Annotated in this window: 43 protein-coding genes and 3 pseudogenes; 19 read left to right on the top strand and 27 right to left on the bottom strand. The window is 36.7% G+C overall.

Going from position 1 to position 52,727, the window contains the following annotated elements:
- The coding region (locus J4760_RS12770) for a cytochrome c biogenesis ResB family protein (protein ID WP_237605977.1) at positions 1-1,287 on the bottom strand (1,287 nt) is incomplete at its 3' end.
- Between the two features lie 12 nt (positions 1,288-1,299).
- Positions 1,300-1,800: a redoxin domain-containing protein gene (locus J4760_RS12775; RefSeq protein ID WP_237605978.1), complete on the bottom strand. Its 501-nt coding sequence runs from the start codon at positions 1,798-1,800 to the stop codon at positions 1,300-1,302.
- Between the two features lie 298 nt (positions 1,801-2,098).
- On the opposite strand from J4760_RS12775, the gene J4760_RS12780 reads away from it, so the two are divergent.
- Positions 2,099-2,383, top strand: a complete 285-nt coding sequence (locus J4760_RS12780; RefSeq protein ID WP_237605979.1) for a hypothetical protein — start codon at positions 2,099-2,101, stop codon at positions 2,381-2,383.
- Positions 2,384-2,493: 110 nt separating this feature from the next.
- Here the strand turns inward: J4760_RS12780 and J4760_RS12785 are convergent, their stop codons facing one another.
- The 5 genes from J4760_RS12785 to J4760_RS12805 form a co-directional block, all read right to left on the bottom strand.
- Entirely contained in the window at positions 2,494-3,648 is a 1,155-nt protein-coding gene (locus J4760_RS12785; protein WP_237605980.1) for a copper resistance D family protein, read from the bottom strand.
- On the bottom strand, positions 3,645-4,229 hold the full coding sequence (locus tag J4760_RS12790; protein WP_237605981.1) for a copper resistance CopC family protein: 585 nt from the start codon (positions 4,227-4,229) through the stop codon (positions 3,645-3,647). The genes J4760_RS12785 and J4760_RS12790 overlap by 4 nt, the downstream gene beginning before the upstream one ends.
- Before the next feature lie 155 nt (positions 4,230-4,384).
- On the bottom strand, positions 4,385-5,326 hold the full coding sequence (locus J4760_RS12795) for a cation diffusion facilitator family transporter (protein ID WP_237605982.1): 942 nt from the start codon (positions 5,324-5,326) through the stop codon (positions 4,385-4,387).
- A gap of 75 nt (positions 5,327-5,401) precedes the next feature.
- Positions 5,402-5,731, bottom strand: coding sequence for an ArsR/SmtB family transcription factor (locus J4760_RS12800; RefSeq protein WP_237605983.1), 330 nt, complete (start codon positions 5,729-5,731; stop codon positions 5,402-5,404).
- 218 nt (positions 5,732-5,949) lie between these two features.
- Positions 5,950-6,903: an arsenic resistance protein gene (locus J4760_RS12805; protein WP_237605984.1), complete on the bottom strand. Its 954-nt coding sequence runs from the start codon at positions 6,901-6,903 to the stop codon at positions 5,950-5,952.
- Positions 6,904-7,065: 162 nt separating this feature from the next.
- On the opposite strand from J4760_RS12805, the gene J4760_RS12810 reads away from it, so the two are divergent.
- Entirely contained in the window at positions 7,066-8,088 is a 1,023-nt protein-coding gene (locus J4760_RS12810) for a sodium:calcium antiporter (RefSeq protein WP_237605985.1), read from the top strand.
- Between the two features lie 133 nt (positions 8,089-8,221).
- On the opposite strand, the pseudogene J4760_RS12815 reads toward J4760_RS12810, so the two are convergent.
- The 3 genes and pseudogenes from J4760_RS12815 to J4760_RS12825 all read right to left on the bottom strand — a co-directional run bounded on the left by J4760_RS12815 (position 8,222) and on the right by J4760_RS12825 (position 11,476).
- A pseudogene (locus J4760_RS12815) lies at positions 8,222-8,835 on the bottom strand (CadD family cadmium resistance transporter).
- A gap of 108 nt (positions 8,836-8,943) precedes the next feature.
- A complete protein-coding gene (locus J4760_RS12820; protein WP_237605986.1) occupies positions 8,944-11,115 on the bottom strand; it encodes a heavy metal translocating P-type ATPase in 2,172 nt (723 codons plus the stop codon).
- Entirely contained in the window at positions 11,108-11,476 is a 369-nt protein-coding gene (locus tag J4760_RS12825) for an ArsR/SmtB family transcription factor (RefSeq protein WP_237605987.1), read from the bottom strand. Before J4760_RS12825 ends, J4760_RS12820 begins: the two co-directional genes overlap by 8 nt.
- A 512-nt stretch (positions 11,477-11,988) precedes the next feature.
- On the opposite strand from J4760_RS12825, the gene J4760_RS12830 reads away from it, so the two are divergent.
- The 6 genes from J4760_RS12830 (at position 11,989) to J4760_RS12855 (ending at position 20,302) form a co-directional block, all read left to right on the top strand.
- Positions 11,989-12,564, top strand: coding sequence for a recombinase family protein (locus tag J4760_RS12830; RefSeq protein WP_237605988.1), 576 nt, complete (start codon positions 11,989-11,991; stop codon positions 12,562-12,564).
- Positions 12,565-12,568: 4 nt separating this feature from the next.
- The gene (locus J4760_RS12835; protein WP_237605989.1) at positions 12,569-14,488 is read left to right on the top strand and encodes a site-specific DNA-methyltransferase; all 1,920 of its coding nucleotides are present in this window, start codon (positions 12,569-12,571) and stop codon (positions 14,486-14,488) included.
- The gene (locus tag J4760_RS12840; RefSeq protein ID WP_237605990.1) at positions 14,481-17,057 is read left to right on the top strand and encodes a DEAD/DEAH box helicase family protein; all 2,577 of its coding nucleotides are present in this window, start codon (positions 14,481-14,483) and stop codon (positions 17,055-17,057) included. The genes J4760_RS12835 and J4760_RS12840 overlap by 8 nt, the downstream gene beginning before the upstream one ends.
- Before the next feature lie 232 nt (positions 17,058-17,289).
- Complete coding sequence (locus J4760_RS12845) at positions 17,290-18,120, top strand: ParA family protein (RefSeq protein ID WP_237605991.1); 831 nt, start codon at positions 17,290-17,292, stop codon at positions 18,118-18,120.
- A gap of 15 nt (positions 18,121-18,135) precedes the next feature.
- Complete coding sequence (locus J4760_RS12850) at positions 18,136-18,447, top strand: hypothetical protein (RefSeq protein ID WP_237605992.1); 312 nt, start codon at positions 18,136-18,138, stop codon at positions 18,445-18,447.
- Between the two features lie 430 nt (positions 18,448-18,877).
- Entirely contained in the window at positions 18,878-20,302 is a 1,425-nt protein-coding gene (locus J4760_RS12855) for a primase C-terminal domain-containing protein (RefSeq protein ID WP_237605993.1), read from the top strand.
- 68 nt (positions 20,303-20,370) lie between these two features.
- On the opposite strand, the gene J4760_RS12860 is transcribed toward J4760_RS12855, so the two are convergent.
- Positions 20,371-21,435 carry an AAA family ATPase gene (locus J4760_RS12860; RefSeq protein ID WP_370637569.1) on the bottom strand — a complete coding sequence of 355 codons (1,065 nt, stop codon included), beginning with the start codon at positions 21,433-21,435 and terminating at the stop codon, positions 20,371-20,373.
- A gap of 95 nt (positions 21,436-21,530) precedes the next feature.
- Between J4760_RS12860 and J4760_RS12865 the strand changes: the two genes are divergently transcribed.
- The 4 genes from J4760_RS12865 to relB all read left to right on the top strand — a co-directional run bounded on the left by J4760_RS12865 (position 21,531) and on the right by relB (position 23,016).
- Complete coding sequence (locus J4760_RS12865; protein ID WP_237605994.1) at positions 21,531-21,806, top strand: helix-turn-helix domain-containing protein; 276 nt, start codon at positions 21,531-21,533, stop codon at positions 21,804-21,806.
- Between the two features lie 151 nt (positions 21,807-21,957).
- Positions 21,958-22,236, top strand: a complete 279-nt coding sequence (locus J4760_RS12870; RefSeq protein WP_237605995.1) for an AbrB/MazE/SpoVT family DNA-binding domain-containing protein — start codon at positions 21,958-21,960, stop codon at positions 22,234-22,236.
- A gap of 71 nt (positions 22,237-22,307) precedes the next feature.
- The gene (locus J4760_RS12875) at positions 22,308-22,664 is read left to right on the top strand and encodes a type II toxin-antitoxin system PemK/MazF family toxin (RefSeq protein ID WP_237605996.1); all 357 of its coding nucleotides are present in this window, start codon (positions 22,308-22,310) and stop codon (positions 22,662-22,664) included.
- A gap of 127 nt (positions 22,665-22,791) precedes the next feature.
- Positions 22,792-23,016: a type II toxin-antitoxin system RelB family antitoxin gene (gene relB, locus J4760_RS12880; RefSeq protein WP_237605997.1), complete on the top strand. Its 225-nt coding sequence runs from the start codon at positions 22,792-22,794 to the stop codon at positions 23,014-23,016.
- 91 nt (positions 23,017-23,107) lie between these two features.
- Here relB and J4760_RS12885 read toward each other — a convergent pair whose 3' ends face one another.
- The 4 genes from J4760_RS12885 to J4760_RS12900 form a co-directional block, all read right to left on the bottom strand.
- A complete protein-coding gene (locus J4760_RS12885) occupies positions 23,108-23,386 on the bottom strand; it encodes an AbrB/MazE/SpoVT family DNA-binding domain-containing protein (protein WP_237605998.1) in 279 nt (92 codons plus the stop codon).
- 164 nt (positions 23,387-23,550) lie between these two features.
- Positions 23,551-23,850 (bottom strand): type II toxin-antitoxin system RelE family toxin, encoded by a 300-nt coding sequence (locus J4760_RS12890; RefSeq protein ID WP_237605999.1) that lies wholly within the window; start codon positions 23,848-23,850, stop codon positions 23,551-23,553.
- A 3-nt stretch (positions 23,851-23,853) separates the two neighbouring features.
- Entirely contained in the window at positions 23,854-24,165 is a 312-nt protein-coding gene (locus J4760_RS12895) for a hypothetical protein (protein WP_237606000.1), read from the bottom strand.
- Between the two features lie 4,086 nt (positions 24,166-28,251).
- On the bottom strand, positions 28,252-28,518 hold the full coding sequence (locus tag J4760_RS12900) for a helix-turn-helix domain-containing protein (RefSeq protein WP_237606017.1): 267 nt from the start codon (positions 28,516-28,518) through the stop codon (positions 28,252-28,254).
- 734 nt (positions 28,519-29,252) lie between these two features.
- On the opposite strand from J4760_RS12900, the gene J4760_RS12905 reads away from it, so the two are divergent.
- A complete protein-coding gene (locus tag J4760_RS12905; RefSeq protein ID WP_237606001.1) occupies positions 29,253-32,963 on the top strand; it encodes a YobI family P-loop NTPase in 3,711 nt (1,236 codons plus the stop codon).
- 201 nt (positions 32,964-33,164) lie between these two features.
- Here J4760_RS12905 and J4760_RS12910 read toward each other — a convergent pair.
- Positions 33,165-33,554, bottom strand: a pseudogene (locus J4760_RS12910) (recombinase family protein); the annotation flags it as partial.
- A gap of 1,088 nt (positions 33,555-34,642) precedes the next feature.
- Here J4760_RS12910 and J4760_RS12915 point away from each other — a divergent pair.
- From J4760_RS12915 to J4760_RS12925, 3 genes are all read left to right on the top strand, one after another.
- Positions 34,643-37,270 (top strand): protein kinase/lanthionine synthetase C family protein, encoded by a 2,628-nt coding sequence (locus tag J4760_RS12915; protein WP_237606002.1) that lies wholly within the window; start codon positions 34,643-34,645, stop codon positions 37,268-37,270.
- 92 nt (positions 37,271-37,362) lie between these two features.
- Entirely contained in the window at positions 37,363-38,676 is a 1,314-nt protein-coding gene (locus J4760_RS12920) for an MFS transporter (protein ID WP_237606003.1), read from the top strand.
- On the top strand, positions 38,654-40,411 hold the full coding sequence (locus J4760_RS12925; protein WP_237606004.1) for an alpha/beta hydrolase family protein: 1,758 nt from the start codon (positions 38,654-38,656) through the stop codon (positions 40,409-40,411). The genes J4760_RS12920 and J4760_RS12925 overlap by 23 nt, the downstream gene beginning before the upstream one ends.
- A gap of 886 nt (positions 40,412-41,297) precedes the next feature.
- Here the strand turns inward: J4760_RS12925 and J4760_RS12930 are convergent.
- A complete protein-coding gene (locus J4760_RS12930; protein WP_370637568.1) occupies positions 41,298-41,708 on the bottom strand; it encodes a GrpB family protein in 411 nt (136 codons plus the stop codon).
- Positions 41,709-41,898: 190 nt separating this feature from the next.
- Here J4760_RS12930 and J4760_RS12935 point away from each other — a divergent pair, with 190 nt between their 5' ends.
- Positions 41,899-42,858: an IS30 family transposase gene (locus J4760_RS12935; protein ID WP_237606005.1), complete on the top strand. Its 960-nt coding sequence runs from the start codon at positions 41,899-41,901 to the stop codon at positions 42,856-42,858.
- Positions 42,859-43,135: 277 nt separating this feature from the next.
- On the opposite strand, the gene J4760_RS12940 is transcribed toward J4760_RS12935, so the two are convergent.
- On the bottom strand, positions 43,136-43,231 hold the full coding sequence (locus J4760_RS12940; protein ID WP_237606006.1) for a type I toxin-antitoxin system Fst family toxin: 96 nt from the start codon (positions 43,229-43,231) through the stop codon (positions 43,136-43,138).
- 16 nt (positions 43,232-43,247) lie between these two features.
- On the opposite strand from J4760_RS12940, the gene J4760_RS12945 reads away from it, so the two are divergent.
- A complete protein-coding gene (locus J4760_RS12945) occupies positions 43,248-43,982 on the top strand; it encodes an SAV1803-related protein (protein ID WP_237606007.1) in 735 nt (244 codons plus the stop codon).
- 23 nt (positions 43,983-44,005) lie between these two features.
- Positions 44,006-44,380 carry a hypothetical protein gene (locus J4760_RS12950; RefSeq protein ID WP_237606008.1) on the top strand — a complete coding sequence of 125 codons (375 nt, stop codon included), beginning with the start codon at positions 44,006-44,008 and terminating at the stop codon, positions 44,378-44,380.
- A gap of 283 nt (positions 44,381-44,663) precedes the next feature.
- Here J4760_RS12950 and J4760_RS12955 read toward each other — a convergent pair whose 3' ends face one another.
- The 9 genes and pseudogenes from J4760_RS12955 to J4760_RS12995 form a co-directional block, all read right to left on the bottom strand.
- Positions 44,664-45,062 carry a YopX family protein gene (locus J4760_RS12955; protein ID WP_237606009.1) on the bottom strand — a complete coding sequence of 133 codons (399 nt, stop codon included), beginning with the start codon at positions 45,060-45,062 and terminating at the stop codon, positions 44,664-44,666.
- Positions 45,063-45,522: 460 nt separating this feature from the next.
- Positions 45,523-46,137 (bottom strand): recombinase family protein, encoded by a 615-nt coding sequence (locus J4760_RS12960; RefSeq protein ID WP_237606010.1) that lies wholly within the window; start codon positions 46,135-46,137, stop codon positions 45,523-45,525.
- Positions 46,138-46,891: 754 nt separating this feature from the next.
- Positions 46,892-47,086, bottom strand: a complete 195-nt coding sequence (locus J4760_RS12965; protein WP_237606011.1) for a helix-turn-helix transcriptional regulator — start codon at positions 47,084-47,086, stop codon at positions 46,892-46,894.
- Positions 47,087-47,633: 547 nt separating this feature from the next.
- Positions 47,634-47,753: pseudogene (locus tag J4760_RS12970) on the bottom strand (IS30 family transposase); the annotation flags it as partial.
- 40 nt (positions 47,754-47,793) lie between these two features.
- Positions 47,794-49,224 (bottom strand): alpha-amylase family glycosyl hydrolase, encoded by a 1,431-nt coding sequence (locus tag J4760_RS12975; RefSeq protein ID WP_237606012.1) that lies wholly within the window; start codon positions 49,222-49,224, stop codon positions 47,794-47,796.
- A gap of 608 nt (positions 49,225-49,832) precedes the next feature.
- A complete protein-coding gene (locus tag J4760_RS12980) occupies positions 49,833-50,252 on the bottom strand; it encodes a FixH family protein (RefSeq protein WP_237606013.1) in 420 nt (139 codons plus the stop codon).
- Positions 50,253-50,363: 111 nt separating this feature from the next.
- Positions 50,364-51,068: a cytochrome c biogenesis CcdA family protein gene (locus tag J4760_RS12985; RefSeq protein WP_237606014.1), complete on the bottom strand. Its 705-nt coding sequence runs from the start codon at positions 51,066-51,068 to the stop codon at positions 50,364-50,366.
- A 107-nt stretch (positions 51,069-51,175) separates the two neighbouring features.
- Positions 51,176-52,375 carry a c-type cytochrome biogenesis protein CcsB gene (gene ccsB / locus J4760_RS12990; RefSeq protein WP_304621266.1) on the bottom strand — a complete coding sequence of 400 codons (1,200 nt, stop codon included), beginning with the start codon at positions 52,373-52,375 and terminating at the stop codon, positions 51,176-51,178.
- Between the two features lie 4 nt (positions 52,376-52,379).
- On the bottom strand, positions 52,380-52,727 hold a 348-nt coding region (locus tag J4760_RS12995; protein ID WP_237606015.1), incomplete at its 5' end, for a cytochrome c biogenesis ResB family protein.

Here is a 52,727-nt window from a genome sequence, read left to right on the forward strand (position 1 = left end):
ACTGAGTTCGCTTTCCCCTGCGCCGGTAACCTCGAAGACGAATGCGGGATTCCTAGGTACCGGTGTCTCCGAAACGAGTGTGCCGTTATCCGCGATTTCGAGGAAATCCGGTGAATAGGCCCGCATGTTGACCGTGATATCATCATTGATCTCATATGATTCTTCCGGGTTATCCAGAGTGACTGTGAAGGTGTCCCCCACCGTCTTCCCGTTCTGGTCCTCCAGACTGAACGTCATGGACTTCATCTGTGAGTTGTCATAGCTCGACTGATAGAGCTCGTAGTTGCCGAATCTGTATGGGTGGTTGACCCGTATGCTGTAGTCATCCACCTTCTCGAGATCCGGCTGGCTGCCGACCACATCCGCACTCTGGTTTTCATAGACGGTGACATCCGTCTGGAAGTTGCTGACCGTCATCGCGTTGCTGTTCTGCAATGTCTCACTGAAGACTGCGTCGGCATCTTCATCATAGGTGTCCATGATGAAGGCTTCGTTCTTCACATAGTATTGCCCCCCGGTCGTCGGAATCTCCTCTGTCTCCCCTTCGTTGAAGTAGATGATTTCATCGACATACATGCCCGGGAAGAATCTGAGCATGCTGCCGAAAAGCAGGATGATGAGACCCGTATGGTTTATGTATGGTCCATAGCGGGACAGCCTGCCCTTCTCAAGCAGGTAGCTGTCGCCGTCTTTCTTCACCTTGTACCGTTTCTTCGACAGTCTGTCGACCAGCCCTTCTGCATCCGTTCCGTCCTCCTGGCGGAGGGTGAGCCGCTGTCTTCCAAAGTAGGAATCATGTTTCCTGACCCGCTGGTTGCGGAGTGATTTGAACAGCGGTACACCACGATCAATGCTGGCGGCGATGATGGCCAAAGCCAGGACTCCATTAAGAATTAAAAACCACCAGGAGGAATAGAGGTTGTGGAATCCGAGGGAGTAGTACAGATATCCGAGCGTACCATAGTTCTCAGTATAGTATTGCGCTGGATCTGCACCAATCGGTATGAAGTACTCCTGAGGGAATATGGTACCGATTGCTGAAGCGATGGTGATTGCTAGTATAATTCCTATCCCGACTTTCACGGAGGTGAAGAATATCCAAATTTTGTCGAAGATGCTCTTCGACCGTGTCTTGGATCTGACAGCACTGCCGTCATAGCGCATGACATCTTTTATTTTATTTTTATCATAATCGCTGTTGATCATCTTCCCACAGGACTGACACAGCTGGGTGCCGGGGGGGTTGACATGACCACAGGATTCACATCTGATTTCTTTCAGTTCCATTATGTATTCATCCTATTCTGTGGCTTCACTTATGAAGGTTTTTATATCTTCGGGAGTCAGCTGGTACTCCTGCTTTTTTATCACGATGCCGTCCCGGTTGACTGCGATGGTCGTCGGCAGCGGGCCGATATTATAAGCTTCGGTGACATCTCCTGATCGGTCGAGCGCAATCGGGAATTTGAGATCTGCATCTAGGCCCGAAAGAAACTGCTCAATCTGTTGCTCATTCTCCCTGAGATTGACAGCCACGATTTCGTAGTCTTCATGACCGTCCGTATAGACGTCATTCATATCCGGCATCTCTTCTCGGCAGGGTTGGCACCACGTCCCCCAGAAGTTGAGTATGACACCCTTCTCTTCGGTGAGTTCGGACAGTTGGACTTCCTCATCCTCGAGTGTCTCCAGCTTGAAGTCCACGGCCTGATCGCCGACATTCAGCGTCTTTGGGCCGGAAGTGAGATTGAACCATAGTGTAATGCCAATCAGTAAGGTGACGGTTACAATAATGCTCACTCTTAAAATATTCCTGGTGCGTTTTTTCACTTTTATCACCATCCTGTCATTCATTTATAGTTTTCATTGTAGCATCTAACAATTTACTCTTGGATGACAGTATTATGACACTTGGTAACAATATGGAAAAGCTTTCATATTGGTGGTATATCACTGCATATTGTCACTTTTCATACGAGAGTTGATAATGTGTATTGCACCCTCTTTTACAAATAATATCGAAAAATGGTTAACTGAGGTTCTTCTCGTATATCATTGAATGATATACTTAACTCAAAATAAACAAGTAGGTGCTTCTATGAAAGAGAGGGAAAGGAATAATTCTAAACTGACTGTAATTATTCTTATAATTATCACTTTGGTCGCTACAGCTTTAATCGTTTTATTTATTATTATAGCCACCAAAAACCTTGAAGCAGACCAGGCTCAAGCGATGAATTCACAGCGTTTGATTGAAGAACTAGTAATACTAGGAGATTCTCCCGCTCCAGTAACTGTCTTAAATTCTGGTGATTTCACGTTCTCATCCTATAAAACTTGGGGAGAAGAGAGTATCCCCAAAAAGGTAAGTAATTATGTTTAAAAAGCTAAAGTAAAGATTTCTTTTATCAGCATAGTGAAAAATAATAAAAAGAGATGCATATCAATTTAAAAGATATGCATCTCTTTTTCGAGTAATATATTAAATCATACTTATTGAATCCCTAATATAATCGCCATATAAAAGGAAATAGACATCAGTAAAGAGAAGCTTGTAGATAAGAATACGGACTTCTTATATGTTGCTGCATACACAGTTAATACTAAAAACAATGAGCCCAAGCCCAACAGCAAATAATTCTCCAGTCCGAAAGATATGGTCACATTAAACACACCACTTTGCCCTGCATTTTGAATGTCATTTACAATATCTCCATCATATAGAGCAGTAAACAGTGGCGAAGCACCTTCTGTTTTAATCAAGCTATAAATTTGATGCGGTGGCCAGGACTGGCCCATAAAAGCTGTCACTCCAAATACAATTAAAGCATAGAAGCTTTCCATACGAGCCCATTTTAGAGGATGGAACGATTCATCATTATATCTCTTTCTAAACATGACACCATTAACCAGAGCAAATAATACAAGTGAAATGATAAGTATATGTTTCAGCAACAGCGCTTGCCCATAATTGGTAATAAGGCTATTCTGGTACTCTTGGGTGATGGAGGCATCCAGATCGTCATAGGAATCGATATCAATCCCCATAGTAAAATAACCAGCCACCATTGCAATGATAAGACATACCATGGCAACTGGTGTAAACCATTTCAGGAAAGCTTTCCAGTTTCTTTTGTCTTTGGAAAACCAACTGACTATGAAGAGGATTCCTATCCATATCGTGACAGAGAGGAAGTGAAGTGTCTGAAAGAGAAAACCTCTCCATTCAGTAATGGTCGACGCATGCGCGGATCTCGTATAACCCAGCAGCATCAACAAAACCAGAAACAATGCCCATGTTTTCAAATGCATTTTTGTTGATAAGTTTTTTGATTTCAATACAAATATCAGAATAATAGTTACGATACTGATGAACACCCAAGCTTTGCCGATTTCAAAAGTCAGTATAATATTTGTAAGAATCGACCAGAGGTCCATACCATAAGCTAGTATAATTGCAGTTTGTAATACGGGAGCGAAGGCGGCTACAGGTATCAGAATCGCTGATAAATATAGCAGTTTTTTCGGTATGTATACATCAGTTTTTTTATTTTTCGGAACCATGAATAGAATCAGGGAACCGATAAGTATTGAAAAACAAACATATAGTATGAATTCTGTGACGGAGGTCAAAAGTATTCCAATCACCTTCTATTCTTTCTTTTTCTGATCCACATACCACCCGCTAGTATTAAACCAGCAAAAGCAAGGACGACTACTATTCCCATGCCTAATGAAGAACCTTCGTTTGTATTGTTGTCCTTCTGATTTGATATATTATTGGTTTCTGAATTTTGTGCGTTGTTTACAACCTCACTTCCCTCATCATCTTCATTCTGTTCATCATGCTCTTGATTTTGACTACCGGGTCCCAAGATTGAAAAGGTGTATTGACCTTCGATCGGATGACCGTCCGCCCCCACTATCTCCCAATTTACGTCATATTCGCCCGGGCTAAGAGACTCTTCAAATTGTGCGCTCATAACATTATCATCTATATCAACAGACGAGGGCTGGATTTTTTGGTCGTCTTCGCTTATAAGGGAGAGCGTACTCCCATTTTCAACCTTTGTACTAAAAGAGAGCTCCATATTATTTATACCTTCCTCAAGTTGATCCCCATCTGCCGGCTCCGATTCCTCCAGAACAGAATGCCCATAAACTGTACCAGGCAGAACAATAAAGGATAGACTAACCACGGCCAAAAGCAGATATAACCTACCTAACATATTTATCACCTTTTCCTATATGAATAATTTTTGATTACCACGTAATCTTATCACCAAACAAGAAACAAGAATATCTCAAACTCACTTGTAATCAAATCGTCAACAGATGTCTAGAGTAAAAAAACAAAGCTTATCTTCATGATATACACAGTCCTCTAATTATCATGCTTATGCTCTGAGATCCCATATTCATTTTGGCAGATCAATGAATCTTCGTGTGGATGGTCTTCATTTTCCATTTGAATTGTAGTATGGCCAATCTCTCTGCTTTCTAATCCCTGCTCAATTTCTCTCAAGATTTTTTGACTTTCCAGTATTGTTATCTCTCCATCTACTACTATATGACATGAAAGGGCATTTTGTCCGCTTGTAATACTCCAGACATGCAGATCGTGTAATCCCTTCACACCTGGAACATTTTTTATTGTTTCAAAAATTTCATCCAGTTGGACATTTTTAGGCGTACCTTCCATCAATACATGGAGCGATTCCTTGGTTACACGCCATCCACTTATAAGCACAAGCACAGCAACCACCACACTCGCCAGTGGATCGGCCCAGCCCCAATCGAAGAAGATCATTAGCAGAGCTGCTGTAATTGCACCGACAGAACCAAGCAAATCACCGAGTACATGTAAAAATGCAGCTTTGATATTCAGGTTCCCTTTCGTATCGCCTCCTCGCATCATGAGCCATGCGACCAGTATATTTATAAGCAGTCCAATGGTAGCGATTATCAGCATGCCAGTGGACGCTACTTCAGGAGGGTCCATAAAGCGACCATATGCCTCGTAGAAAATATAGCCGGCAATGAGTACTAAAGTCACACCATTAAAGACTGCCGCAAGAATTTCAAACCGTTTATATCCATAGGTTTTGCTGTAGTTTGCAGCTTTCTCACCGAAAATAAATGCTAGAAGCCCTATCCCTAACGAAATAGAATCACTTAACATATGACCTGCATCAGCCAACAAGGCCAGACTGTTGGTCAAAAATCCACCGACTGCTTCTATTATCATATATACTGTGATGATAATAAAACTGAACATTAATACTTTTTTGTTGGCATTATGAGTATGATTATGGTCCTGACTCATTCATATCACCTTCCCATTTAAACGTATGTTCACTTCTCAATATAATAAATTGTAACCGCCCATCATATCTGTTTTTTAAAAATGGCGTGCATGGCTGATGGTTTCTTCCAGCATGTTCATTACATGTGTGTCATCCGGGGAATAGTATATGCTCGTCCCATCTCTTCTATATTTGACTAGTCTCAAGTTTTTCAGAAATCTCAGCTGATGGGAGACCGTAGATTGCCTTAGATGTAAATTTTCCGCAATATCATTTACAGAATATTCATTGTGAAAAAGCAGATTCAGTATTCTGATTCTTGTGGGGTCGCTCAACGCTTTGAAAGTTTGCGATACCATAAATAAAGTTTCTTCATCAAGATTCTTATTATTATTGAAAACTTTGTCTTGCTTTGTATTTTCCATATTCAATCACTCCTGAAAGTCGTTGAATTTACCAACGGATAATATGATTACTTCATCATATGTACACATAGTAGAATGGTTTTAGACGTTTTGTCAAGGTTATACCTTCAATAGGTGGAATTATTAGAAAATCCCAACTCTGTTTTTAAATATATTAGCAAATCAAGAAAGCACCCATCAAAATAATTTGATGGGTGCTGAAGGGTAATGAATCTTTTTTATGGATTTTTATTTTTAGAAATAAATATCAAAATTTGAGTGATCATTGCCAGGATAGGTAACTCCAATAATGGTCCGATGACCAACGTTAATGCGATTAAAGGCTGATCCGGAAATGCAGTCATAGCGATTGCTAAAGCAATTGGCGAATTTCTAGCCAAGGTAGTCAAGCTCAAACTGGTTCTGTCAGGTATCGAAAACCTCATAATCTTCCCAACTTTTTGACCAACGAAAAAATTCACTATGAAAAATAAAAGGATTGGTATTGTTATTTGCCACATTAAATCTACATTATCCAGTAATAATTGCCCTTGCGATGCGAACATAGCCATAATTGCGAGACTTAGAAAAATTATAGGCAATACGCTAAGATTGGATATCAAACCATCTTTTAACTGCTGCTTATGTTTTAAAAACACTTTTGTCAGAAGTGCCAAAACTAACGGGATGAACAAAACAACTAAAATACTTTCTACCAGAAACGCAAATTCGATAACTCCTGTCGTTCCACCAAAAATAAGAAGGTAAACAGGTAGCAAAGTGACTTGTAAGATTAGATTCAGAGGCAGAATGGCTGTTGATAACGCTACATTTCCTTTTGCTATCCCAGTGAATATCAAGTACCAATCAGTACATGGTGTGACCATCAGCATAATAAAACCAATATATAATGCTGGATGGTCACTTAGGAATATTAGTGCTAGGAGCCATGCCAAAATAGGCGACCAGACAAAGTTGATAGTGACTGAGGTATACGTAAATTTTATGTTTTTAAATGCTTTCCTTATTTCTTCAAGGGGAATTTGCAAGAAAGTAATATATAGCATTACTACTAGTAAAGGAACAATAAAGCTTTCCGCATTAGTTCGTATGATTTCCACTTGTCCCATGCCTATACCAATAATTACAGCCAAGAAAATAATGAGCGTATATAGCTTCTCGATTAAATGCATTGCGTATCACAGCCCAGACAATATATTTTAATAGATTGTGAGTATTCCATAATGGGTATTTTTCAAACCATACGGAGATTAAATCATAACAGTCCTGTTCTTTCAAATGGTATAAGCATGACAAAAAATAAACCGTAACTGATGAAGAGAGGAGAATGTATCATGAGCACCTGGTTATGGGCATTCGTATTAATCATTGCTGCCTGGGGCGCCCACTGGGGGGCTGAGCAGCTGGTGAAGCCGCTCAAAAACCTCCGGAAACAGTGGGGCCTGACAGCTTCGGCAGGGGCGGCTTTCCTGGCCATCGTCACCGCCAGCCCTGAGGTGGGAATCAATGTGACCAGTGTTCTTACCGGTTCTGCCGAAATCGGTCTGGGGAATCTGTTAGGTTCTAATATCATCTCGATTCCGCTGATGGTCACGATCGCTTATTTTGCGACAAGGAAGACATTCAAACAGCAGACAGGCAATTCAAACTCCAAAAATGAGAGTCACGAACAGCACTTAGAAGAACACATACTATACCTGGATCCAAAAACAGTAACCGTACTTGCACTGCCTTATCTGGGTATACTGGTGCTGGTTGCAGTGCTGACGCTTCCCGTCCCCTGGCGTGGACTGCAACCCATAGACGGCTGGATTATGCTTGGTGCCTACCTTGTCTTTCTCGCCCAGGCGATCTTCAGAGGCCGGGGACAGGGTGAAAAGGTGGAATGGAGTGCCAAACAGATCTGGCTGGCGATTGCCGGTGCTGCTGCCATAGTTGTCGGCGCCTACTTCATTGTCAAAGCGACGGAAAATATAGTCGTAGCATTTGGCATTTCGAAAGTGGTCGGCGGATTATTCATCACCGGCATAATGAGCACGGCGCCAGAAGTGTTCAAGACTTGGAGCGTTTCCAGAGGGGGTGAAGTCACAGCAGGAACGACCAGTGTGATTGCAGATAACGCCATCACCATGACGGTCGCCTTCGTTCCTCTGGCACTAGTCAGCGTGCCGGTTCAAAACTTCCAGCTCTATTGGGTCAACCTTCTGTTTGTGGCGCTCATGCCCATCCTCTACATCGCTTTTGTCAGTTGGGGCAGCAAGCAACCTGGATTCAAGCGCTGGCAAGTCCTGGCTTTTGATGTAAGCTATCTCATCTACATGTTGGTCATACTGCTGGTCATCTTTCAGGTGATATAACTATTGAGAAATGCGTGAATCTTTACTGCTAATTAAAAGTTGGCCTTTCCCATGGAAGAGGTCAACTTTTAATTTTCTATAATGGAGAAACAAATTTGAATATCTCAGAATTGATATTTTATCCAATCAAATATTAAAGAATTGAGAACAAGACATTGAATGTGCCATTTTCAACCATGATATATATTCCTAAACCTATTAAAACAAACGGAACGATCCAGCGTTCATATCTTTCGATTTTTTCCGATAAGAAATCCAATTTGGCCAAACGATAGCCGAGATAGAGCAAAACGCCGATCATAATCAGAAAAACGATAATGGAAACGAGGATTTCATTCGCATTTAACGTTGTAAAGTAAGGTACATAGATGGAAAAATCATCTGCGCTTGATGACAATACGATTAAAGTAACCGTTACAAACAATTGATTTGACTTACCAGAGGAAAAACAGAAAGAATGCTGCTTTCATCTGAATCTTCTTCCCCTTTCGTCCACACCTTTATGCCTAAATAAATGGGCAAAAGACCGAGAAGCCCGATGATCCACTCCTGAGGGACTAAGTTCGCGACTCCCAAGGCGACTAGAAGGCTCACGCCTATAACGATGATCGTCCCAACATACTTTCCAATCCAGATGTGTTTTGCCTGCCCTTTTTTCACTTGCGAAAACAATGTAATCAAAAGAACGAGGTAGTCGATTCCTGTTGCTACGTAAATGGTCGCGGCCGTAAACACTGTTGTTAGCATTTTCTCACTCCAAACCAGTTACAGGGCGCTTTTCCAGGAGGAAAAGCGCCCTGTAACATTCTCTCTGCTTACTGTCTCATCGTGTACCAATGTGTTCAAACCATAAATTTATTCTTCTTCCTTCACTCGCATGAGTCGCATGCCGTTCAATGCCACTATAAGGGTAGCACCCATGTCGGAGAGGATGGCGATCCAAAGCGTGAGCCAGCCCGGAATGACCAGCAGCAGTGCAAGGACCTTGATTCCGATTGCAAAGGCGATGTTGGCTTTGATGATGTTCAGCGTTTTCCGGCTCAGTTTGAGTGTGAACGGCAGTTTTTTCAGATCATCACCCATCAATGCAACATCGGCTGTTTCAAGTGCTGTATCCGTACCTGCCCCGCCCATTGCGATTCCAACTGTGGAGGCTGCCAGAGCCGGTGCATCATTGACACCATCTCCGACCATGGCAACATGATTGTATTTTGTTTTCAACTCTTTGATGACTTCCAGTTTATCTTGTGGCAGCAGTTCCGATCTGACGTCGGTGACGCCAACTTCTCCTCCGATTGCATTGGCGGTACTATGATTATCGCCAGTAAGCATGACAGTCTTTTTAATGCCAGATTGATGCAATTTATGAAGTGCTTCCTTACTTGTCTCCCTGACTTCATCCGCCACAGCAATAATAGCCTCAACGCCATTCTCTGTTCCTGCCAGCATGACTGTCTTACCCTGCTTTTGAAGAGATTCAACAGTATTTTCAATTTTATTATCAACGCTCGATTTAGATAGCTCTGCAAACAATTTCGGGTTTCCAACATAATATGAGAAGCCATCTATTCTACCTGTAATTCCCTTGCCTGTGATTGAAGAAAAGTCTTCTACAGGGATGTCGGCATAGGAGACGTTTTCTTCATCCGCTTTATTCATAATCGCTGCTGCTAAAGGATGTTGAGAACGATATTCCAAAGCAGTGATGATCGCGATCATCTTTTGCTCATCGACTTTATTACTGATTACTTCAAAATTAGTAACAACCGGAACGCCTTTAGTCAAGGTGCCCGTCTTATCAAAAGCGATTGCCTTCAGTGCACCGATCTCCTCGAGATAGATACCACCCTTCACAAGCACACCTTTCTTTGCAGCGTTACCGATTGCGGATACAATCGATATTGGTGTGGAGATGACGAGCGCACACGGACATCCTACAACAAGCACTGCCAGTCCCTGGTAGACCCATGTTTCCCAGCTGGCACCGAAGAACAGTGGGGGCAGTACTGCAACCAGCGCTGCGATGACCATGATGACCGGCGTATAGTACTTCGCAAACTTGTCAATGAATGCCTGCGAAGGGGCACGCTCTCCCTGTGCTTCCTCCACTAGGTGAATGATTTTAGCAATCGTCGTATCCTCAACAAGTTTGGTGATTTCCACTTCAAGGAAGCCCTCTTCATTGAGCGTCCCTGCAAACACTTCATCATCTTCAAATTTTTCGACTGGGACCGACTCGCCGGTGATGGCTGCCTGGTTGATGGACGAGTAACCATTCACGATGACACCATCCATTGCGATTTTCTGTCCCGGTTTGACTATCATGATATCCCCAACAGCAATATCATCCACGTGAACCATCATTTCCTGCCCACCGCGTCTGACCAGTGCCTCTTTCGGAGCAATATCCATCAATGAAGTGATCGATTTTCTTGCTCGTTCCATGGAGAAGCGCTCCAATGCCTCACTGATGGCAAAGAGAATGACCACAATCGAGACTTCCGCCCATTCTCCTATCAGAACACCACCAATTACAGCAACCGTCATGAGTGTTCTCATATCGAACTCAAGCCGCACCAGGTTCTGGAGACCAGTTTTCATCAGAGAGGTTCCCCCGACGAGCATCGATGTAATGAATAGAAGAGCCGTTACAACATTACCATTTCCATTCACGCCCATGGAAACAAAACCGAGTGCCATGAATAACGTAGAGTAAAGCAATGTACTATGTTTTTTATAGAACGGAACTTTTTCTTCCTTCTCCTTATCTTCAGCGGCAGGTGCTCTCGTCGTTTTTTCAGGTGCCACTTTAAGATTTTCAAACGCGCCTGCTTTCTCCAGCTCCTCAACAGTCACTTCGCCATATACAGAAATTTTGGAAGCACCGAAATTGACCTTTGCATCTTGAACATTGGGCAAGTGTTTAACGTTTTTTTCAAACTTTCCTGCACAATTTGCACACGAGAATCCTTGAACCCGATATGTGTTCATTTCTTCATCCATTAATTTTGTCTGTTGTTCAGACATTAGCCATCACTTCTTTCTTATGTGTTAATGCAATCATCATGATCTGTTTGATATGCTCATCATCCAATGAATAGAAAGCAAGCTTCCCTTCTTTTCTAAACTTGATTATTCCTTGTCTATAAAGCGTTCTTAGATGATGGGAAGCGTTTGCTACTGAAACACCAATGATATTTGCGACATCACACACACATAATTCTTCCTCCTGACATAAAGCATAGGTGATTTTGGCTCTGTTTTCGTCAGCAATTGCTTTCAGCAATTGAGAAACACCAGAAATATCTACCTGCTGTATATCTTCCTGTATTCGATTGACCTTTTCTTCGTCATAACAAAAAACTTCACAAGTATCCTTCTTATTCATATCAATCACCTTCTTATTATAATATTCATTTGAATATAGTATATCTTCCCCTATTTAATCATTCAAGTATTTATTTGAATAAAGATTTGTAATTTTTGATTATATCTTGAACCAGGTTTGAGGTGAATAGTTTATATTACAAAATTGTTTATTCATTATTGAATTCTTTTGTGCTCTTTTAGATTGAAATTGAATCGTATAGAGAGCTGCCAAAATTTTAGCTAAATTCGGCTCGGCAAAATAGCGTTTAAAAGAGGGATGGAATAACTCTTAAATTGGGATAATAGTTTTTATATAACCATCCAATAAACGACCGTTTATTGGAATATTCGAGGAGAATGAAATATAGTTGATTTCACTATAGATTGTAAGTACAAAAACCCGTACAATTATCTTTGTACAATATTTTAAAACCTATTGAGTTTTTGTACTGTAACCAAGTTCTATGAGGGCCATTTAGAGAATAGAATACATATAACCCCCTACTAGGAGATAAATAAGGAGGAAATATTATGAGTAAAATTGGTTATGCCAGAGTCAGTACGAGAGATCAGAATTTAAATAGTCAAATTGATGTCTTAAATAAATATGGTTGTAATCGAATATTTTCCGAAAAGGTAAGTGGACGGAAATATAAAAGAACAGAATTAGATAAATGCCTCGACTATTTACGGGAGGGAGACACTTTAGTCATTACTAAATTAGATCGACTAGGGCGGACAACCAAACAATTAATAGAACTATCTCAACACCTTGATGAAAAGAATATAGATTTAGAAATAATAGATATGAATATCAATACTAAAGATGCAATGGGGAAAATGTTCTTTACCATGATGAGTGCTTTCGCAGAGCTCGAAGCTAATCTATTGAGCGAAAGAACGAAAAAAGGTTTAGAATCAGCCCGTTCAAGGGGTAGAACGGGGGGAAGGCCAAAATTTCCTAAAGACAAAAGAGAAAAGGTCATTTCCCTGTATGAGAGTAAGAAGTACACGATAAATGAAATCATCAGAATGACTGGGGTATCAAGAGGTACTATATATAATATGATTAACAGTAAGTCTGAAAAAAAGATCGGAGAGAAATGATTTTATGGAAACAAAGCTCCAACAAGAGATAAATAATGTTCTAAAGCCATTCCCTAAATACTGGAACGAAAATACGCTATTGAAGAACAAAGTAATTGAAGATATACGAACGTACGATGAGAAACTAATGACAGTCCTTCTATCAAACGAGCTAATAAGAAATACATACTCACTTCAATTGCCATCAGGTTTAATTTTTAAAGTGGAAGATTTTATTAGTATGCTACGTTTCAAAAACTATTGGGATAACAGCTTTACAAAGTATACGAATGAAATTGGACTGACCAGTGAGAATAAGTACCTTAAATACAATACGGATGTCGTGCTTGATTTTCCGCACAAAGATGGGGTGTTGGAAGGAGGAATGACGGCAGAGGAAATAGGGAAAGATGAAGTTTATTATCATAACACTTTAGCGAAAGAAGAAATCGATACTTTGCTATCTCCTAAGGTTTTGATCAACAGTAAACTGTATACAAAAAATGGAGAAGAAAAAATAACAGATTTTAAAAATGAGGATAATCTAATTATTAAAGGTAATAATTTGTTAGCACTAAGCGCACTAAAAAAACGATTCTCGAATCAAATTAAAATGATTTATATTGATCCTCCTTATAATACTGGTAAAGATTCTTTTAAATATAACGATAGATTTAATCGTTCAACATGGCTGACTTTTATGAAGAATAGAATAGAAATAGCTTATGACCTTTTACAGAATGATGGTTTAATATTTATAAATATAGATAATAATGAACAAGCCTATCTCACAGTTTTAATGGATGAAATATTTGAGAAGAGAAATCATATTACAACATTAGTATGGGAAAATAAAGAAGGTGGAGGGAAATCTGACAGTAAATTTTTCAAAAACAAACATGAATTTATTTTAGTTTATGCAAAAAATGTTGATAAAGCTCAAATTTTACCTGTTAATATCACAAATGAAGCTAGGTATAAAGAAAGAGATGAATATGAAGAAACGAGAGGGAAGTATTATACACAAAAACTAGGTATGGGTTCAATTCAGTATTCCAAAGCTTTAGATTATCCAATAGAAACTCCTGATGGAAGTTACATTTATCCTTCAGATAATAATAACGGTAAAAAAGCAGTGTGGAGATGGGGGAAGAAGAAGTTTAAGTGGGGATTAGAGAATGGCTTTATAATTTTTAAAAAAAATAATAATGATGAGTGGGTCGTCTATACCAAGCAATATTTGAAGGCAGATAATGAAGGGAATATCATGGAGAGGAAAATGCAACCTTTAGGTGTGATAAACAAATATTCTAATACACAATCTGAAAAACACTTAAAACAAATGTTCGAAGAAAGTATATTCAAATATTCTAAACCTGAAGGACTCATTAGTTACCTAGTCGATATATCTACTAATGAAAAAGATTTAGTGCTAGATTTCTTCATGGGGTCTGCAACTACCCCATCTGTCGCAATGAAAATGAACCGCCGTTTTATTGGTGTAGAACAAATGAACTATATTAATACAGTATCAGTTCCACGATTACAAAAAGTGATTGACGGTGAACAAGGAGGTATCTCAAAAGACGTTGAGTGGCAAGGCGGTGGCAGCTTTGTCTATGCTGAATTATATAGCTTGAATGAAGAATACCTCCAGGCTATTCAAGATTGCTCAAGCACTGAAGCATTAGAACACGTCATTGATAAGATGAAAACATCTGCTTATTTGAACTTCAAAGTGGACTTAGATAAGGCTACGACACAAGACGAGAACTTCAAGTCATTATCTTTAGCAGAACAAAAAGACGTGCTTATCCAAGTGTTGGATATGAACCGACTGTATCTCAATTACTCAGAAATTGAAGACAGTCAGTATGAGATTCCTGATTCAGTAAAAGAATTTAATCATTCCTTCTACCAAGAAGAAGGTGACACGGATGAGTAATGAAATCCTCCATAGAAGAATTGAAGCACAGTTCAACTCCCTGTTCGTAGAGCCACCTGAAGTGCCGGATTATGTACAGGATAATCTGAGACACCCTTTGCGGGAATACCAGTCACAGGCATTGAAACAGCTCATCTATACACAAAAACTGGATAACGCAGATCTCTCATTCAATCACCTGCTGTTCCATATGGCGACGGGATCAGGAAAAACACTCGTCCTGGCATCGACCATCCTATATCTATTCAAAGAACATAACCAACAGAACTTCATCTTCTTTGTGAACAGTGATGCCATCATTAAAAAGACCTATGACAACCTTACAAATGAAAGTTCCAGTAAATATCTATTCAGAAAAGAAGGCATTGTGATAGATGGACAGCGAATTTCCATTCAAGTGGTCGATGTATTCCCGGCGTTCCCAGATGCCAATACAATCTATTTAAAATTAACCACCATCCAAAAGCTCCACACTGACCTGACAGAACCCAAAGAAAATGCATTGACCTATGAATCGCTGGAGAATACGCGCCTTGTGCTGTTGGCTGATGAAGCCCACCATATCAACGCATGGACACGGCGGAATAAACGGAAACTGAATACCAGAGAGTATGAAGAAAGAACGTGGGAGAATACTGTCAACACCCTGCTTCAACTCAACCCTGCCAACCGACTATTGGAGTATACAGCAACCATCAACTTGAATCAGGATGTACTATTTGAAAAATATAAGGACAAAATCGTCTATCAATATGATCTGAGACGATTCATGAATGATGGGTATTCGAAGAATGTGGTGCTGTTGCGTGCCGATGAAGCAGATGAAAACAAGATGCTGAACGCCATTCTCTTGAGCCAGTACCGCAAATACATTGCCCAAGCAAATGATATCTCATTAAAGCCAATCATTCTGTTCAAGTCCAATAAGATTGCGACTTCCCTATCCGCTAATGAACGCCTATTGAACACTGTACAGGGACTGAACGTGGAAAGCTTGTCGCATATCATCACTCTTGGCCATGCCACCTACAAGCATGAGAACAGTATATGGAGCAAGATGTTCGAGTATTATAAAGATCAGCCACTGCCTGAAGTCATTCGTGACCTGCAGTGGGATTTCACAGAAGAAACCATTCTAAACGCCAATGATAAAGCCTTCCTTTCGGAAGATAATGCCCTGCTGTTGAATACATTGGAAGAAGACAACAATCCGATTCGTGCCATCTTTGCCGTCGCAAAGCTGAATGAAGGTTGGGATGTATTGAACCTGTTCGATATAGTGAGAATCAGTGAAGGTGCGACTTCAACGAAAACCACGACAGACAGTGAAGCTCAGCTGATTGGTCGTGGTGCTCGCTACTACCCTTTTGAGTACCAAGAAGTGCGCTCATATACAAGACGGTTCGATTTGGTACAGACGGATCTCAAAGTCATTGAAAGTCTGCACTATCATACAATCAATGAGAATGCCTATATAAAGAATCTGGAAAAATCACTCGAATCGGCAAGCATACAAGTAAAAGAGGACGAATACGATCGGTTGGAAGCGAAACTCAAGCCTGCCTTTAAAAAGAGTCCAGTATTTAAGAATGGCAAGATTTATATCAATAAACTGGAGAAAACCACTGCGGATGATTATCGAACACTCTCCCACTACAACGTGAGCACAGACTATGAGATTCCATTTGAAACCACTGTTGAGCAGCATTATGGCAAACGGATGGAACAGACGGGTGGTGGACAAAGGCATGAAGTGACGTGGCATGTAGACCGTATCTATATACGAAAGGCGATACAGAGAAAGCCCTTCTTCCACTTCAGCAACTTCAAAGCCTACATCCCTGCCCTATCAAGCATGAAGGACTTCATTGAAAGTCCCAATTTTCTTGGGAACTTAACGTTCCATGTGACTCTGCCACTGGAATTGGAATTGCATGATTTAAGTCCATTGAGTAAACTTAAAATGGTGGAGAAATATCTGGATTATGTAGAAAAAAAGATAAAGGCAAACTATATGAAGGAGCGTGGCACGCCTGTGTTCGAAGGTGTGGCCATGTCCGAGATGATTAATGACTACTATATTGAACTGAATAAGGTGAATGCCAAAGTATCCAATATGAGCGAAACCCTGCAGAAAAGGAATATGCGGGATAATCATTGGTATGTCTACGATAAGGCCATCGTCAACAGTCTGGAAAGCACGTTTATCGACTTTATCAATGATTATATAGAAGAACTTAAAAAAAAGTATCAAGAGGTCTACCTCATCCGGAATGAACGCAAAGTGAAGATTGTTGAAATCAATGGTACACGAGGCTTCATGCCTGACTTTCTGCTCTATCTCCAGGGCGAAGACTACACCTACCAGGTCTTCCTAGAACCCAAAGGGGGCCATTTGCAATTGGAAGATCGATGGAAAGAAGAGTTCTTGATGTCATTAAGCGAAAATGAGAATATAGAGGTCTTGTCTGAGAACGAGGAAGTTAGGTTATTGGGAATTAAATTCTTCTCAAATGAAAGTGAAAAGAAGAAGGAATTCCGTGAAGACTTTAAAGACAAACTCTTATAATAGATACACGATAAAAGATTTATATTGAATAGTAGAGGTAAATATATAGCATACAGTATATAATATACTGTATGTTTTTTTGATATAGTATAAGAGTGAAAATGCGATATATTTGATTGATCCTATGCTTTTAAAATTTATCTAAAAACTATACGCAACATATAATATATTGTATGCTATATATTATATATAACATGTTATGCATGTAAAGTAATATAAAGGAGTGAAAAGATTGGGGAAGATTATAAGTATAAATAACTTCAAAGGCGGTGTTTCTAAGACATCGACAGCATGCGCCCTTGCCTACGTCTTGTCTGAGAAAAAAGGGATAAAGACTTTACTTGTGGATTTTGATCCTCAGGCTGATGCGACTGAGCTTTTGATTCGAACATATAATAACGCAGAGAAGCCGGATGCTCTCAATGATGAAGGCTACGCTACTATCTACGAAGGAATACAAAGTGGAGATCGAGCTGGAACAACACGTCGATTATCTAAAAATCTAGATTTAATCCCCAGCGACTTTGATTTGATTGGATTTCCAGACCATCTCATTAAAAAATATCGCTATAAAGATACCTTCAATAAAGTTAAAGAACTGAATAATTTTCTTGAAGGTGTAAGAGACGAGTACGATATCATATTAATCGATACCCCTCCTACGATTTCCGATTTTAGTAATAATGCGATTTATGCTTGTGACTATAGTCTGATAGTAATGCAAACACACCGGAGATCTTATAGATCTGTAGAAAAGTTTTTAGTTCATCTCGTGGACTTTCAAGAGACATACGGGAATGAGTTTGATGTTTTGGGAATCATACCCGTCATGTTTACGAAAAATACGAAGACAGACAGTATTACGCTGCAAGATGCTACGGAGGATTACAAGGAGTATGTATTCAAGCATATCGTAAAAGCGATGGAAAGAGTCAAATTTTGGGACGAATTTGGAATTTCAGAAGAAGGCCACTGGGATCAGAAGGCTATTAAAGAATATGAAAAGCTTACTGATGAATTTTTAGAAAAATTAGAACAAATAGAAGCAAAACAAACTCAATAAGAAGGAGTGGGATAGATGGGATTGTTAGATGAAACAAAGAAGAAAAGAGTAGGAAAGAAACATGAAAATCCTTTGGCTAACCATAATATAAAGAAAGAAAAGCTTCCTGTTACTTCTCTTAGGCTGGATGGAGATACTCACGCGAAAATACTAGCGCTTAAAAATGTAGTTGCGAAGCGTAATCTCAACAATATGCAAATTATTACTGAAGCTATTGATAACATGATTGAAGATCTTGATGAGGAAAGTTTGGAGGTTTTCGATAAGTATTATCGTATTAATATAGAAGAAAAAGTAGACGTTTTGAAAAGAAAAGGTGAATATTAGTATGAGCATATTGCATATTGCATATTATATATAATATGCAATATGCTTTTTTGATTTTACAAATCAACCTTGTTCTTGTATGCTTAGTTTAATTAATTCACTAAACAAAAATTAAATAAAAAGAGCGTATAAATAACAAAAAACTCGAAGTGTGGGGACACGTCGAGTTCCTCGGAATTCAGTTCTTGGGGAAGTACTGAATTCAAACGTTATATTTCGCTCACATACCTCTGACCACAGAGTGTTTTGGCGAACATTTACTAATATTTTGGATAGCTATATAATAGCAAATGTTCGTAGATAAATCAAGTTAGCGATATGAGTATGTGTATTTATTGTACTTTTATATCGTCATATTTGAGTAGATTGTATAGGTATGTGAGCGACAGGTTTAATCACCTGGCGCTTTTTTTGTTGGGAAGGACAATTCATGTACAATTTACAATCCATCTATTCCAGCATCCTAAAAGAGGGGATCGCCGAATCTAGAATTAAGTATAAAAAAATGAATCGTTACGGGAAAATAGCAGTCGCAAATTCGAAAAATCAAATGATCTATAACAAAGGCTATACAGTTGGATCAGTTGAGACACTCATGAGTAATAGCAATGTTGCAACACATTTCACACCTAATGTGTTTCATTGGTTGAGTAGAAAGAACAATACAGTTTCAGGTCACGAGGAGAGAAACCTAAAACAAATAAATACATTTGTAATTGATTTCGATACATATAATATCGAGTATACAGATATCTTGAATGCTGGATTAAACCTAGATATGATGCCAACACTAATACTAAAGACAGATAAAGGATTTCATGCTTATTTTATAATCGACCAGCCAGTTTATATTTCAGAGAAAACAAATTATAAAAGTCTAAAAGTCGCTAAAAAGATCTCTCAGAATTTGAGAAGTGAATTCAATAAAGAAATTGGGGGAGTAGACCTCACATGTAATCATTTTGGCTACTTCAGATGCCCAAATGATTACAATATCTTATTTTACCAAGAAGATATAGCGCATAATTTTAAGGAGCTAATGGATTGGTCTAGACGTAAATCAGATGATGCCAGAGCCCATCTGAGAGTCGTGGTTGATAATACTTTTAATACTCAGCAGAGACAAATTGAAGAAGAATGGTACCGTGAGCTGATTCAACAACCCGGGATCCATGGAGGGGCCGGATATGGCCGTAATAATGCTATTTTCACTTTGTGTTTAGCCAATTTTCAATCTGGTGTCTCTTTTGAGAGTTGTTTTGATAAAATGGATCAATTTAATTCAAGGCTAGAAATACCTCTAAAAAATACTGATGTTAGTAAAATCGTCAAGAGTGCGTATAGCGGAAAGTATAAAGGGGCCAATAAAGAGTATATAAAGCTGTTGCTCGAATCTTGGTGTAACAAAAAACACACTTCCAGAGCATTTAATCATTGGTATAAACACAAAAAACTGCGTAAAGATCGTAAATACTCTCACGCGCACGAGCGTGAGAGTGATATTGTTGAATATTTAAATGCTCATGCTATTAATGGAGTGGTCGAAATATCGCAGAGAAAACTTGCTGCTAAATTTGGTATTGAAACACCAGCACTTAGAAATGTACTAAAGAAGTCCAAGAAAATAAAAGTGAAGGTCGTAGGTGGAGGTGCTGTAAGCAAATTTTATACTCTGCAGACATTAGTTCAACATGTCCAAAATTTGAAAAAGAAGTCTAAAATACTGATAAGTGAACTCAATAAGCTCTTCAGCTTAGTTCCTGGTGAATATGTGAAGGTATTCGAGAGACTATTCGAAATGATTAACGAAAATCCAAGAATCCATAGGATAGAACAAGTTAGGTTATTAATTTGACTACGTGTAACAAACTGCCCTACATATTATATTTCTATAGTTCCTCTATCAGAAGAGATCTTATTGGATTAATCATCATTTCTTTCTGTTTTATCTAATATCTCTTCAATTGCTTGGTTTAAAATAAAAGTTTTAAATCCATGTTTGTTCTTGCTAATGATATCGAGACGTTTTTTTAATTCTTTTCGTATTAAGAAAGTCATGCGTTTATGTGTATTTTCTACCTTATTTTTTTGTTTGTTTTCTTCTTTCTTTTTGTATAGTTCTAATATATCTGTTTTATAATCGAATTTTTTTCTTGTTATTTTATCTTTTAATAAGAATTCATTAGCTAGATTGTCATACGAATTAACAAGTTTGTTTTTAGCTTTTGATGTTAAAATAGCTGGAGATTTATTATATGAAACACTTTTTGCGAATAATATTGTTTTTGGTATTCGAGTTTCATATAATTGGATGTTTGACTGAGAGAAAAATATTTGTGCTTCTTTTAAAATTTCTTTATGAATATTTGTTGCTTTCTCTACTTTCATTGCTAAGATTCCAGATATCTTTAATTTAGGATTATGTGTGTTTTGTATCTCTTTAATTGTTTTAGTAACCTGGGAAAAACCAGCAACATCGAAAATATCAGGAACGAATGGTATTATTACTTTGTCTGAATATATTAGGCAATTAGCAATTGTAAGTATGCTTGATGAGGGTGTGTCAATAAACACGTAGTCGTATTTATTTTTAATACTTCTCATATTGTCTTTAAGTAGGTGATAGGGACGTGAATATACTTTTAGGCGAGGAAATATGTCAAATTCTAAGAAGTCCATATCGCCATTTGAGGGTATTAAATCGATATTTTGATGTAGGGAAACAATAACTTCTTTTGGATCAATGCCACGTACCATTACGTCATAAATAGTATCTTCAAAGTTCTCGGGAATTTTATCGAAAGCCATGCTTATATTACCTTTTGGGTCTGCATCAATAATTAGAATTTTTTTCTTATATTTATGTGCAAGAATTGATGCAAGGTTCGTTACTAGACTTGTTTTTCCTGATCCACCTCTATGGGTGAATATTGAATAGATTTCAGCGATATTAGCACTCTCCTCATTAATGAATTTTAAAAGACATATTCAAAGCTTTCTTATTTTATTTTAACAATTCTTCTTACTTTGCACTTGAGTGCATAATTACTATTATCTAAGAAATTTCATTGGAGGGTAATATCATGACCTATATAGATGAACTCAAAGTAAAGTACATTGATAATGACCCTGAGAGTGAGAGATTCTTTAGTGAGATGTCAAACCGGCTTGATATTTCAGTTATGATAGTTTATCTAAGAGATGAGTATAATCTATCGCAGCATGAACTCGCTGAAAAGGCTGGTGTAGCCAAATCTACGATTGCCCGTATTGAAAATGGAAGTGTCAATACTACGGTGCAGATGCTTGATCGTATTGCAAAATCTGTCGGTAAGGAATTGAAAATTGAAATTGTCTAATTTTGAGGTTTTTTAGATTTGAAATCTATAAAAAATTTCCTTTTATGCCCCATAATCTTACACAAAAACAGGCAAATGCTATCTATTGATAAATGTATATACGTGGGATATACTTATGGTAATTTAAACATGTTCAGGGGAGTTGATCAGTATGGAGAAGGCGAAGACAAAAGTCGGTCATCACGAAGCTAAAATCCGTCCGTGGGGCAACAGCCAAGGGATCAGGCTTACGCGTGAAGTCCTGAAAGAGGCAGGGTTCGATGAGAACGACACACTACTTGAAGTGGAAATCGAACCCAACCGCATTTCGCTGGTACCGAAGAATAAGCTGACACCGTTTCAGAAGCTATTTGTCGGTTACGAAGGTGAAAAACCTGACTCTGAGTCCCTTTGGGATGAGGCAGAACCAATCGGAAAAGAAGAATGGTAACTTGTAGCCCAGTTTACATGTGTCTGTACTCAACTTTCAGTAAATGAGTACAGACTTTATTTTTTGGAGGGATGAATATGGCAAAGTATTTCAAGGCCGGGGATATTATAAAAATCAATATGTCACCTGCCAAGGGACATGAACAGCAGGGTTATCGCCCGGTAATCGTGGTTTCAGAAGAAAACGTACATAAACAGACAGATCTGATCTGGGTCTTGCCCATCACCAACACAGATAAAGGCTATCCGACCCATGTCGCTGTCGACGGGAGAACCAAGAACAGCAAAACGACGGGTTACGTGCTATGTGAGAAGATAAAAGCGATTGATCCGGCTGCCAGGAGCGCCAGATTAACGGATGAAGCAGAAAGGGAGCTACTCGAAGACTGCAAACGGATTATAGAAGCCATTACGTACATCGGACCGTAAAATTAATCCGTATGATAGAGCAAGCATCTTAGAATCGACGGCCTATAGGTTGTCGATTTTTTTTATTAAGGGTATGGATATAATATCCCACACGATATGCGGTATAAAACAGAAGGGGTGGATGCTGATGGGTACGATTGAAGTGCGCTTGAACGATAGGGAGCAAAAAGTGTTTGAAGACTATGCTGAGCGCCACGGTATACCTCTGTCTTCGATGATGAAGCAGGCGTTGGAAGAACGAATAGAAGATGAGCTTGATCTTGAATCAGTCAAATCGTACGAGGCGGATGTTCAAAATAACAACGTGACCGTCTACGATTATGATGAAACGAAACAGATGCTGGACTTATAGGATGATAATCGGACCGACTCCCTTATGGGCTGCCGGTCTTTTTTTCGCCACCAGATTCTTTTTTCCTGTAAAACCAGACACCCTCGGTGTGCTATTTCTTGTGCTCCGCCTCGATCTGCTCAAGTAGTATTCTGGCACCCTCTGTGCTCAGTACGAGGTTGCCGTCGGCCAAGACCATGTTGTCTTTTGATACCTTGCCGGTGACGGCACACGTCAGCTCGGGTGCATACTTCTTCAGGATGATCGCATCCCCTTCGGTGTAGACCTCGAGAGAGTCTCTGATTTCAATATCGAGCGTGCGTCTAAGCTCGATCGGAACGACAACCCGTCCGAGTTCATCGACCTTGCGTACAATACCTGTAGATTTCATATTCTATTCTCTCCAATACATAAATGATTGACCGAAGTCTAGTTACCAAATAGTACCATTCAGTCAATATCTATATCAAGTTAATTTGCATAGGACACCACATGTCGTACCGAATTTTGGCGCGTGATATCGTATAACACAAAAAAAGACGGGCATACACCCGTCTAGTTTTTTGCAATGATACGGTTCATTGCATCTTTATATACTTGTGATTTATCACGTTTACCGATGGCGATGACTTGAACGACCTCCATATGGTCCTCCACTTCACGAAACACAATCCGTAGACCCTGTTGCTTGAGTTTAATCTTATTACATCCTTTAAGTGGCCCACGGAGTGGTTCACCAGCACTCATTCCGCGCGCACTGATGCGCTTCAACCCTTTTACGATAAGTTGTTTCTGACTGCCATCAAGCTTGTCATAGTCTGACTTCGCAGATTCTGTAAGTTCCACAGTGTACATGAATTACTCCCAGCCGTCGTTGTCATCGAGTTCAATATCATCGAGATTGATACCTGTGACTTCCTCGACACTATACGTTTTGATATTTTTATCTTGAAGGCGTTCTTTGACAATCAGTTCATCAATGCGATCGTACAGTGCTTCAATCTCGCTATTCATGCTCTCATACTGGTCTTGGGTCAACACAACACCAGCGACTTTATCTCGATTGAAGATATAGACACCATTGTTTCGTTCTTTCGCTTCTTCGAAGATTGTCATCGGAGACTTCTTTACGTCAGAAATACTTTTGAACGGTACATCCAAGGTTTTCATACAATCCCTCCTCTATTCTGTTTAAGTATAGCACTTCAAAGAATCTTTTAAAAGTATCTTAATGGTACGACTTAGAGTTCTAAGGCTTTAGGCTTCATTTATGATTAGCAGATCGGAAGTTAACCGGGGTACCAGACAACCCTTTTCACACCGCGTGGCGCAATTCGCGCCGATACGATACATACGATATGCTCCATTTGGCGCTTACGGCATGCTGACGGGGCGTCATGCGTATGGAATGTCGTACCACATACTTATAAACACCGGCGCGCCATGCCGCATCTCGTAAGCACACAGAGCCATGCTCACAGCGTATGCTTCAAATGCTTTATGAAATACGCACGGAATCAGGCATCCTATACACATACGTACGCCTGTTTATCGCATACGTAACCCATGCGCAACCGATGGCGTACGGAATGACGGATAGCATGCATACGCCAAAACTGAAATACCGAGAACATATCGGATACATATACAATATGCAGTATATGATATATGGCATACGCATCGCATCGATACGTCATGCGGACCGACCGCCCTTCGTGGGACGTGTCGGTCTTTTTTTGATAGCAGACTGGCATGCATCCTGGAATACCGGAGCCAAGTTCAAGGGCAGCCTGGATCATTCAGGGCGGGTCCTTCGCCCCTTGGTGGTTTTGACTGACTTTCTCGCTTCCGCTCGTATAACCGCCCGGGGCTTCCCACCCTGAATGCCCTAGAGAAAGGCCTCAAGTCCATGCTGTGGAGCCTTCCGTCGCGCCGGTGGTCTTGCCTACCTTTTTCCGTCACACGGCGTGTACGCCAGTCGCTGCGCTCTGTACGTACAATCGCCTCGTGTGCCGTCATATAACCGCCTCTGCGCCGTCCTCAGCATGGCTTTCGTGCCTTAAATTCTGCAGTGCATTTCGGCGCAGCACGCGTGCTGCTTGCGCCCCTTCGGGGCATTTTCCCCACTATGGCACGACGTGATCACGGGGCGAGGGCGCACCGTAATCCCTGTCTGCCTGTCGACCGTCACACGGTGTGCATATGCCCCGAAATCCCCCTTCGACTCGCGTCTACGGGGCGGGGTTATGCACCGTGAACGACCCGACTATGTTGTCATACGCCCTACGGGTCGAATGACACCCCCACATAGTTCAGCGATGGCTTCACAATGCGGGTTCGTCGGGGGTCGACTATGCGACTATGTCCGGTGTATATTTGCACGATATCGCACAAACGCAGTCGCACCAAGGGTTCGCAGCGTTGTTTATGTATCGTACTATGTCCGGACGCATAGTGGGGAAAGAGCATAAGGGGGGCGTACGTACAGGCGCTTTCGCGCTCTGTCCGGTCAGCATAGCTGACTGCCCCCTTACTGCGTCCCGGAATGCTTGCGCATCCCTCTCCTTGCCCCCTTCGGGGGTGCTCATTCGGAAGTGTCTGGCGTCACTTCCTAGAGATCAAATTCGAGCGTACAGACGTCACACAGTCCCCCTGGACTATGTTCTGCTGTACAGATGAAATCATTTTGAAGTGCAGCGATGTCCTCCCGTAAAACATATATGTTTTGCGTACGTACATGAGGGAGAAATCGTGGCGCACACGATGCTTGAAATGCGTCTCGGACATCCCTGTCGGATGTCTTCGGAACAGATCACTGCGTGTGCTTTAAGGGCGTGAGGTTCGTGTAAGTGAGCTTGATGGCTTTCATTGAGAGCAAATTTTATAGCATCACATTTACTTTATTTTCACATATACAAAATTCCTAAAAATAAATCATACAATATACAATATATTATATATTGTTGTTGTGAAATATTAATTTATTGAACTTGTTATTAGTATTCATTTAGGAACTCATGCAGGAAGAATAAGACAATGGATAATCGGTAACTACATGAATAAGTTTGAGTTTGGATGATATTGAACTGGAATCGATGTGAAGTGAAAAATATTTTTTAAAACGTTATAGAAATTTATTTGAACTTATTATAGTAGTTACATATTTTTAAGTCCTTTTCATATTGAAATCTTCACAGGGTCTTAAAGGTGATCTAATCATAGGTATGAAAAAAATAGAAGAGATAGAGAACTTTGCAGTGGACTTAAAAGCTGATCAACTCTAATAACAGATGATTAATCACGTTACTAACCAAAAATGTATATAAAGTAAAATTAATGACATTTGAAGTTTGTTCCTTTGTTCCTAGTTTTTCAGATAATCTTTACATACATGTAACGTATGCCGTATATATAGGTCTTTTATTTTCTTTATACTTATAATTTAAGAAAAAGAGGAACAAAGGAACAAGGCAGTACGAATATGCACTATGTAAACATTTATGTGTTCCTTTTACTTGAAAAAAGAAGGAACAAACCAGGAACATTTATAAAAAAAAGGAACAAATTATCGATGTGACTGTTTTGATTCACCTTATTTCTGCATAATGCTTTCTAAGTGAGCATCAAAAAAGGAACATTTTTTTAAAAAGTAGGGACATATTTTTATAAAAAGGGACAATTGAGGAACCAATTTTATAATGAAAATGTTAAAAATTTACTTTAAATTTTGATGTAGTATGAATAAAGTAATCCCTTTAAATCTATGAGTTTAAAATATGAAAAATGATAATTTCTATATGTTATTGAGTTAACTATTAATCATTCATACGTTGCGTGGAGAATCGAAACACTGCCGTAAACTAAAGAATAAGAAGATGGGATTACGCGTCACAATTTGTCAGTTAGATGACAATATAGAGGTAATTCAGATATTTGCGTTTGGGGAATGTGCATATGTTGAAGTATACTAGAACGCTGTTGAAAGATTAAAAGAAGATGAATAGCATTAAACATTGTCTTATATTTTACGATGAGGCTATTTTTGTGTGTATTACTCGCATATTTCATACATGCATCATAAAGACTTTATGCTATACCTCATACGTATCGTGTCCCGTGTACCATAAGGCTATCTAAACTTATTTTATAAGAGTATATTAATACTCGTTATTTTATGTATTGTGCTGTACAATTCGCACATCTGGTGCGGTACAGTGTGCAGATATTTGAAGCATACAATACGCACAGGTTTTCAATGGAATGAATTTTTCATGTCGAGTCAATGGCCGATCTCGGCCGATGAGAAACAGAATAATAGATGAAATCGAATAAAGAGCACCCCTGAAAGGGGCCAGGAGAGCTTTGCTCGACGCAGTAAAAGGCGCCGTCAGCTATGCTGACCGGACAGAGCGCAAAAGCGCCTGTACGTACGCGCCTCTTATGCTCTTTCCCCACTATGCCGGCCGGTATATAACCGTCGTAAGAAATCACTGTCGAACGTATGTCAGACGGGCGTTCTGCGACTCACGTCCATGAGGCGACCTGACTCACGCGGCGTGAGTGACCCCAGACAAACCGCGCCACGACAGCATCGTCGACTCACGTTGGGACCCTTGGGGACCGGTAGTGTGTATGGCAGCGTGAGTGCGCGCTGTGTGCCGTCTTGAGGGGGAGGATATATAGTTAATAGCAAAGCAAGGTATATACGGTATATATCGAGATTGTCAAAATCGTGCTGTGAGTGCGTTTGTCGATATATACTCGCATGCATAAGTGGGGGGTGTTGTATGACAGTATATACGCGTCGATTTTGACGCGGAATCACTACGTGAGAGCTATCAAAAAAAGGGGGAGATTGACGATGGATCAGTGCCATTTGCGACTTCGTTCGCGGCACAATCCGAGGAAGTTGCCGATTCTATGCGTACGGTATACGTACGCGGTGCGTAAAATATGCGTATATCGTGCGATCGGCCAACTGCAGAGCGGCCGAGCACGGGTACTTCAAATATAAAATGCATTAAATGATACGTAAGGGATGGAAATAAAATACCTATAGCATAAGCAACGATTTGCGATGTGGATATCATTAGCACAATTGTCGTTACGACGTACGCGAGTGATCTGTATATGATATGAATGGTACCTCTGATGAAATACATATCATGTGTGCAATTAACTTTTATTCCTCGTGGGCGATAAAGCATATAAAATAGCACCATCTTTTCGATGTTGAAAAATATAGTTAGATTGCTATTAGATAATCTCGATTTTTAATTCCTTACCCACAGCTTTTGCAATACGATCGAGCATCTGCACCGTAGTATTAACACTTGCATTTTCAATGCGTGCGATTGTTGATTTTGGCACGCCAGCCTTCTCAGCAAGCTCACGCTGAGATAAATTGTACTCATCTCTTAAGTAAACAACCATAACAGCAGTTTTAAGTCGTCTTGATTCCTTGTTAAATACCTTCTCACTCTCAGGGTTATCGTAGATTTTCTTCGCTTTGATTTCATCCATACGAGTCAAAACATCTCCTCCTCGATTATATTTATATCAATGATAGCATATATGCGACCAGAATTAAGGAGAAGAGCTCCAATAATAAAAGATTATCCGTATATTCTTAATTTAATGGTGGATAAAAGAGAACTAACTATCTAAATTCTAAAAAACCAGGAACTTTAATTAAGGTTCCTTTTTTTAGATACTGAATACAATAGAGTCAGAATCAGTACTAGTTTCTCTAGCAGTGAGAATAAAATAGAGAAGTTTTCTGTTCTAAAGGTTGTTCAAAAACAATGGTTTATAAGAATTATAGAAGAAGATTTCAGTTTTCTTTTCTAGCTCTTTTACTTTGTCTCATAACTCATTTCATAATCAAACTTTCATAAACGTTGATTCATAATGATTCTGAAAAGAATAGACATAAAGTGCAATGACAAGTTTTGTATTAATTATTCGCTAAAATATATTGGAAACCTAGAAGCATTAAAATAACAGGGAAATTCATATTAAAACGGGAAAGGTACTAATTTATGTGATAGAAATATTAGTTAGAAGGTATAAAAAATACAGCATTATTGAGCAATTTTTTGTAGGCTTTTGTTAATGAAATAGTAACGTATCTGTCTTACTATTCAACTTTGTTACTCATATCTTTACTTTTCTATGTGGTAAAATAAGTATTAAGAATTTAAAAACTTTTCTTTGATTTTAATGTGATTGCCATCTTAGTGAGAAAGGAGTCTAAAATGAGTAACGACCAAGTTGAATTCGAAAAATTAACGCCTATTCAAGACTATGATCTAAATATCTATGAAGATGGTTTGAATTTTATTTTTGAAAATCAGGATATTAAAAATATTGCCATCACAGGGCCGTATGGTGCAGGGAAAACGAGTCTAATAGAGACTTTTAAAAAATCTTCGACTATGAGTTTTATTCATATTTCATTAGCTCATTTTAATTCTAAAAAAGAAGAAGACAGTTTGACAGTTGATGAAAGTATCTTAGAGGGAAAAATATTAAATCAATTAATACACCAAATTGATCCCACCAAAATTCCAAAAACAAACTTTAAAGTAAAGCAAAAGGTTGATCAAAGAAAAGTAGCGATTAATACTATAAAACTACTTACAATGTTTATCTTATTGTTGTATCTCTTTTTTTATAATTCATGGTCAGTATACATATCACAATTATCAGAAGGGATGTTAAAAGAATTTCTATTAGTAAGTACTATTCCAGAATTAAAACTTTTAAGCCTTATAAGTATTTTACTTCTTGCTGGTAAAAGCATATATAACTTCTTTATAATGCAAAGCAATCGAAATATGTTCAAGAGACTAAATTTGCAAGGAAATGAAATAGAAATTTTGGAAGAAAATGATGAATCATACTTTGATAAGTATTTAAATGAAGTTTTATATATATTTGAAAATTCGGATGCTGACGCAATTGTGTTCGAAGATATAGACAGATATGATGTGACTCGTATTTTTGAAAAGTTGAGAGAAATAAATACTTTAGTGAATAACAAAAAAGAAGTGCCTCTCCGCTTTATCTTTCTATTGAGAGACGATGTTTTTATATCGAAAGACCGGACTAAATTTTTTGATTTCATCTTACCGGTGGTACCAGTTATAGATGGATCAAATTCATATGAACAGTTTTTAGAGCATTTCAAGAATGGAGATATAAATAAGCACCTAGATACTAAATTTCTTCAAGGTATATCTTTATATATTGATGATATGAGAATTTTGAAAAATATATATAATGAATTTCTGATTTATAAAAATAGACTTAATTCAATTGAATTGAACTTCAACAAGCTACTTGCTTTAATAGCGTATAAGAATATTTTTCCTCGAGATTTTAGCGATCTGCAACTAAGTAGCGGTTTTGTCCATACATTATTTAACAAGAAGAAAGACTTTGCAGATAGTGAAACCAGTGCCATTGAACAAAAAATTGAGGAAAAAAAGAATTTAATTTCTAGGACATCGAATGAAGAGTCAAGAAATCTCAATGAACTTGATGCTATTTACTTCAATACTCAGCACGATATTGTATCTATTGGCGGGAATTCTATTTCCAAATTTAGTACTAGGGCTGAAATTATAAATGCATTAAGAGAAAATCCCAAATCTATTAAAGCAAGACAACTATATAACAATATACATACTGTAAGTGTACAATCAGATTTCGAAAAACTAGAAAGTATGCCTGAATATTTACAGCGAAGAACCGTGATTAATAATAAGTCAAGTTCTGCAATAGAAAAGCTTAATTCAGAAATCAGAGAGCTAAAGAAAGAAAGAGACACATTGAAAAATAAGAAGTTAGAAAAAATTATAAATAAAAACAACGTAGATACTATATTTAGGACTAGCTATACGAATGAGATAGGTGAAGAAAACAAGTTTAAAGAAATTAAAAGTAGTGCTTACTTTCCTTTAATAAAGTATTTAATTAGAAACGGTTATATTGACGAAACTTATTCCGACTATATGACCTATTTTTATGAAAATAGCTTAAGTATTTCCGACAAGATTTTCTTACGTAGCATTTCCGATCAAGAAGCCAAAGAATTTGGCTATTCATTGAAAGATGCGGAGTTAGTAGTTTCTAGACTAAATTTATCGGACTTTCAGCAAGTTGAAATATTAAATTTGGACTTGCTCCATCACTTACTAAATGAAAATGAGTCTAATCCACTGTATTTAAAAGCTTTCATAAAGCAGCTAGAAGATACCAAAAACTTTAAGTTTATAGAAGAATTTATAGAAAAAAGAGTGAATTTGGCGCAATTCATAAATAATTTAAATTCTGTCTGGCCAAATCTCTTTGAGGAAATGATTGAAACAAGTAATTACAGTGAACAATTAAAAACACAACTAGCATTGTATTATCTAAATTATTCTGATGAAAATGACTTAGAGGTTGTAAACACTAATAACTACTTAACTAGTTATGTATCAAACAATGCTGATTTTTTAAACGTTCAGAGCCCAGATTCAAGTAAATTAATCACTGCCTTCTCTTGTATTAACATTAGCTTTAATGTAATTAATTTTAGTAATGCTCATGAAGAATTACTCCAAAAAGTTTATGAAAACCATTTATTCAGTCTGAACTATGATTTAATCGTAGGGTTCTTAAAAGAGAAATATGACTTTACTACTACTACTCCTGAAGATTTTCGGCATAAAAACTATAGTTTAATTATGAGTAAAAAAGAGGAAAGTCTCTTTAAATACGTCAATGAAAACATTCAGGATTACTTGGAGGTAGTGCTGGATAATTGTGAGGAAAAAATCTCAGATAACGAAGTCGCAGCTTTGGATTTGTTAAATAATTCAATAATTACTTTCGGAACAAAAGTTCAATATCTTAAGTTTTTACGTACTTCTATGGAAAGTATTGAAGAAGTACATGATTATGAGCTTTGGCCAGTAATGATTAAGAATCAACTTGTTGCTTACAATGATCAAAACATTTTAGCGTATTACTTCAATAGCGGTAACGGTTTGGATACTGAGTTGATCGAGTTTATCAATGGTTCCGCTGTAGATTTATATTTAGACAAAGACTATATTAATACTACTTTTGGGGAAAAAGCTGCTAGTGAATTTTATGATTCGGTCGTTCAATCCAATGACTTATCTAATGAACGGTATCAATCATTATTAAAACCTTTTAATTATCATTATAAATTATTCTCATTTGAAGGTATAAGCCTTGAAAAAATTGACATACTGATTGACATATCCGCAATTAACATGAATGAAGATAATTTGACCTTCATGAGAACACATTACAAGGATCTCGTTGTAGACTTTATTGTTAAAAATATCAAAGATTATTCATTACTGATAAATGAGAAAAACTTCATTTTTAAAGAACTATTAGCTTTATTAGATTCTCCTATTAGCACTAGTTATAAATTGCAATTCTTACAATATGCTCAAAATGAAATTAGCATTAGAAATAAGAGCTATAACAATGAACTTAAGCTATTTATTTTGGAACATAACTTCGATATCGAAGATACGCAATTTTTAGTAGACAACTATGCTAATGTAAATGATGAGTTCAAAGAAAAAATAAAAGATTTGATATTGGAGAATTTCGACTATGTAATAGATAAAAAATTAAATATTTCTTTTAATCTTTTAAAGGAAATTTTCCACTCGACAATACTTTCGATTGACCAAAAGAAGGAATTGCTTGTATCTGTCTTAGAAAACTTAAGTTCTTCTCAAACAAAAGAAATCTTAAGAATTTTAAACTTCAGTGATTATCTTGGTCTGTTCGAACGTAAGCGTCCCAAAATTCCTAACACGGATATTGACAAGCAGATTTTATCCATTTTTAAAATCAAAGGATGGATTACTAGGTTTTATGTTGATAGCGATAACTCTAAATTTTTTAGAGTGCATGGAAGGAAAGTAAAATAAACTTTTCCCCTTATAGTTCAGTACTTCACAATCACTGTTTGCAAAAATGACTTTAATTATTGACTCTTTAACATTCGCTTTAGTTTATATTTTAATTAATTTCAAGAAGCCAAGTAATCCCTGTCCAGAGGGTACTTGGCTTCTTGAACTATATGAGTTTATTTACATTCAGGAAAAATGTCGGTCTTCAAAGGCGAATTTTCAGTGCTGGGCATTTTGAGTTTCTTCTATTATATAGTGCGAATTATCCATTTTTTTCTCAAGTGCTCTTACTAATTTATAAAAACTAGTCTTTTTAATGCCAGATTCTTGCATGGCTTCTACTGCTGATAGCTCTTTAGCTTTCCATTTGCTATAAACCTCTTTAAATTCTTCTGAAATAGAAACGGGCGGTCTACCAAACTGAATACCATTTCGTAACGCCAAGTCAATTCCTTCACGCTGCCGTTTTCGGATGCGTTCTCGTTCCTCTTCAGCCATCCAGGAAAGAATCTGCAAAACTAAATCTGCAATAAATGTTCCTATACTATCTTTATACTGCGTCGTATCGAGTAGCGGCATATCCAATACCACAATGTCAGCTTCAATCTGAAAATGTATTTGCTTATTATTATGATCTCCCATTTGATGAAACTGTAGCCAGACATAATACGAAAGTAGGAACGGATTTTGGAGAAAAGGAAATGAAATCTTGGTTTACTGAGAAAGATTTTATAGGCTTGAGAAATGAACGTGCGCTTACAAAAGAGATGAAAGTAAGTGAAACAATAGAATATATTCTTAATGATCTAAATGTTAGTTATTAAATTTTTCTAGTTAAAAAATTGAGATTAAATCGATAGTTGAGAAGGTGCATTAAGAATTTCTTCAATATTTCGTTTGTCAAAATAAGCTAGACAGTTATCTGCTATTCCAGTAAATAATCTTTTTAATATATCCCTTAGTAGTTAGGTTGAAAAACTATTTTAAAGAAAAGTTGACAATTTTAACTTACTTTTTCATATTTACTTTAATTTTTGTTAAAAATTTCAATTAAAACTAATTAATTTTATTTTAGTCAGAATGTATTGAATATATTGACTATTTTAAAATAATGCTTTACGTTATCCTTAGGGGAGAAGAAAGGAGGAAGCAGTAATGGAAAGTATATTAAATTTGCAAAATCTAAGTGTTCAGTCTAACCAAGAAGACATCGCATTCAAAAGCTCAGTTAGTAAATCTTGCACACTTTGCGTAATTAGACCATAGGAATTATGTGAATACTTAAACTCATAATTATTGAACCACAACTATCCATCGAGGTTTAATAATTACTATAAGTAGAGCATGAAACATCCAATCTATAAATTTTTTATTTTTCAAAGTATTAGCTTATCTTTTTAGAAGCGACTTCAAAATTGAATAATCATTTCTTATTCAGAATATAACGAGTGCATTGATTGTTTATAAGTAGTTTTTAACGTTATCCCTAGAAAGGGAGAAGGGAGGAAGTAATAATGGAAAGTATATTAAACTTGCAAAATCTAAGTGTTCAGTCTAACCAAGAAGACATCGCATTCCAGAGCTCAGTTAGTAAATCTTGCTCACTTTGTGTAATTAGGCCATAGAGGTGTTAAACAATTTTCAGTTGCATCACTATAATAAATCTCCCCATATCAATATTAATAAAGAGGTGAATTATGGATAATTTAGCTACATTAAATTTTTTAGCCAATGATGAATATTATTTGCCAATCAGGCTTTATGAAAATACAGGTGAATTTGTAGAAATAGCAGAGAAATATAAAAAAAAGAATTGGCAAGCTCACAAAGATAGAATATTTATGTATTACCAACCTGGTAACCTTCACTTACCTGAACATGGATGGAAGATTCATGTTTCAGCTTCAATACATAATAGCAAAGAAATATTATCGATTGTATCTAAATATTGTTTCGATAGTAACATAGCTTTTAAATTTTGGTTAGATCAAAATATTTTCGAAACACTAAATAGTAAGAACGGAAGTAGAAGTTCTGCTGGGAAGTTTATTACTATATATCCACAAAATACTATGGATTTTATAAAACATATCGAAAATATTAATACTAAGCTAAAAAATTATGTTGGTCCCTACATCCTTACTGATAGGAGATATAAAGATAATAAGGTTTTATATTATCGTTATGGACAAATTTTTCCAAAAACGAGTGATACTTGCATTTATGGTCCAGAAGGACAAGTGTTTATAGATAACCGTGCCCCTATATATCAACAACCTGAGTGGGTTATAGATCCCTTCTATATAAACAAAGGAAACATCAATAGTGAAGGGGGTCTCCTTAATAATAGATACAAAGTTAAAAAGGCACTCAGATTTACAAATGCAGGTGGGACTTATTTAGCACAAGATAGTTTTGACGATAAAGAAGTAATTATTAAAGAAGGACGACCATACACCGCAGAATTTGGAAGTAGTATGAATTCTATCACAATGAAAGAAAATGAATTTAATGTTTTAACTTATTTAAAAGAGAGGTTTAATAACTATGAATTTCCTCAACCAATTGAAATTTTCAAAGAGTGGGAACATATATTTGTAGTGGAAAGTTATATTAAAGGTGATACCATTGAAGAATTTGTATTGAAAAACAGTTATTTCTCATCTTCGAATCAAAACTACAATCTTTTTAAACAATATATATTTAGTATTTTTAAAATATGTAAAAATATAACATCATTATTAGATGAAGTGCATAGCAATGGCATCTATCTAAATGATATAAATCCTGGAAATATAATTATTGATGACAAATTAAACCCTACTATTGTTGATTTGGATTCTGCAATTAACATTCATACGGAAGGGGAAAAGATATTAGTAGGTACAACAGGTTTTTATGATTCTACTGATAAAGTATTATCCTATAAGCGTGATTATAAAGGGATTGGATACTTAGCTTTTTATATGTTAACACCTACTAGGAATTTAGCGACTTTAGAAGAAGATTTTATCGAAAGACACTTAGAATTTCTCGAAAGGAAGTATAATCTTCCTAATGAATTTTCTGAGTTTGTAATGCAATTGATATTTGATGGTTCTATACCTAATATATCAATAAAACATATAGAAAAATTAATAGAAGAAATGGAAGAACCTAGTGATAAATTACGCCTATCTAATTTGAATTTAAATAGAAAAATTAAAAAAGTACACAACTTTTTAGATGAAAGCACAATAAAGGATCCTGAGATTATGTATCCTTCTAATCCATTTGCGAAGAACTATATAGGATTAGAATCTGGAACTACAGGTGTACTTTTAGCACTGAATAAAATAAAGGATTTAGATATAGAGATATTAAATTCAGAAAGTAAAGCTTTAGAATTTTTGCGTAAACAATACAATTTATATGATGATATTAACCATTTAGATTTTGGGCTTTTGAATGGTAAGTCAGGAATTATTTGGGTGCTATTAGATATAAATAATAGTCAATATTATACTGAAAATATTATTAATTCATTACTAAAAGATGTAAGGATAAGGGTTAGCAACAAGGATGACATTGACTATTCTATTGAAAAAGGAATAACTGGTAAAGCTTTACTTATATTAAAAATGTATTTAATTTATAAAAAAGAGGATTACTTAAATTTATGTAAATCGGTATGTAACAGAATAATAGATGACTTAATAACTAATAACTTAAAATTAAATGATATTGGTCTTAATAAAGGGACTACTGGCATATCCTTATTATTTTATTATATGTATAAAAGTACAGGGGATTTTAAGTATTTTAAGTATGGATATGAGATTTTGAAAAAAGACTTATATGAATATAAGGAAATCTCTGAAGGGTGGTTATATCCAAGTAAAAGAAGAGAGGATAGTACTATTTTTTATCCTTATTTATCGTCTGGAACAGCTGGTATTTTCGCAGTATTTATGAGGTACTATAAAGAAGACTCTATAAAATTTGATAAAAGTATACTGTATAAATTAATGAAGGGAATGCAGGCGGAATTTTCAATTGATCTAGGACTATTTTCAGGATTGACTGGTCTTATTCACGTTCATTACGATGCTTATCTATTATTGGAAGATGAAAATATGAACGAGAGAGCACTCTCATTATTGGAAAACTTACTCTCAATATTACCAGAAACAAAGGGAAATACTTTAAAAACTCCGGGACAAATTATGTATAGATATGGTTGTGATTATAGTAATGGTGGAGCAGGTATAGTTGAATTAATGAATAGAATTGAGAAGAAAGAGAATGATTATTATATCTTCTTAGATAGTTACTTCAAGAACTAGAAAATGAAAGGTGTATAATTCACAAGGAGTCTAATGTGATTGATCAAGCAATCAATATAAGTTAAGAGTCTTATTTAACAGAGGATGTTTATATGGACAATAATCATAAAAGCAAATCTCAGAAAAAAAATTTCACATTTTATTTATCAAGTCGTTTCCTCCTGACTTTTGGAAGTGAGGTATTCACATTTGCTGTATCATTTTTTATCATGTATCAAACTGGATCGGCAGTGTATACTTCAATTAACTTAGCTATATTTTCGATTATTTCTTTACTATTTTTACCGTTAGCAGGAGTTATAACAGATTCTAGAAATAAAAGAAGTATAATCATTTTAGGAGAGATTTTAGATCCAGTCATCTTAATAGGATTATTTCTTTATGTATATTCTTTTGATGTAAATATAGGTATTTTATATATTTCGACAGCACTATTAACTATAACAAGCTCATTTGTAGGTAACGCATTTCAATCTTCAATAACAAATTTATTTAGAAAAGAGAATGTACAAAAAGTTTATGGTTACACTTCAACATTAACAGAATCTGCGTCTTTATTAGGTCCAATAATAGCTGGTGCTTTAATTGGATTACTATCATTTGAATATATTATAGCAATCTTTATTATTTTAAATGTAATTGCCGTGTCATTTGATTTTTTACTAGATTTTGGGCGAAGTACAACTATTGAAAATAACAATAGTGATACAAAAGCACCTAGGGAATTTGTAGATGACATTACCGAAGGAATAAATTACATTCTAAGTAGTCAAATTTTAAAAATGATAGTTGTTTATTTATTTTTTGTAAATTTTGTAACAACAACTTTGAGCATTTTGCCTTCAAAGATGTTGATTGATGTTTTAAGTCTTCCACCTACTTTTGTGGGTATTAGCTATGCTGCACTCTCTTTCGGAGGAGTTATAGGAGGAATAGCTATTGGTTCTATGAAAAATATCCAATGTCCATTGCTATTAGCAAAAAGATTTAGTTTCGCAGTAGGGGGATTAATTGTATTTTTACCATTACCCATTTACCTTACACTTTCAGACTTACAAAACGTACTTATTGTTTCTATAATGTTTATTTTACTAATGATATCAGTACAATTTGTGAACATACCTATTTTGAACTTCTACCAAATTACAATTCCTGATTACATTAAAGGAAGAGTTTTTTCGTTAATCACCATGGTCTCAATGATGATAATGCCTATTGGATTTTTAATTTTCGGTTTTTTCTATGATCTAGAAATGTATTTCATAATAAACTTATTTTCCGGAGTCTTAATCATATTGGCAACCATATTATTACTCAAAGATAAGGTGATTAGTAAGGCTAATATTGATTATCAAGCTGAAATAGAAAAAGAGGATGGTGAGAATGACACTATCGTTATTGAATAAAGTACAGAATATCGAGTCTATTAAATACATAGCTGCCAATGATAATTTCATCATTTATACGTCGGAAATAAAAAATAGGTTTTATTTAAAATCTATTGATTTGAAAAGAGAAACCACAAGAACCATATTCTCTAAAAAAGAAATAATTCGAATTATTTCTTTTTTAAATAATAGTATGGATTTTATATATGAAAGTAACCACAATGGACTATCCAATATATTTTTATACAGAGAAGGGCAAAGTTTCAATTTAACTCCCGACATAAATGCTTATTTCTTAAAACTAAATAAGTTGAATAACACCATTTATTTAGAATCGAATGAAAGAGATCAAAGATTTATGGATATCTATAAAATAGATTTATCAACAAAAGAAATAACTCTTTTTTTCTATAACAAAAGCGGTGATATTATTTCTTGTATTTCTGAAGATGGCACTTCTATTGTGGTAAACAAAATTGATCGAGAAACTAACGAAAGAAGTTTAGAATTAATTAAAAATGGAGGTCTCTTGAAATATAAACTGAATATTAAAGGTTATCCTCAATTTTTTGATAAAGAGAGCAACTATTTATATATTCATACTACAATCGATCACAATTTCCAATATATTCAGAAGGTTTGCTTGAAAACAATGGAGGTGATAGAAGAATATAAATATAATTGGGACATTATATTTTCTTTCCTTTCAGATTCAAACAGGTATTTAATATATGTCACTAATGAGAATGGAAATTATAAGTTAAATATTCAAGATAATTTTAGTAATGTGATTTTAGATACTAAATGTGTCCCTTCTGGCACTTTAAAGTCATTGAGTTTATCAACTGATGAAAAATCATTAAGCATTTTGATTGAGAAATCTAATTCTCCGGGAGATATTTATCATTTTAATCTTGAGAATCTAACCATAAAGAAAGTATCTAATATTTTAAATAATAAATCAAAAAATGATTTATTCGTTGAGGGAAAACCAAAAATTTATAAAACAAGATATGCTTCATTTATATATGGACAATTATATTTACCTCAAAATAGAGGAAATAAACTTCCACTGATGATTCTTGTCCATGGTGGCCCTGGTGGCCAGTCTACTTTAAATTTTGACGTATTAATACAATTTCTTTGTTTAAATGGATATGCTGTTTTTGCTATAAATCATAGAGGGAGTAGTGGTTATGGTTTAGATTATTTAGAATCTATAAATGGAAAACATGGGATTGAAGATCTAAAGGATTGTATAGAAATAAAAGAGTGTTTGAAAGATAATCCTAATATTGACATTAATAAAGCAGGAATAATTGGTACGAGTTATGGAGCTTTTCTTGCTTTTTCTGCAGCAACTTTCTATCCGAACGAATTTAAATTTTCTATCTGTTTATTTGGTGTTTATAACTGGTTAAGTACACTCTCAAATCTCCCAAAATCATGGGAAAACTATCAAGATATATTTTTTGAAAAGATAGGAGACCCTATTAAGGATAAAGAACATTTAATAAATATATCGCCTTATTTCAATTTGAAAAATGTAGTTAATCCTGTTTTATTTGTCTCAGGAGGTAAAGATATTAGAAATAATAAGAGAGAGTTAGAGTATATAGCATCCATCCTTAGTAAAAAGGGATTAGTAAAACATTTGCACTATAAAGATGAAGGACATGGTTTAAATATTCATAAGAATACTATGGATAGTTATATACGTATAAATGAATTTATTAAAGAAAGTTTAATTTAGTCATTGAGATATTCTTTGTTTACTATATTAAAACAGTAATGACTACATAGATTTTCTAATTTGTAACTTGAAAGTATTTTTTTAAACTCATTTGGTAAAGATTTATATACAGAGCCCTTACCTATGCCCATAGATCAGGGGGGATAGGTTATCTATGCTTGCATACGGCGCTCTAATGTTACCACTGAGTCGCTATGTCTGATACCATCGAAACCACACGTCTTATTACCACTCAAATCGGACTATGCGACCGCACTTAATCCTCTAAATGAGGATTTTTTAGCCATTTTTCACACAATTAGTGCTACAAATATTTTACATCGCCCAAGGATTAATGGAGGAGGAAAGTCAATGCCAAATTACTTAGAGATGTTTGATTGAAAGAATTATCATTTAGTCAAAGAAAAATTAGTGACATGGTTGGGTCTGGTCGGCCCAGGAATAAGTACACCATCGATAGTGCGAAACAGGAAAACTCACTAATTCATCAGAAGTAGTCCGTCTATTTTCAAATTATGATATAGTAATAATCAATTGGAGTTCACTTTAAAAATAGCCCACGTGCGTGGCCTATGATCCACTTCATTTTCACTTTATATATTCTAATATTCTTATCTCTAGTGTCTTACTTGTAAATTCAGAATTTATTTTGCTTATATTATAATCGATATTTTGCATCTGCAATACGTAAATAAAGCCTAACTTCTTTTCAATTTAAATAAGAGGTTAGGCTTCATTAGTTAAATAAATGCGCCTGATTCTTGTAATAACCTTAATCAATTTTTGAACCCTGGACCCAAAACATTGCTTTTTTCTCTATCTCCGAAATCAGCTGTTCTTTTCCTCTTATATATGCGTCAATAATATCAGGAAAACGTTGGGATAATTATTTTTTTAAGTTGCCATACTTTTTTACAGCATCAGGATGCGTGCGCAGATAATTACGAAATGCAAGATGACGATCGATTTCAGAGTTATCTATCTCATAAAAATGAATATGGTGAGTTCGTTCGCTTCTGACTTTTTGGAAAAAGCGACGGCCAGGAAGACCGTTTTCTCCTTTTTCTTCATAACCAATATCCATCATTGCAGTATTAAAGTAATCAACTCGAGCAATATCTTTAACGACAGGCATTATATCAATAACAGGTTTTGCTATTAGACCTTTTACCGAAGTACTACCAATATGATGAATTTCTGTTATTTCAGGACCAAAAATATCACATAATTTTTTTGCTTCTTTTTCATACATTAAAGGGCAACTTTTATTATATGAGATTACCTTGACTTTTCTCAATTTGATTTAACCTCTCTTTCTTTTCCTAAGTTTTTGAACAAATTAAATCTCTTATTTAACAAGATTATATTAAAGCGAATTTTTTATTAGTACGCCGATTGTAAAATTAAGCTAGACACCTAAAAAGGGTCACACGTGATACACTCAAAATGAGTTTTCCGACCAAAGAAAATCATAGGAGTGATCACGCATGACCTACACCCATCTTACCACGGACGAACTGGTAATCATAGAAGCCTATTTCCATCACGACACACCAATTTCTCATATTGCGAAACGGATTGGGCGTGCCCGTCAGACAGTTCATAATGTCATCGCATATCTCAGGGACGGGCACACCGCGCTGGATTACTATCAGCGCTATCAGGAAAACAAAAAACGCTGTGGTAGAAAACGGATGGTCCTGCCGACCGACCAGCAGGCGTATATTGAAAAGCAGGTGGCGCAGGGCTGGACGCCGGATGTCATCGTCGGTCGGCAGGAAATGTCGATTGACTGTTCAGGCCGTACACTGTATCGGATGTTCAAACGGGAAGCTTTTGATGCGGCCACACTGCCGATGCAGGGCAAGCGAAAACCGAACGGCCATCAGGAACGCCGGGGGCGTCAGGCGTTCAGACGCAACATTTCCGAAAGAACAAATGACTACCCGGCGTTCAATGATGAATTCGGCCACCTGGAAGGCGACACCATCGTTGGTGTCCGTCACAAGAGTGCCGTCATTACGCTGGTCGAACGCCTCTCAAAAGCCATCATCACCCTGAAACCCGAAGGCCGGACGGCGCAGGATATCGAGGTTGCCATCAATACATGGTGTCAAAAGATGCCCAGAAACCTATTCAAATCGATCACTTTCGATTGTGGTAAGGAATTCTCCAACTGGCAATCGATGAGCAATCAGAATGACCTGTCCGTCTACTTTGCCGATCCGGGGACACCATCCCAGCGGGGATTGAACGAACATTCCAACGGCCTGCTCAGAAAGGATGGACTGCCCAAAGACATGGATTTCAACACGGTCGACCAGACTTTTATCTCATCGGTTGCCGCCAGGAGAAACCATATCCCAAGAAAATCATTAAACTACCACACACCACTGGAAGTCTTTTTGAGTTACATGGGTGACAAGCAACTGTCTAGCTTATTTTGACAAACGAAAGGGGAATAACTTTGATATATATTTATATAGTTATTTTCACGATTTTTAGTAAACGTTAGATTTATATTCTTATTTATCATCTTTAAAATTTATGTATGCAAAATTATTAGACGAAGCCAAGTTTATTCCTCAACTTTTTGATTAGATAATTTAAAGTAAAAATGGTATAACTATATCAACGAATAGGATGCTGTACATGAAACACCGGCCCCCCAATCTATTGGTATAGATTGGGGGTTTTATATGGTGTATTGGTCTAGTCATCCAGTCATTTATCACGACTGTCCAACCAATAATCGAACAGTGTGATGATTACACTAACAATAATTGGTGCAATCAAAAATACAAATATAATGCTGCACATAGGGTGGGAATTACAGATGAATAAAAAAGACGAGTACTTAGTTCTACTTTCTAAAACATATAATGAAGCAGTAGAATTTTTACTTAAAAAATACGGTGTAGCAGAAGATGATTACTACAGGGAGAAATCGTATAAGCGATTTTTAAAAGAAGAAATAAAAAATATTACAAAAGGAAAGTTCGCGAGGTCTCGTGAAGGATTAGAGTGTCATCACATTCTGGAAAACAAGTTTTTAAATATGACAAATAAGTCATTTATTAGGATTCAAAATATCCCTTTTAAATATCACCAAAAGGAGAATTTAGTGTTCTGTGATGTTGTTGAACATGCTATTCTGCATACTTTAATTGCAAAAGAAACATCGTTAGAATTTGGATATCCAGGATATATAGTGTATTTAAGAGTTAAAATAGAGGACTGGTATGTTAAAAAGATTATTCCTCGAAAAAGCAAATGGCATATTGCTTGTTATCATAGGGGTTACACAACACCTGAAGAGGCGGTTGATTTATTGGAGAGAATGGACAGTATATTGTCTGTTGAACAAGAAAGAATTAAGCAAGAAGAGTTGGAAGAGAAAAAGATAGCGATACGGAAAGGCAATTTCAAAAACTTAAATAGAGATAGTTCGAGACATGAAATTGTTGGTGCATTATATGATTTAAATAAAATGGGTGCTTTAGGATATCTTCATGTATTTAATGATTTTGTATACTCTGAGGAATACAAAAAAAGATCATTCAACCTGTAGAATTCGAGGATTTTGAAAGAGACATGGAAAAATACGATTTAGATGGAATGCTAAGTAATATACAATTGTATATCGAATATGCGGAAGGTAGAATAGATCTTAAAGAATATCGTTCTCAATGTGATTTATTCCCTAAAACAATAGATGAAATGGAAGCTGAATTAAGAGCACATAAAGAAAAAGAAAAACATGTAAAACTAAAAGAAGAAGTATTTTACTCAACTTATCCAAAGTTTGAAAAAACAAGTATAAAGTATGACGTGAATCGCCAAGAAGTAAATGCACTATTATTTAAATATAGCGATAAAGATTCTAGTTTTATTCAATTTCAATCGGTAATGAAATCATATAGTATGAATGAACTACTGGAAAAATTACATTTAGTTTTGAGAAAGTAATAACGCATCATCTACCTGAATTATTAGAAAGAGTCATTCGATAGCTAATTAAAGCTTATTCATCATAAGATGTTGATAATTTAATGATGTTCATAATATTTGTATATTTGATTCTTGAATTGATAGACTGTAATACTATCTACATCTCACCTGTAACGAAAATCAACCAATGTCTAATAATTGAGAAAAATAAAGAAAAAATCATTTAATACACAAATAAAAAAGCATTCGTTAAAATTGAAAATCAGGTATTATTATCTAACACTTTTAATTAGCATTATTGCTATATTAATTCTTTATTCTCTAATCGATTTCCTATTACTTTAATTTCGTATTGACCATCATTTAAATGTAACAGCTCAATTCCATTTTCTTTAAAATATCTGATGAATGGAACACCAGAATAATATTCAACTAGTCCCTTAGTGAACTTTGTATACTCTACTGGGTTAGGGCCATCAAACTCATCTATTATTATTTTAAACACTTCAACAATATCTCCATCGTATATTTTTTTCCCATACATATCTTTATTTTCAGTATATTGGCTAAGCTCGTATGTCTGTCCTGAAAATTGTCGAATACTTTCTAAAAGACCTTCTCTATAAATTGGTATGTCTTTCCCATATAATACTCTTTTATAACATAAATCAAAGACTCTAAATTCAATTTCTCTATCCACTGAATAATCCACCTCTTCTTTATGTATTTCCTTTAATTATAACATGAGAAAAATAATCAAAGAGGATGAGAATAGGGAAGTGTTTTTATGAAAACCCTAGAGCTCCCAAAATTTAAAAAGTACATAATGGGAACTATGATGGATGAAGTGTAAGGAGATTTAAGAAACATACAGTAATATTTTACAATCAATTATTCCGCTAGAATATATATACTTCATCACTTATATAGCTCTCTGCGTAATGCTTACGACGCTGCTAATTATTATAAAAACGTAATTTACGTTATCATTTAAATCAGATAATAGATAAAAATAAATTGAAGTACAATAAGAGTTTATTCGTTTCGGATAAACTCTTACCCATCTATAAATGGGTATTGCTCCTTTCTTCCAAACAACGATCATTTATTGAAAGGTTTTTAGATAGGACTTTAAATTTATGGGTTTCATTCTTTGATTATTAAATGTCGGGAGTTTCTTCTTCAAGTACCTTGACCAGTTTATAAAAACTGGTCTTTTTGACTCCCGATTCTTGCATCGCTTGAACTGCCGTTATTTCTTTCGCTTTCCATTTTCTATAAACTTCTCGAAATTCCTCTGAAACACAAGCTGCAGGTCTGCCGAATTGAACGCCATTCTGTAATGCCAGATCGATTCCTTCACGCTGTCGTTTTCGAATACGTTCTCGTTCTTCTTCTGCCATCCACGATAGGATCTGTAAAACCAAATCCGCAATAAATGTCCCCATACTGTCTTTGTACTGTGTTGTATCCAGTAACGGCATATCCAGCACCACAATATCTGCTTCGATATTTTTGGTAAGGTCATTCCATTCTTGAAGAATCTCTTCTTTATTCCGGCCAAATCGATCAAGTGAGTGGATATATAAAATATCACCTTTACGAATGACGCGTTTCAGTAGTTGATAATTCGCTCGCTCAAAATTTTTGCCACTTTGCTTGTCCAGATAGATATCACGTTCTGTGGCACCCATGTTTTTCATGGCTTCTAATTGACGTCCTTCATTCTGATCTCTGCTGCTGACTCGGATGTATCCAAATTTGCGATGCTCCATCATTCACCTCTAGAAAGATTATTATTCTAATTATAACCAAAAAACGTTCGTAAAAGTACAATAAAAATAATGAACGTCCGTAAACTATTTCAATATATTTACGGACGTTATTTTTGTTTGATTTTAGTTGTTTTCTAATCGTTCGTAAAAGTGTACTTTTACGGACGGTTTTATAGTGAACTCATAAGTATTAGAACTAATAAACGGTCTATCATGGAACTGAAATAAATAAGACTGTCCTAAAAATCATAACCAATAATTTTTAGGACAGCCCTTTTCTTTATTTAATATGCTAAGTTAGTCCAATTCACGATTTCTATTATAGGAACGCTTTAAGGAAATAAAATTTATTAAAAACATTATCACTCCTGCCAACGTCGAAAAACCTAAAATACCAAACCATTCAATAAACTTAGTTGGCAAACCACTTATGAGTGGATAGATTAAGGTGAACATGGTTGCGAAAATGACAGATTTCACCACGATTAGCCTTAATTCTTTTTGATATTCCTGTTTCGTCGCCACACTCGTAAATTCGATCCCTGATAAAATGTATCTTCCTAAAACATAAATCAAGAACAGAGCTACATGGAGAAATAGAACCGTCTGCGTATCTAAATTAATAAACATGCTGCTAATAAGTGTAACCAGGAGTGTTAGGAAAAGAAGGATGCCTCCCTCTGAAAAAAAATACAATAGCTTTTCTCTTTGTACTCGTCGTCTGGTAGTAAAAAGGATATCCACGATTTCATGATTATTCGACCTCCCAAAATAATTCGTCCAGAGTTTTGCCTAATTCTTTTGCGATAGATACACAAAGATGGAGACTGGGGTTATATTGTCCTTTTTCAATTAATCCGATGGTCTGCCTTGTGACTCCCACATTGTTGGCTAACTGTCCTTGAGTAATTGATAGATCCATTCGAGTTATTCTAACTTTGTTTTTCATTGATTCACCTGTAAATTGCAATATATTTCTTACATTTGTAACTTATATGTTACACCAAAGAGTTTAGATGTCAACTTTTTACTACTTTTTTTCTATAGGTTTTGAATCTATGAAAGAATAGTTTACATATCCTCACTCATCGGCAGATACTGTAAGCACGTTAAAAACTCCAACATCCTTTTCTTAGCAAAGGTGTTGGAGTTTTCTCATTTACATGCAAAATAAAGACGACAGTGATAAGAAATAAAAGCTATATTTTGTCTATGTCTATTTAAGGTCTACTCAAAACATTCAATGACATAGGACTGATAGGTTAGAAAAATTCCTATTTGAAATATATAGACCTGCTTTTCTAAAAAATAACGTTCACTTCTAACTGTCAAGATATTAATATGGCAAAAAAGATCTTCGTGAAGAAGACAGAGAGTTAGGAAAGATAGGAGCAAAAGCTTCAGGAGCAGCAAATATAATTGCTGCTGAATTATTTGATAAAAGACTGAAATTAGCACAAGAAGTAGGAGCAACTCAATTTATAAATTTTCGTTTGTCAAAATAAGCTAGACAGCTCTCTCTCATCCATGTAACTCAAAAAGATTTCCAATGGTGTTCGGTAGTTCAGTGATTTTCTTGGGATATGGTTTCTTCTTGCGGCGACCGCGGACACAAAAAACAACAGATCATAAATCTTCTGCTCCGTTTTACATATATTATTGTTCATTCATTCTTTTTGATTTTTGTTTTCTGCTGCGTCTCGCTGCGACCCATATAAATACTGCAAAGCCACCAAAGACTAAGATGACCGAGTATAAGTATCCATTGTTAAAGCCGGTATCTTCAATTACTGAGTACAGTTCTGTTTCTTCTCTGTCCAGCACGACAATATACGAGTTGTCATGCGGACGAATCATATCCCCAATCAGCATACCGCTGTATGCTTTTCCTTCTTCTTCATCGGACAGGTCGAACGTCACACTTTGTGTTTCTGATGTGTTGTTAACGTTCAATATATAATCAACGTCGTCAGTATAGTATTTGACTATATACTGGCCGTTTTCGTTCAATAATGTCTCAGTTTCTGTTTCCGGTTCCTGCATTATCGAATGGTTTCTGTATACCATTGCGATGTTCTCAAGATACTCAATGACTTCTTCGCCACTTCTGAAGTCCATTTGAGGGTGGATTTCCGGATAACTGTTGCCGTTAAATGCAACTTCAGTACCGTACGTCATCGCACTTGGCCCCCGATAAGCGTACAAGTAGTTCGCAAGCTGTTGTATTCTCGTGCCCGGGAACATGTTCTGTTCTGTGGCATGGTACGTGACACGTTCAGAGAACCAGTGGTCTGCCATAATCAACTGCTCATCTTCAGGGAATTCAGGGATTTCTTTATCCAATCCGCCGTAAGTATCCGCAAGATTCGCTCTGAAATCTTCCGATGCTACCGTATCGAATCCATCAGTAGATAATTCTGAAGTTGATAAAATCCCGTAAGTTTCGATGTCTTCAGGTAAAAATTCAGAAGCATCCAGACCGTTCTGATTTATAAACATGCTGATACCGTCAATGTTGTACTTATCGATAAAGTTTCGAACCATTGCACGATATGTTTTCTGGTTGTCCGGATTTTGTAGATCAATAATTTCTCTGTCGATATCCTCATAGTAATCCGACTGGATATCGTTAAATACCGGTTCTTCAAGCGCAGTATAGTCGTCAGTCGCTACTGCAGGCATATCCACAACGACTTTTAAATCCAGTTCATGTGCTTCATCAATAAGTGCTTGAAAGTCTTCCGGGTTCCCGTAAGCTTCTGACAGTGCACCGTAATCCGTCACGTCATAACCAAGATAATCATCTTCTGCGCGTTCCATTACCGGTGACAGCATCACCGTGTTAAAGCCCATATCTTTAATGTATTCAAGATAAGGTGAAACACCGTTGAAATCTCCGCCGTAAGGGTAATAAGGGTCTCTGTCTGCAGTCACTCCTACGTCGTTGCTGCTGTTATTATTTAAAAAACGGTCGACAGTGATCATATAAATTCTGTCATATGTATTTTCCTCAGCTGATACAGTATTACTGCTGATAAGCGATACTGCTAATATCATGCTGATAAATGCTAATATTCTCTTCATCATTTTACCCTGCCCTTTATTTCATATAATAATAAGTATACTAAACTTCAATTCAATAATTTCCTGTTTCACTAATTGTTCATAAAGAATAATTAATATTAGATTTCAAAAAAGCTCCTCCTAAAGCAAACTTCTTTAGGAGGGAGCTTATCAGTTCTCTATTAAATCCTAATACGACAGCCATACTGTAATAGAACGCAACGGATATGGCTACACCGAGCAAAGGTTATCATGCCAGGTGCTCTGTTTATCAATTCATCGTTAATTACACTTTAAAATTAATGATATTGCAACACGCTAATTATTCTATAGGTACAATATTGATTAGTCTGTCTCTATAAGATTATTTTTAGAGTATTGGGATGGATTTTTCTTAAAATCAGTTTTTCATTATACAGCTAACATTGTAAATCAATTTTAGCAAAGTGCGTAATACCCTGATCAATAATGGCTTTTAAGTCATATTTATTACTTACATTCGTTACAACAGTATGACGCTATTATCAAATTTATCTTTTAATTTATTAATACTCGCACTAAGATCGATTGCAACTTTTTCTTCATTTTTGAGACGTTTATTTATTCCTTATCCTAATGATATTCAAACTTTCTTATTCTTGGCTCGTACCTTCACCAACCGTGATAGATTTTTTTGGCATTGTATGCAAATTTCGGGCTGTTGTATGGGCATAAATTTCATATACTCCGTCGGATTCAAAAAATACTTCAGCAGTGTATGTACCATCGCCATTATTGGTGGACTCGACCATTTCAGTATCATCTTCATTTCCTTTTACCCAATATTCAAATTGTACTTCATCCGCATCTTTCACTTTCTCATCTCCATATGTAACAATAGCCTTTAACTCTACTATTTCATCAGCTTCAGCCTTTTCTGGGAGTTGGAATTCAACTTCGAGCGTTGCAAGTTCATCTGTTTCCTCCTTGTTCCCATTTTCAGTCCCATTACCACATGCAGCTAATATTCCCATCATTAAAATTAACATTGAAGTATAAACCTTCGTTTTCATTTCTATGATTCCTCGCTTTGAATATATTGATAATTCAAGTACTATCTTAAGAACATTAATAATTAATCGTATCAATTTTGACTTCATTGATTATAACTATTATGTTCATAACTAGAACCCCTGGAAATCGCCAAAGAACGGCTGCAACCAGATGATAATCTGCGTCAGTCCATCAAAATACAGAAGGACACCCATCAATATCATAATGACCCCGCCTACTTTCATGATGATATTAGAGTACTTCAACATCCAGCGTGTACGGGACACGAAGAAACTTAAAATGAAGAATGGCACTGCAAAGCCAAGACAGTAGACGATCATTAAAATTAAAGCATTGTTCGGTGCGGTTGCACTCATTGCGAAAATCGCACCGATAATCGGTCCGTTGCATGGTGTCCAACCGGCACCAAATGCCGTACCGATAAAAATGGATCCTAAAAATCCAGACGGTTTGTTTTTGAACTTCAGTTTTCTGTCTTTCATCAGGAAACTGAAGTTCAGCACACCGGTAATAATCAGGCCGAAGAAAATGATTAGAATGGAACCGAGCTGTCTGATCAGGTCTGCATACTCAATCAATAATCCGCCAAAAAACGCTGTACCAAAACCCAGTGCAATATAAACCAAGCTGAATCCTACGAGGAAGAAAAGTGTGTGGAAAATTGCTCTTGCATTGAATTTCTGATTTTCCACTTCATTGTAGCTCATTCCTGTTATGTAAGAGACAAAAGCAGGAAAGACCGGGAGCACACAGGGCGAGATAAAACTTAGTACCCCGGCTCCGAAGGCGAGAAGAAACGTTACTTCACTGCCCATAAAAACACCCCCATTCATCGTCATTTTATCAGACAGGATGGGGGTGTGGTGTTGTTAATATTAATACTTTTAAAACGTTTTATGACAGCTGGAAACAATCATTCATTTTATGCGTAGGAATGCAGACCGGCAACCAGCAGGTTGATGGCAATCAGGTTGAACAATATGATCAGGAACCCGATAATGGCGAGCCATGCCGACTTCTCACCTTCATATCCCCTGTTAAGCCTCAAGTGCAGGAAGATCGTATAGAACATGAACGTGATGAAAGCCCATGTTTCTTTTGGATCCCAACCCCAGAATCGGCTCCAAGCAATCTGCGCCCAGATGGAAGCAAAGAGGATACCGCCGAGCGCGAAGATCGGGAAGCCGATGATGACGGAACGGTAGCCGATTTCATCCATCAGGTTCAGATCCGCTTTATCGGATAATGGTTCAAGCACTGCGATGATCCTTTTTCTCAGTATGAGCCGGGTAATGCCGTAGACAATGGCACCGAGCAGTACCGACCAGATGACCGTGTTCAGCTTCTGGGAATCAATCAGAGGGGGCAGATTGATTCCGCTCTGGAAATGATCCGCCTCTTCATAGTTGTTCTCACCAACATGTGTCACCGGCACTGCCCCTTCAAAGTTCACAAGGCTCGGCAGATGATACTCAGCAATCTGGTTCTGACCCTGTTTGTCCTCATAAAGGAAGTCGTCCTGGTAGCCGATAATTTCCTGCATGACAACTGTGGTCACAACAAATACTAGGACTGTAATAATCCCTGCCATGATCGCTTCCAGAAAACGTGCCCGCCAGGATCTCTCATCGGCCGGTATCGCCTTCAGAAGATATATCAGCCCTGCGACTGCGCTCATCGACAGTATGCCATAAGAGAGCGTGACTGTAATGACATGGATGGCCAGCCAATTGCTCTGGAGTGCCGGAATCAGCGGTGCGACCTCTCTGGAGAACATGCTGCCATAGGCCATGAGAAGCATGGAGACAGGCAGCGCGAAGAGTCCGAGCAGTTTCGTCCTGAAATAGAAGTAGGTGATAAGATAGCCGGCGATAATCATGATGGCGAACATTGCTATGAACTCATACATGTTCGATACCGGGGCATGACCCTGGGCAATCCATCTGAGGATGAAGTAGGCGATCTGCATGATTAACGCGACAATCACCAGGGTGATGGCGATCTTTTCAGGTTTTTTCGATTTCGATTTGATGCTTGTCGCCAGTGGCAGCATGGCGACAAGATATATGATGAATGCTGCATACAACAGTGTGCTGCTGAGTGTTACAAGTTGAGATGCCAAAAAATCACTCCTTATCTTTGTCTTTATGCTCGGTGTCCATCCTGTCGGTGACAGGGGCCATGCCACTTTCCAATAGTGCCTCATTCAGTTCCTTCTTCATTCCAAAGTAGTTCTTGTTCGTGTGGGCGGCAAGCATCAGGTCGTCCTCAGATTTTATCCAGATTCTCCTATGGTTGATATAGGAACCGATGGCCAGACCAATAAGGAAGATGACAAAACCGGTCGCGATGAATGGAATCGTCAGGTCCTTTTTGAGTGTCAGTACACTGGCGACTTGTTCCTCTGCTTCTACAAAACGAATGCTGTAGTCATTGCCTTCGGTAATGTCTGTACTGTTCATGATCTGAAGCAG

It is taken from the genome of Salinicoccus sp. ID82-1 (assembly GCF_021991715.1).
In the GTDB taxonomy this organism is placed as follows: Bacteria; Bacillota; Bacilli; order Staphylococcales; family Salinicoccaceae; genus Salinicoccus; species Salinicoccus cyprini.

Coding starts and splice junctions, on each gene's coding strand:
- J4760_RS12780 (WP_237605979.1), top strand. CDS start 2,099: ATGAAAGAGAGGGAAAGGAATAATTCTAAACTGACTGTAATTATTCTT.
- J4760_RS12790 (WP_237605981.1), bottom strand. CDS start 4,229: ATGTTAGGTAGGTTATATCTGCTTTTGGCCGTGGTTAGTCTATCCTTT.
- J4760_RS12795 (WP_237605982.1), bottom strand. CDS start 5,326: ATGAGTCAGGACCATAATCATACTCATAATGCCAACAAAAAAGTATTA.
- J4760_RS12800 (WP_237605983.1), bottom strand. CDS start 5,731: ATGGAAAATACAAAGCAAGACAAAGTTTTCAATAATAATAAGAATCTT.
- J4760_RS12805 (WP_237605984.1), bottom strand. CDS start 6,903: ATGCATTTAATCGAGAAGCTATATACGCTCATTATTTTCTTGGCTGTA.
- J4760_RS12810 (WP_237605985.1), top strand. CDS start 7,066: ATGAGCACCTGGTTATGGGCATTCGTATTAATCATTGCTGCCTGGGGC.
- J4760_RS12820 (WP_237605986.1), bottom strand. CDS start 11,115: ATGTCTGAACAACAGACAAAATTAATGGATGAAGAAATGAACACATAT.
- J4760_RS12825 (WP_237605987.1), bottom strand. CDS start 11,476: ATGAATAAGAAGGATACTTGTGAAGTTTTTTGTTATGACGAAGAAAAG.
- J4760_RS12830 (WP_237605988.1), top strand. CDS start 11,989: ATGAGTAAAATTGGTTATGCCAGAGTCAGTACGAGAGATCAGAATTTA.
- J4760_RS12835 (WP_237605989.1), top strand. CDS start 12,569: ATGGAAACAAAGCTCCAACAAGAGATAAATAATGTTCTAAAGCCATTC.
- J4760_RS12840 (WP_237605990.1), top strand. CDS start 14,481: ATGAGTAATGAAATCCTCCATAGAAGAATTGAAGCACAGTTCAACTCC.
- J4760_RS12850 (WP_237605992.1), top strand. CDS start 18,136: ATGGGATTGTTAGATGAAACAAAGAAGAAAAGAGTAGGAAAGAAACAT.
- J4760_RS12855 (WP_237605993.1), top strand. CDS start 18,878: ATGTACAATTTACAATCCATCTATTCCAGCATCCTAAAAGAGGGGATC.
- J4760_RS12865 (WP_237605994.1), top strand. CDS start 21,531: ATGACCTATATAGATGAACTCAAAGTAAAGTACATTGATAATGACCCT.
- J4760_RS12870 (WP_237605995.1), top strand. CDS start 21,958: ATGGAGAAGGCGAAGACAAAAGTCGGTCATCACGAAGCTAAAATCCGT.
- J4760_RS12875 (WP_237605996.1), top strand. CDS start 22,308: ATGAATATGGCAAAGTATTTCAAGGCCGGGGATATTATAAAAATCAAT.
- relB (WP_237605997.1), top strand. CDS start 22,792: ATGGGTACGATTGAAGTGCGCTTGAACGATAGGGAGCAAAAAGTGTTT.
- J4760_RS12885 (WP_237605998.1), bottom strand. CDS start 23,386: ATGAAATCTACAGGTATTGTACGCAAGGTCGATGAACTCGGACGGGTT.
- J4760_RS12890 (WP_237605999.1), bottom strand. CDS start 23,850: ATGTACACTGTGGAACTTACAGAATCTGCGAAGTCAGACTATGACAAG.
- J4760_RS12895 (WP_237606000.1), bottom strand. CDS start 24,165: ATGAAAACCTTGGATGTACCGTTCAAAAGTATTTCTGACGTAAAGAAG.
- J4760_RS12900 (WP_237606017.1), bottom strand. CDS start 28,518: ATGGATGAAATCAAAGCGAAGAAAATCTACGATAACCCTGAGAGTGAG.
- J4760_RS12905 (WP_237606001.1), top strand. CDS start 29,253: ATGAGTAACGACCAAGTTGAATTCGAAAAATTAACGCCTATTCAAGAC.
- J4760_RS12915 (WP_237606002.1), top strand. CDS start 34,643: ATGGATAATTTAGCTACATTAAATTTTTTAGCCAATGATGAATATTAT.
- J4760_RS12920 (WP_237606003.1), top strand. CDS start 37,363: ATGGACAATAATCATAAAAGCAAATCTCAGAAAAAAAATTTCACATTT.
- J4760_RS12925 (WP_237606004.1), top strand. CDS start 38,654: ATGACACTATCGTTATTGAATAAAGTACAGAATATCGAGTCTATTAAA.
- J4760_RS12935 (WP_237606005.1), top strand. CDS start 41,899: ATGACCTACACCCATCTTACCACGGACGAACTGGTAATCATAGAAGCC.
- J4760_RS12940 (WP_237606006.1), bottom strand. CDS start 43,231: ATGTGCAGCATTATATTTGTATTTTTGATTGCACCAATTATTGTTAGT.
- J4760_RS12945 (WP_237606007.1), top strand. CDS start 43,248: ATGAATAAAAAAGACGAGTACTTAGTTCTACTTTCTAAAACATATAAT.
- J4760_RS12950 (WP_237606008.1), top strand. CDS start 44,006: ATGGAAAAATACGATTTAGATGGAATGCTAAGTAATATACAATTGTAT.
- J4760_RS12960 (WP_237606010.1), bottom strand. CDS start 46,137: ATGGAGCATCGCAAATTTGGATACATCCGAGTCAGCAGCAGAGATCAG.
- J4760_RS12965 (WP_237606011.1), bottom strand. CDS start 47,086: ATGAAAAACAAAGTTAGAATAACTCGAATGGATCTATCAATTACTCAA.
- J4760_RS12975 (WP_237606012.1), bottom strand. CDS start 49,224: ATGATGAAGAGAATATTAGCATTTATCAGCATGATATTAGCAGTATCG.
- J4760_RS12980 (WP_237606013.1), bottom strand. CDS start 50,252: ATGAAAACGAAGGTTTATACTTCAATGTTAATTTTAATGATGGGAATA.
- J4760_RS12985 (WP_237606014.1), bottom strand. CDS start 51,068: ATGGGCAGTGAAGTAACGTTTCTTCTCGCCTTCGGAGCCGGGGTACTA.